This is a genomic window from Phycicoccus elongatus Lp2, from assembly GCF_000367525.1.
Taxonomy (GTDB): Bacteria; Actinomycetota; Actinomycetes; order Actinomycetales; family Dermatophilaceae; genus Phycicoccus_A; species Phycicoccus_A elongatus.
The window spans coordinates 2,096,972-2,139,086 of the sequence record NZ_HF570956.1; the positions used below are offsets into that span (position 1 = coordinate 2,096,972).

A 42,115-nucleotide genomic window follows, 5' to 3' on the forward strand; every position below is an offset into this window, starting at 1 on the left:
CTCGCGGAGCGCGCCCTCCTCGGGGACGCCCCCGCGCGCAGCGCGCTGGTCAGCCGGGTGCACCGGACACTGCAGCAGTCACCGCACCTCTGGGAGACCGCAGCCGCCTATCTCGAAGGTGGTCAGGGAGTCGAGGGCACGGCTCGTGCCCTCTTCGTCCACGCCAACACGGTGCGTTACCGGCTCGGGGCGATCACCCGCGAGACGGGCCTGGATCTGGCCGACCCCCACGATGCCCTGACTGCTCGTCTCTCCCTGCTCTGGGGTCGCTTGGACGACGCCCGGAAGTCGCCCGGCCAGGCCGTGGGGCGACCCTGATCATTTGTGGGATTCCCACAAGAGCGGTGCGCTGAAGTCTGTGTGCGTCCGGCGCGACACAAGCCCCTCGGATGCGCCACTCTGGAGGGGTGTTGGCGATCGTGTGCCCCGGACAGGGCTCCCAGACCCCAGGCTTCCTCGCCCCGTGGCTGGAGGTGCCCGGCCTGCGCGACTTGCTGGGCGCGCTCTCCGAGGCGGCCTCGACCGATCTCATCACGCACGGCACGACCAGCGACGAGGACACCATCAAGGACACGGCCGTCGCCCAGCCGCTGATCGTGGGCGCCGGCATCGCCGCCACCATGGCCCTGTTCGGTCAGGGCGAGGACGCCGGCCGCCTCGGCGGGGCCGGGGCGATCTCCGGACACTCGGTCGGTGAGATCACCGCAGCGGCTGCTGCCGGCGTGCTCTCGGCCCAGGACGCGATGACCTTCGTCGCGCTGCGCGGTCGCGGTATGGCCCAAGCGAGCGCGGCGACACCGACCGGCATGAGCGCCGTCCTGGGTGGTGACCCGGTCGAGGTGCTCGCGGCCATCGCCGCCGCCGGCCTGACCCCGGCCAACAACAACGGCGCCGGCCAGATCGTGGCCGCCGGGACTCTCGACCAGATTCAGGTCCTCGTCGACGCCCCGCCGACCAAGGCCCGGGTCATCCCCCTCAAGGTGGCCGGCGCCTTCCACACCGAGCACATGGCCCCGGCCGTCGCGGACCTGGCCGCCGCGGCCACCCGTCTGGCGACCCACCGCGCCAACGTGCCGGTCGTCTCCAACCGAGACGGTGCCGTCGTCGACGATGGCGCCGAGGTGCTCTCCCGCCTCGTCTCGCAGGTGAGCAACCCCGTCCGCTGGGACCTGTGCATGGAACGCCTGGCCGAACTCGGCGTCACCGGCCTGATCGAACTGCCGCCGTCGGGCACCCTTGTCGGGCTCGCCAAGCGCGGACTCAAGGGCGTCCAGACCCTGGCCGTCAAGACCCCGGACGACCTCGAGGCCGCCCGCACGATGATCGAGGAGCACGCATGAGCGTCGAGTCCAAGGGCTTTGCCGGCGCACTGAGTGGCGGCGCACCGGTCCGTCACTCGAGGATCAGTGGGATCGGTGGCTATCGCCCGAAGCGGGTCGTCCCCAACGCCGAGATCGTCGACCTGATCGACTCCTCCGATGAGTGGATCCGCGAGCGCTCGGGCATCATCGAGCGTCGCTTCGCCGGTCCCGACGAGGGCATCATCGAGATGACCGAGTGGGCTGCGCAGCCCGCCCTGGAGATGGCGGGCATCGAGGGCAAGGACCTCGACGCGGTCATCATGGCCACGGTCACCTGGCCCTACCAGACACCGGCGGCCGCACCACTGCTCGCCGAGCGGCTCGGCAGCAAGGGTGCGGCCTTCGACATCTCCGCCGCCTGCGCCGGCTATTGCCATGGCATCGCGCTGGCCTCCGACATGGTGCGCACGAGCCAGGCCGACAACGTCCTGGTCCTGGGCGTCGAGCGGCTCTCCGACTTCACCGACCCCAAGGATCGCGGCACCGCCTTCATCTTCGGCGATGGAGCCGGCGCGGCCGTGGTGAGCGCCTCGGACTCCCCCGGCATCGGCCCGACCGTCTGGGGATCCGACGGTGCCCAGTGGGACGCGATCTCGCAGCGCGAGAGCTGGATCGACGTGCACGCCAAGGACCTCGGCTGGCCGACGATCGGCATGGCCGGGCAGACGGTCTTCCGGTGGGCGGTCTGGGGGATGGCCCCGGTGGCGCAGCGCGCGCTCGACGCCGCGGGCATCACGGCCGATCAACTCGATGCCTTCATCCCCCACCAGGCCAACGTCCGGATCATCGACGCGATGATCAAGCAGCTCAAGTTGCCGCCGGACATCCCGGTCGCTCGGGACATCGCCTACACCGGCAACACCTCCGCCGCCTCGATTCCGTTGGCGATGGAGCGGATGGTGCGCCACGGGGAGATCCCACGCGGCGGCCTCGCCCTCCAGATCGGCTTCGGGGCCGGCCTCGCGTATGCCGCGCAGGTCGTCGTCATCCCCTGACCCCAGAGTTCCCGCGCGGCCGGCGGGTCACCAAAGGCCAACCGCAACAGTCGAATTCACACGAAGGAGTAAGGCACATGGCAGCAAGCGAGCAGGAGATCCTCGAGGGTCTTGCCGAGATTGTCAACGAGGAGACCGGCCTGGACCAGGGCGACGTCCAGTTGGACAAGTCCTTCACCGAGGACCTCGACATCGACTCCCTCTCGATGATGACGATTGTCGTCAACGCCGAGGAGAAGTTCGGCGTCCGCATCCCCGACGAAGAGGTCAAGAACCTCAAGACCGTCGGTGACGCCGTCTCCTTCATCCAGAAGTCCCAGGGCTGACACCGCACCGCCCGCTCTCGCGCTACGGCGCAGTAAGTGTCGCGATCGCCGCACTTACTGCGCCGTAGCGAGCACCACGCACGGCACGCTGGACACCAGGCCCGGCACCACGGCATACGACTGACCACGCCGCACCCCACGGCAGACGAAACGAGAACCCATGAGCAGCGCACGTCGCGTCGTCATCACCGGCCTCGGAGCCACGACCCCCTTGGGCGGCTCTTTCGCCGACACCTGGGACGGCCTGTTGGCCGGGCGGTCAGGGATGCGGACGATGGACTTTCCGTGGGTCGAAGAGTTCGAGATGCCGGCGAAGTTCGCCGCCCTGCTGCACACCTCCCCCGAGGAGGTTCTCTCCAAGGTCGAGTGCCGACGGATGGACCCGTCGACGCAATATGCGATGGTCGCCGCCAAGGACGCCTGGGCCGACGCCGGCGCCCCCGATGTCGATCCGATCCGCTTCGGGGTCGCGATCGGCACCGGCATGGGCGGTCTGCACACGCTGCTCGGGCAGTGGGACATCCTGCGTGAGAAGGGCGTTCGCCGGGTCTTCCCGCTCGCCGTCCCCATGCTCATGCCCAACTCCCCCTCCGGCACCGTGTCGCTCAACTTCGGCGCGCGCGCCGGGGCCCACACGACCGTTTCCGCCTGCGCCTCGGGTGCGGAGTCGATGGGCACGGCCTACGAGATGATCCGCGCGGGGCGCGCCGACATCGCGATCGCGGGGGGCACCGAGGCCGCCATCCACCCGATCTGTTTCGCCGGCTTCTGCCAGATGCAGGCCCTCTCGACCCGCAACGACGACCCCACACATGCCTCGCGCCCCTATGACACCGGCCGCGACGGCTTCGTCATGGGCGAGGGCGCCGGTGTCCTCGTGCTGGAGTCCGAGGAGCACGCCAAGGCCCGTGGTGCCCGGATCTACGCCGAGTTCGCTGGCATCGGCATGAGCGCTGATGCCCACCACATCACCGCGCCGGAGCCCGAGGGTGCAGGGGCCTCTCGGGCGATGGTCGAGGCGGTGGAACGGGCTGGCCTGACCCCCGCCGACATCATCCACGTCAACGCGCACGCCACCTCGACCCCGGTCGGTGACGTTGCCGAGGCGAACGCGATCCGGCGCGCCTTTGGTGACGCGGCCGACGGCATGGCTGTCTCCGGCACGAAGTCCATGACCGGTCACCTGCTCGGCGCGGCCGGCGCCCTGGAAGGCGTCATCACCGCCAAGTCGATCGCCGAGCGCATCGCCCCGCCCACGATCAACATCGTCGACTTCGACCCCGCCATCAGCCTCGACGTCGTGCGGGACACCCCGCGTGACCTGCCCGCCGGTGACATCGCCGCGCTGAACAACAGCTTCGGCTTCGGCGGCCACAACGTGGCCCTGGTGATCAAGAGTTACTGACCCCGCGCGAACACCCAACTTCTGCGTGACGCGGAAGTTGGGTGTTCAGCCAACCTTGTGCAGCCAGCGCACCGGCGCGCCTTCGCCGGCGTGACGGAAGGGGTCCAACTCGGCGTCCCAGTCGCGGCCCAGGAGTTCGTCGACCATGTCGCCGAAGGCCTCGCCGGAGCCCTGTGCAAGTTTCATGACCTCGCGCAGGTGGTTCTCCCCGATGAGCAGGTCGCCAGAGGCCGACATCGTCGCGTGGTGGACGCCCAGGTTGGGCGTGTGCTGCCAACGCGAGCCATCGTTGCCCGGGCTCGGGTCCTCGGTCACCTCGTAACGCAGGTTGTCCCAGCCCCGGAAGGCCGATGTGATCCGCGCGCCTGTGCCCGCCGGTCCGTGCCAGGTGAACTCGGTACGCATGAGGCCGGGGGCGGCCGGTTGCTTGACCCACTCCACCTGGACTCGGTGACCGAGGGCAGCCTCGAGCGCCCACTGGATGTGGGGGCACAGCGCAGCAGGGGTCGAGTGGATGAACACCACTCCCCGGGTGTGCGGCGTCGACATCCTGGCCTCCTTCACGTGCAAGGGACGTCTTCCCCAACGCCAGTGCGCGTGATGGTGGGCGGTCTCGGTGCGGCCGCCGCGCGGCATACGGAGGGCGTATGCCGTGTGCTTGCGTGTGTGGGCACGGAGGGGTGCCGTTGTGGCTTGACTCACGGGACGCACGCGTCCCGAGAGCACGATTGTGCCTCACGGGCCCCCTCCGCACCAGAGACCACGCCCGGGAGGCGCGAAAGGTAGGCTCACGGTGCTTCGCGGGGTGTTAGCTCAGTCGGTCAGAGCAGCGGACTCATAATCCGTCGGTCGTCGGTTCAAGCCCGACACACCCCACCAGACGTTTCCGCAGGTCAGCGCTGCCACGGTGGTTCGGGGAGGTCGAAGAGGGCGATGCATCGGTTTTGCGGTTCCACACCGAGGTCTATGTGGCACCCGAGGTGGCCGAGAAACGAATCGCCGCCGCCGTCGCCGCGGGCGGGACCGTTGTCGATGACAGCGACGCGCCGTCGCTCACCGTGATCGCCGACCAGGACGGCAACAAGGGAGTCGGCTGCGTTGACGTGTCCGCTGCCACGAAGGCGTGACCGCCAGGTCCGTCATGAGGCGCTGTTTGGGCCGTAGGCGGCTCGACGCCGAAATGACGCACGCACGGACCGCGGCAACTCCCGTAGAGGCTTCAGCCGATCTCAGTGGCTTCGGGAGACGACTCTGACCTCTGCCGTGTGGCCACTGGCTGCGAGCTTGGCGTCGCAGGTGTACAGCGGTACGCCCAGCGCCTCAGCCAGTGCGAGGTAGGACGCGTCGTAGGCGGTGAACTGGTGGCGGAGCTGCCATATTCGCTCAGCGAACGGCTCCAGGGCGTGGCGGGTGATCGTGAACGCGAAGTGGTCATTGCGTGCCTGCTCGGCCACGGCCTGAGCCAGTTTGTGGCCGCGCTCGAGGCCGCGCAGCACGGAGATGACTTCGACGTCCAGTAGGTGAGGGGCGTCTAGGTCGCCGGATAGACCATTCAGGAGCTCAGGCTCGATGTCCCGACCGACCAGGCCCTCAACCATCGCCGAGGCATCGATCACGATCACCGTCGGCCGGCCCGGACCGCCTCGAGGATCTCGTCGGCGGTGGGGCCGGCGGACCGGTCGCGCTCACGTAGTCGCGCCACGACCTGAGCGTTCGTCGGTCGGGTCGCGATCCTGGTCAACTCGGCGCCGACGTAGGCCGACAGGGACTTGCCCTCCGCCGCGGCCCGCTCCTTGAGGGTTTCGGCGACATCCTCCGAGACGTCCCGGATATATAAGGTGGTCATGAATCCATGCTAGCACTGTGCAAGCGAAGTTTAAATGCGCCAAATGAGTGCGAATGTCAACCTCATTCAGTCGTGTGGGTCAGGACGCCTAGGTGTCCACGAGCCGTGACAGACGTGGTCCGCGAAGATGGGTCGCGAAAATCAGCGCGCTGGACACGGTGAGGACCGCGACCACCGTCGCCACCAAGGCACCCCAGGGAAGCACGCCGGCGAGGATGGCGGCGACCTCGACGGCACCGCTACCCGGGAGCACCGCCGCTGCGACAGTATCGGCCCACCGGTCGCCGTAGGCGTGCAGCCACCCTGCGGCGCCGAAGCCGGACCCTAGGACCAGCGTGGCCGCCAGCCACCACGGCGACTCGTGCTCCAGCATCGGGCGGACTGCGTCATGCCCCGAGACCACCCACTTGAACGCCGTGTTCGCGGCCAGTCCCGTGGCGACGAACCCGCACCCGGGAACATCACCGAGCACCCACGACGAGGCGACCATCCCGCGGAAGAACGCACCAGCCAGCCATGGGTAGGCAAGCTGGGACAGGTACTCCCATGGATGGGGCAGGTAGCCGAGCACCTCGGCCAAGACCCCTAGAAGCACCGCGGCCCCACCAGCCAGGATCAACGGCCCGACCTTGAAGCGGCGGTGCCAACCTTTCGAGGGGGCGCGCACAGTCATCTCGCTGCACGACGCTAGTGACCTTCTGTGCGCCCGTCTTGCCCTTTCGAGTCACGCCAACCGCGGCAGAAGAGGGTGCCGGATCGCTAACTGTCGAGCGCGGCGAAGCTCCATGAGTTGAGCTTGTCGTCCGCACTCTGCTCCTTGTCACCTTTGTCGGTGCAGAACCCGCCACGTCCGTCGACTTGGAGCCCCGGCTCCTTTCACGGGACTGGATCGCGCGCCGGTTCGGGGGTCAAGGACCGCCCGGATGGTCGATGGGTCCTTCCCGCGCCGGTCGTTGGGTCAGTGCGCCTCGAGGTAGCGCAGCACGGCCAGGACGCGGCGGTTGGTCCCTTCGTCGGAGAGACCGAGCTTGGTGAACACGGAGCGGATGTGAGCCTCGACGGTCCGCTCGGAGACGACGAGCTTCTGGGCGATGGCTGTGTTCGACAGGCCCTCGGCGACCTGGCCGAGGACGTCGAGCTCACGCTCGGTCAGGTCATCAAGGGCCGACCCTGCCCGGGTGAGCACGAGGGCCTGCACCACCGCCGGGTCCAGCGCACTGCCCCCGGTCGCAACGCGCTCTGCGGCGGCTGTGAAGTCGGCCAGGTTGAGCACGCGGTCTTTGAGCAGGTAGCCGAAGCCGGGTGTCCCAACGAGCGGCAGTACGTGGTGCAGCTCGATGTGCGAGCTGAGGAGCAGGAGCCCGAGTCCGGGGTGGCGCGCGCGGAGTGCGGCGGCCGACTTGGCGCCGTCAGACTCCATCGCGGGCGGCATCCGCACGTCGATGACGGCCAGATCTGGCTGGTTCCGTTCGACCGCCTCCTGCAGCGCGGTGGCGTCGCCGACGGCGTCGAGCACCTCGTGGCCCTTCTCGACAAGCAGGCGCACGAGCCCCTCTCGGAACAGCACCGAGTCGTCTGCCACCACGACGCGCACTCAGATCAGCGCCTGAATCGTGGTACCGCCGCCCGGCGTGGCCCTGATGCCCAGCGTGCCGCCGACCGAGACGATGCGGTCCCGCAGAGCCGTAAGAGGGGCGTTCGCGGCCACACCGCCGACGCCGTTGTCCACGACCTCGACCGCCAGCCAGTCCTGGCGTGCGGCGACGGTGACGCTGATGCGCGAGGCGCCTGCGTGCTTGAGCACGTTCGCGACCGCTTCGGTGACGACGAGATACGCCGTGAGCGCTCGGGCCTCGCTGACCAGGGGCAGGTCGCCAACGGTCAGGACGAACGGGATCGGAGAGGACGACTTCACCGCCGCGAGCGCGGCGGCTAGTCCGTCGTCGAGCAGGACCGGACGGACGCCCTGGGCGATCCGGCGCAGCTCGTCGACAGTGCCTTGGAGCTCTGCAACGGCCGCATCGACCTCGGCGGCCTGATCGGTGGGCAGGTGTTGCTGGAGGAGCCGGAGCCGCATCCCGGTGGCCACGATGCGCTGCTGGGCGCCGTCGTGCAGGTCCCGCTCGAGCCTGCGGCGCTCGGCCGCTGAGGCATCGACGAGCCGGTGCCGGCTGGCCTCGGTCTCGGTGAGCGCCTCGCGCAGGACCAGCCGCAGACGGGTCACCTCGAGAGGAACCCAGGCAGCCTTGGCGACGTCGTCGATCCGGCGTCGTGCGCGGGCTGAGTCCCAGCCCAGCGACACCCTCGCAATCACGTCGCCCCCGGCCTCGATCCCGATGCCGTCCGGCGGTTCGGCGACCGGTGCGCCGTCGAGCCGGGTCCAGTTGCCGTCGGGTCGTGCAAGGTACACGACGAGGTCCGGGTCGTCCTGGACCTTGCGCAGCACCGCCTCGACCTCCTCAGGTTGACGCCGCCCGGCGCGGACGTCGGCGGCGAACCTCTCGACCTCAGCCACTGCCACGTGCCGGTCACGGTCAACGACTCGCCCCACGCATTGGGCGACGTGCCGCTGCACGGGCAGCAGCGTGAGCGCTGTGATGAATGCGGCGACACTGCTCGTCAGTCCAGTGCCGGCCGAGACCGCCTGGCTCAGGCCGTACACCGCGGCCCCGAAGACGGCGGCCGAGACCACCACAGTCACCAGCCATGCGGTTGCACCGGTCAGGAGGCGGTCCACGTCGAAGAGGTCGTATCGAACAATCGCCAGGCCGACAGCGATCGGAACCAGCACCACGATCGCCACCAGGAACGGGGTGTACGCCGCGTTGAGAGACGCCCCGAGCACCTCAGCGACCCACCCCCCGGCGAGGAGCGCGACCACCACGATCCCCGCCAGCAGCAGCCACCGGATCTGCTGCCGGGTCCGGCGGGTGCCCCGCCAATAGCGCACCACCAGGGACACCGCGGCCAGGACCATGGAGAACCCGATCGCAATGAGCGACGCCACCGCCACCCAGGGCACCCATACCGCGTCCGGTCCGCCAACGACCTCCCCATCGACCTGACGGGCGCCCCACTGAACGGCGAGCATGCCCAGGGTCGCGCTGCCGAACACCCATGGCACAGTTCGCCAGAGCGTCCCATTCGACGCGCCGTCCGGAAACACGAGCATCAGCACCAGCAGGCCGGCCAGGTTCAGAGGCCACGCTCCGCTCGACCACGGCAGCTCGGCAAGCGGCCCCACGTGCGCGGTGACCAGGGCGATCGGCGCCGTCGTCCATGCGAGTGCCGGACCCACCGGGGAGGTCGGGTCGTGTCGCACGATCACCCATCCGACGGCGACAGCGAAGGTACAGGCCGCGCATACGCTGGCCGTCGCCCAGTCCCCGAGCGCAGCGACGTACGCGGCGCTGGCGAGGACCGCGAGCGTCGCGAGTCCGGTCAGCAATCGCACCGTCCGGGGCCGCATACCGGCATCGTGCCAGCGATCGGCAGTTCGCATCCTCAGTGCCACCACCAAAGGCAGGTGCGGCGTTTTCCCTGATGTGGCCTGCTGCGGGCGACGGCGACGCTGGGTGTCATCAGCAGCCACGACCTCAGGAGTAACTGATGAACGTCATCTTCACCGTCCTCTTCGCGCTCCCTATCGGCTACTTCCTCAAGAACCGAGGCATCGCCATCGTCACCTACTTGGCGCTCGACGCGATCGTGTTCTCTTACCAGAGCGTCGGAGTCCTGTTGGACTGGATGGCCGACAACCCGCCGGTCGCCTTCGGCCCTTCGCCGACTTCTTTCCCAGTCGAATACAGCAACAGCGAGCTCTGGGGGTACGGCCTGGTGAACTTGGTGATCATCGCGGTCGGTTCCGGCCTGGTAGTACTCGGCGCCCGGCTCAGTGCCCGCCGCGCAGCGAAGCGAACAGCGGTCGCCGTCGCCTGAGCCACGCCACCACCGAGCCGGCTGGTACCTCGAACGGGACGCCGACAATCGGCGCGATCTGCGGCATGATCGGACGGCCGAGGTTGGGTGGGGAATCTAGGCGCTCGTGCTGGCGCTGCGAAGGGCGGCCAGCGCGGCGTGCGGATCGGGCACAGTGACCGTCACCGTGCGGCCACTGTGTAGGCGCAGCCGCAGTGCGGGACCGCTGCGTACCGTGCACACGGTTCTCCAAGGGGTCCACCACAGGCCGTAGCTCACGGCCCACCAAGGGATGGTGGCGATCGTGGCTTCCGCAATGTCGTCGAGTCGGTAGCTCGCTCGGGGCCAGCCGGCGAAACCCCAATAGAAGCTCACGCCCTGCCGTCCGCAGGTGGCGCGCACGTCGGAGGCCGTCGCCACCTCTGCCAGTAGGCCGATCAGGGCCAACACTCCGACGAGCACGACGGTGGTGTCGACGGAGTTGGTAGCGGTGATTCCCAGAAGCGGAACGAGCAGCAGGCCGCTGACAATGACGCCCAGCCAGTTGGTGGCGCGCCCGGTGTACACGGTGGCAGTCATGACAGCTCCTTGACCAGGTTGATGACGTCGGACGTTCCTAGCCCATACCGCTTGGCTAGGTCGATGGTTTCTCTCACCGCGTCACGGACAGGGGCGAGGCCGTTCGGTGTGGCTGTAGCTGCGATGCGCGCGCCGCGTCCACGCCGGAACTCCAGGACGCCGGCATCTCTCAGCTGCCGATAGCCGGCCAGGACGGTGTTGCGGTCCACAGACAGCGCTGCCGCGAGCTCGGCGGCCGGCGGCAGTTGTTCGTCAACGGAGAGCTCGCCTGTGTTCAGGCCGCGGACGATGGAGGCGGCTACCTGGTCTTGGAGGCGCTGCGGTGACGAATGGTCGATCGTCCACTTCATGATGCTGATCGTACTAGCACTATATCTGTGCGGCAAGGTCACATGGTCGAGTGGGCCCGCACGCGGGCATGGCCGGGTCGTGCGCGCTCATCGGCATGTAAATGAACATCCAGCAAGTCCGTCGGAGCGCCGTGAGAACTTTCCTTACTGGTTCAAGGCGCGCCTCCGGCGCGCCGGCGCGGGGGCCCGCGCTACGGGCGCTTCGCGCCCTCCGCGCACTCCCCACTCCCCACTCCCCCAGACGAGTCAGTCCCAAAAACCACGCGCAGAGCTATTCGGCCGGCGAGCTCTCAGGACCGTTCGCCGACGCCGGCCACCGAGTTGGCCCTGCTCACGGGCGACTGCTTGGCCGTTGGGGAGTCCCGACTGACCTCACCAAGAGCCGCCGACCATGCGCTCCACTCTCCGCCCACTTCGCCCTCATAATCCGTCGGTCGTCGGTTCAAGCCCGACACACCCCACGGATCCGGACAACCCCCACGTATCAATTGGGTCAACACCTGCCGCGCACTCCCCCACGTGGGCCAAGTCACGATAGGTTCCACGCCATGAGTGAGCCCCTCGTCGTGATGAAGGACGTCAACAAGCACTACGGCGACCTGCACGTCCTCAAGGACATCAACCTCGAGATCGGCAAGGGCGAGGTCGTCATCCTGATCGGCCCCTCGGGCTCCGGGAAGTCCACGCTCTGCCGCACGATCAACCGCCTCGAGACCTTCGAGGCCGGCTCGATCACCATCGACGGCAAGGAGCTCCCGCAGGAGGGCAAGGCGCTGGCCGACCTGCGCGCGGACGTCGGCATGGTCTTCCAGTCCTTCAACCTCTTCGCGCACAAGACGATCCTCGAGAACGTCACGCTCGGCCCGATCAAGGTCCGCAAGACCCCCAAGGCGCAGGCCGAGAAGCGCGCGATGGAGCTGCTCGAGCGGGTCGGCGTCGCCCACCAGGCCGCCAAGTACCCCGCCCAGCTCTCCGGTGGCCAGCAGCAGCGGGTGGCGATCGCCCGCTCGCTGGCGATGGACCCCAAGGTCATGCTCTTCGACGAGCCGACCTCGGCCCTCGACCCCGAAATGATCAACGAGGTCCTCGACGTCATGGTCACGCTCGCCAAGGAGGGCATGACCATGGTCGTCGTCACCCACGAGATGGGTTTCGCCCGCAAGGCCGCCCAGCGCGTGGTCTTCCTCGCCGACGGCCAGATCGTCGAGCAGGCCACCCCCGAGGAGTTCTTCACCAACCCCAAGAGCGATCGGGCCAAGGACTTCCTCGGCAAGATCCTCACCCACTGACCACGAACACCGTTCGAGGACAAGCCGGCGGGCTCAAGCGGCCGTCGACCACACCACAGGAGGAAACACACATGAACGCACGTCGCATCGGGGCCGTGACCGCCGCCGCGGCCATCGCTCTCGGGCTCGCCGCCTGTGGCAGCTCGGACAGCGGCTCGGGCTCGGGTTCCAGTGGCAGCGCCAGCGCCGACGCCCCCACCGGCAAGAAGATCAAGATCGGCACCAAGTTCGACCAGCCCGGCCTCGGCCTCAAGAAGGGCACCGAGATGTCGGGCTTCGACGTCGACGTCGCCACCTATGTCGCCAAGGAGCTCGGCTCCAACGCCGGCGACATCGAGTGGGTCCAGGCCGTCTCCGCCCAGCGCGAGACCCTGCTCTCCTCCGGCCAGGTCGACATGATCGTCGCGACCTACTCGATCACCGACAAGCGCAAGGAGCAGGTCTCCTTCGCCGGTCCGTACTTCATCGCCGGCCAGGACCTGCTCGTCCGCGCCGACGAGTCCGCCATCAAGGGCAAGGCCGACCTCGACGGCAAGAAGCTCTGCTCGGTCAAGGGATCGACCCCTGCCCAGAAGGTCAAGGACGAGATCCCGGGCGTCAATCTCCAGGAGTTCGCGACCTACTCCGAGTGCGTGGCCGGCCTGGTCTCCAAGGCCGTCGACGCGGTCACGACCGACGACACCATCCTCGCCGGCTTCGCAGCCCAGGACCAGTTCAAGGGCAAGCTCAAGGTCGTCGGCCAGACCTTCTCCACGGAGAACTACGGCATCGGCCTGAAGAAGGGCGACACCGAGATGTGCACGAAGGTCACCGACGCGATCAACAAGATGATCAAGGACGGTGACTGGGAGAAGGCGGTCCAGAAGAACTTCGGTCCGGCGGGCTACAAGCCGTCCGACCAGAACCCGCCCACCCCGGCCGCCTGCGCCTGACCTGCACCCCGTGAGAGGTATGCCGCGCGCCCACCTCGGGCGCGCGGCATACCTCCCCACCCCCGATCCGCGAAGGAGAGCCGATGGGCGAGCTCCTCAAGAACTATGACGTGTGGGGCGCGATCTGGACGACGATCCAGCTCGCGGTCCTGTCGGCGATCGGTGCCACGGTCATCGGCACGATCGTCGCGATCATGCGCGTCTCCCCCGTGGCCGTGCTGCGTGGCCTCGGCACGAGTTACGTCAACATCTTCCGCAACACGCCGCTGACCGTGCTGCTCGTCATGAGCGTGCTGGGCCTCGCCTTCATCCTCGGGCTCTCGTTCAGCGACGACTTCGCCCGCAACGCCTACTGGTGGGCTGTGGCGATGCTTTCGCTCTACCACGCCGCCTTCATCTGTGAGGCGCTGCGCTCGGGCATCAACACCGTGCCGGCCGGGCAGGCCGAGGCGGCCCGCTCGATCGGGCTGACCTTCAGCCAGTCGCTCTCGCAGGTCCTGCTGCCGCAGGCATTCCGGGGTGCCGTCGCGCCACTGGTCTCGACCTACATCGCCTTGATCAAGAACACCACGGTCGCCGCCGTCATCGGCGTCACGGACATCGCCGGTCTCCTCCAGGAGATCACCGAGAACGAGGGCGCCCAGCTCGGCATCTTCTTCATGGTCGCGATGGTGTTCGTCGTCCTGACGCTCCCGCTCGGCGTCTTCGGGACCAGCCTCTCGCGTCGCCTCGCGGTGAAGAGGTGATGGCCCGATGAGCGCTTCGGTCCTCTTCGACGCACCGGGTCCCAAGGCCCGCACCCGTCACCTGATCCTCACCGTCATCGGCGCGCTCCTGGCTCTCGCCGGGCTCTGGGTGGTCATCGGCAAGATGCGCCAGGCTGGGCAGCTCGAGCCAGCCCTCTGGGAGCCGTTCGTCACGGACAAGTCGGTCTGGGTCGACTACCTGCTCGTCGGCCTGTGGAACACGATCAAGGCCGCCCTGCTCTCGGTCGTCTTCGCCGGCCTCTTCGGCCTGCTGCTCGGCATGGGTCGGCTCTCGGAGAACAAGTGGATTCGTTGGCCGGCTGGTGCCGTCGTCGAGTTCTTCCGTGCCGTGCCCGTGCTGATCATGATGATCTTCCTCTTCTTCGGGTACTTCGCGAAGGCCGAGACATTGCCGGCGGACTGGCGCCCCCTCTTCGCGGTCGTCATTGCCCTGACCCTCTACAACGGGTCGGTCATCGCCGAGCTCGTGCGATCCGGTGTGCACTCGCTGCCCAAGGGCCAGGGCGAGGCCGGCCTGTCGATCGGCCTCACCCCGCAGCAGACGTTGCGTGCCATCCAGCTTCCCCAGGCGCTCACGGCGATGCTGCCGGCGCTCATCGGCCAGTTCGTCGTGGTCCTCAAGGACACCGCGCTCGGCGTTCAGATCACCTACCCGGAACTCCTCACGTGGGCCAAGACGCTCGGGTCCAGTTACGGCAACACCGTGCCGGCCTACCTCGTCGCCGCGTTGCTCTTCATCCTCCTCAACTACGCGATGACCAAGCTCGCCACGTGGGTCGAGCGTCGGCTCAAGCGGCGCGGCACCACGGCCGGCAAGGTCACCAACGCGATGCCGACCATCGTCCAAGGTGGCGCCGAGCCCGGTGGACCGGCGGCTGCCGGCACGCGGGCGGTGGTGGCCGGCGCCGAGGAGACGATCGAGAGCGCGATCGAGAGCGCCAAGGAGCGCCGCAACGACCCCGGGTGGTGACCACTGCGTCCGGCGCGACGACGGCATACCAACCAACCTGCCGGACACAAGGACGAAGGGCCCGGATCCACTGGATCCGGGCCCTTCGGCCGCGCTCCCCCACTTGGACTCGAACCAAGAACCTGCCGGTTAACAGCCGGCTGCTCTGCCAATTGAGCTATGGAGGAAAGTCCTCGCGGTCGGGACCGCGTGGCGCTGGGAAACCATAGCAAAACGTGGGGCGTGGCACGAAACGGCAGCGGGCAAGCCAACCCTTGGCTGCCGACGAGGAGCCTGCCTTGGCAGGATGGCCAGGTGAACAGCACCCCGACGCCCGGGCCGGCTCCCTTGGCCGACCGCTCGAAGCTCCAGCGGTTCGCATGGCTGTCGATCGCCGCGGCGCTGGCCACCATCGTCCTCAAGACCGGCGCGTGGTGGATGACCGGGTCGGTCGGCCTGCTGTCCGATGCCGCCGAGTCGACGGTGAACCTGGTCGCTGCCATCGGAGCCCTCTTCGCACTGCGCATCGCCGCTCGACCGGCGGACGAGACGCATCACTACGGGCACACCAAGGCCGAGTTCTTCTCGGCCGCAGCCGAGGGCACGATGATCTTCGTCGCCGCGGCCTTCATCATCTGGAGCGCCATCCAGCGCATCATCGAGCCCCAACCGTTGGAGAACGTCGGCATCGGCCTGGGCATCTCGGTCCTGGCCTCGGTCGTCAACGGCCTGGTCGCCATGGTGCTCCTGCGCGCCGGCCGCCAGCACCGTTCGGTGACACTCGTCGCGGACGGCAAGCACCTGCTCACCGACGTCTGGACGTCGGCCGGCGTCGTCGCCGGCGTCGGCCTGGTGGCCCTCACCGGCATTGACCGCCTCGACCCGATCGTCGCCCTGCTCGTGGGCCTCAACATCATCTGGACCGGGTGGCGCCTCATGCAGGAGTCGGCCCACGGCCTGATGGATGCCGCTCTCCCCGAGGAGGAGAACATCCGGGTGTCGCAGATCCTGGCGCGCTTCGCGACCGACGAGGTCGCCTTTCACGGGCTGCGGACCCGCGCATCGGGCCACCGCGCCTTCGCCGACGTGCACGTCCTCGTCCCCGGCACGTGGACGGTCGCCCGGGGTCACGACCTCGTGGAGGACATCGAGGCCGCGCTGGCGCACGAGGTTCCCGACCTGACCCTGAGCACGCACGTGGAACCGTCCGAGGATCCCCGCAGCTACGACGATTTCGAGGCCGAGTTCCCCGTGCCACCGCCCGGAATCAATCCAGACCGACCTGCTCCTTGACGTTGGCCAGGGCCGCATCGAGCGCCTCGCGGACGCCGGGATCGGTCGACCGCACGCCCTTGCCCAGCACCGCCTGAGTCAGCAGCCGCTGGGTCGCCAGGTCCTTGCGGACCACCACTCGGGCGCTTCCCTTGGTCCCAAGGTCGACCACCTCGACCAACACGACCGAGGCCTGTACTCGTGCCCGGAAACTGATCGGGAACTCCGAGTCCAGATCGAAGGTCCATGTCTCGGTCGGTGAGCGGTCGACAAAGGTCACGACGAGCGCCGAGGTGTCGCGATCCCATCGGCCGCTGTCGACCAGGTGCCAGGGCATTGACCGGCGCACGCCGCCGGCCGCAGACACCACGTGGAGCCGCTCGACGCCGGCGACGACGGCCTCCCCGGTTCGTGTGTCGAGCGCCCAGTCCAGCGCCCGGTCACCCTCGAGTGCGGCCACGACGTTCGCAGGCGCCTGGGTGCGACGCAGTCCGGTCCACCGCAACCTCATGCCGACTGCCCCTGACGCAATCTGGCCCGGGTCAACTCGAGGGCATGCAGGTCGGTGGTGATGCTCGCCATTCGGATCGGGTCTCCTGTCGGGTCATGTTGGAGGCGCCGCAGGGTCGCCGTCGCGTCCGCGATGCGGCGGCTCAGGTGGGAGTCGTGGACGCCGATGACCAGCGCGTCAAGGTAGCGCTGGGGCGGGTGGCCGGACTCAGGGTCCAGTCGCGTGGGCAGGGGTGCCACGCTCAACTCCTGCACCAGACCGCGCACGGGCAGCGGCACCGACTCGGTGACCGCAGACACCCACCCCTGGCTCGACCGGTTGACGCCGTCCCCGGCGATGGTGCGGATGCCGTCGAAGACGGCGGCATGCGCGGGCGCAGTGAAGGCCTCGACCGGGATGTCGGCGATCGTCTCGTCCGGGAAACGTGACCGATACTGCAGCAACGCCTGGAGGAGTTGTCGCTCGGCTCGCACGATCGGGTCCCGCAGGTCCGGCGGGCTCACCACCGCGGCCGCAGCAGCCGCCGCGACGGCGTCCTCCTCGGCCACCCCCTCCCCTCGGTATGCCGCGGGCTCGCCTCCCCCTCGCTCGCGGGCACCGTCGGGGGTCGGGACCGACGCCTTGCGCCCGGCCCGGACCACCTCCTGGCGCAGTTGCTCGATGTCGACGCCGAGCCAGCCGGCCACCGTCCGGATGTACTCCGGTCGCAACGCGGTGTCGCGGATCGCCCCGATGATGGGAGCGACCGCCTTCATCGCCTGCACTCGGCCCTCGGCGGTCTCCAGGTCGAAGCGCCGCACCGTGGTACGCACGGCGAACTCGAACATCGGCACGGCGTCGTCGACGAGCGACTTGACCGCCTCCGGCCCCTTGCTCTGGCGCAACTCGCACGGGTCCATGCCGTCGGGGGCCACCGCCACGAAGGACTGGGCAGCCCAGCGCTGGTCCTCGCCGAAGGCCTTCATCGCCGCCTTCTGGCCCGCGGCGTCACCGTCGAAGGTGAAGACGACCCGCGCGGGTGCCCGGTCGGCCTCATCGCGCAGGATGCGGCGCAGGATCTTGATGTGGTCGACCCCGAAGGCCGTGCCACAGGTGGCGACTGCGCCGTTCACCCCGGACAAATGGGCCGCCATGACATCGGTGTAGCCCTCGACGATGACGGCCTCCCGCTCACTGGCAATGGCCTTCTTGGCCAGGTCGAGGCCATAGAGCACCTGGCTCTTCTTGTAGATCGGTGTCTCTGCGGTGTTGAGGTACTTGGCCGGCATCCGGTCGTCGTCGAAGATTCGCCGTGCCCCGAACCCGACGGTCGAGCCGGTGATGTCGCGGATCGGCCACAGCAGGCGCCCGCGGAACTTGTCGTAGAGACCGCGACTCCCCCTCGCGCACAGTCCCGCCAGCGTGAGTTCGTCCTCGGTGAATCCCTTGGCCCGCAGATGCCTGGCCAACTCGTCGCCGCCGCGCGGCGCGAAACCGACGCCGAACTGCGCGGCGCTCGCCCCGTTGAAGCCGCGCTCCCGCAGGAAGGCCCGACCGGCGCGCGCGTCGACGCGCGACATGTCGGCCAGCACCTCGCCATAGAACTCCTCCGCCACCCGATGCGCGTCGAGCAGTCGCTGACGACGGCCCGTGCCGACGTCGTCGCGTCCGCGCGGCCCACCGTCCTCGTAGCGCAGTTCCATGCCGAGCTTGCCGGCCAGTCGCTCGATGGTCTCGGTGAAGGTCAGGTGCTCGGTCTTCTGGACGAAGGAGATGACGTCGCCGCCCTCACCGCATCCGAAGCAGTGATAGGTGCCCAGCGATGGCCGGACGTTGAAGCTCGGCGTCTTCTCGTCGTGGAAGGGACACAGGCCCTTGAGGGTCCCGATCCCGGCCGGGCGCAGGGTCACGTGCTCGCGGACGATGTCCTCGATCGAGCTGCGCTCCTTGACCGTGGCCACGTCCTCGGCGTTGATCCGACCCGCCACTGACGCCCTCCTTGGGTATGCGGCGAGTCTAGGCGCTCCCCCCGACGTCAACTCCAGGCGCGATGGAGGTGGCGAGCCCGGGTGTCGGTCAGCGAGGCCACCTGATCAATGACGACCCGCAGCACCTCCTCCTCGCTCGTGGCGGCGTCATGGTCAGCGCGCAGGTCGCGATCGAGTCGCCCGGGGTCGGCACGGTATGCCGCGACGAGGGCGTTGATGACCTCCCGTTCGCCTGCCTGGACCTCGAGTCTGGCCCGGACGTTCATGACGAAGTGGGCAGCCACGGCCTTGAGGACGGCACACTCGGCCCTGGCCTCGACCGGGACGATGAGGTCGGCCTCGTGACGCACGAGAGCGCCCTGACCGTGAGCCTCACGAGTCGCCTCCTCGACCGACCGCACGAACCGACCAACGAGCCGCGAGGTCATGTCCTTCAGTCCGGCCAAGGCGCCGCGTGAGCCGTCGAAGGACTCGGGCACGGCTCCGGTCGCGAGGAGCCGCTCGAGGGCCGAGCCCAGATCGGCGACCGCGAGGTCCGCGGCATACGCGATCCGGGCGACGTCGAGCACCGCGCCCACGACGTCGGGGTCGCGCAGCGCACGCGGGTCCAACCTCCCGGAGGCAATCGCGTCCTCGACATCGTGGACGGAGTACGCCACATCGTCCGACCAATCCATGACCTCGGCCTCGAAGGACCGATGGCCCGCGGGCACACCATCGCGAAACCACGCGAAGACGTCGTGGTCGTCCTCGTAGACCCCGAACTTGCGCGTCGGACTCGGACCCTCACCGCGTCGCCACGGGTACTTGGTCGTCGCGTCGAGGGTGGCCCGGGTCAGATTGAGGCCGGCCGGAGAACCGTCGGGATGCGTGCGCTTGGCCTCCAGTCGCGTGAGGATGCGCAACGTCTGGGCATTCCCCTCGAAGCCACCGATGTCGGCAGCAAGCGCGTCCAGGGCGGTCTCCCCGTTGTGACCGAAGGGGGGATGGCCCAGGTCGTGCGCGAGACAGGCACTGTCGACGACGTCGGCATTGCATCCCAGCACGGCGCCGAACTCGCGACCGATCTGGGCGACCTCGAGGGAGTGCGTGAGCCGGTTGCGGACGAAGTCGTCGTCCCCGGGGGCCAACACCTGGGTCTTGGCGGCGAGGCGACGCAGCGCAGCCGAGTGCACCAGACGGGCTCGGTCCCGTGCGAAGTCGTCCCGATCGGCACGCTTGTGCGCCGGGTCCTCGGCCACCCAGCGCTGGCGGTCGAACGCGCTGTACGGTTCAGGTGTCAGGCTCACGAATCCATCCTTGCAGCGGCCTGGGCGCCAGCGGCCGCAGCAGCGGCCCGCGCCACCCACGCCGGAGGCGTGCCATACCGCTGGAACTTGACGAGGCGTCCGGCGGCGCAGTCCTCGATGAGTTCGGCCAGGCGCTTGTCGCGGGTTGCCTCCTGCTTGGCGCTCACGATCCAGTGGGCGACGGCCTTCTTGTAGCCGGGGGTCGCGATCGCCCAGAACGCTGCGGCCGCCGGATTGGTCTCCAGTCGCTGCCGCCGCGCGTCGTCGAGATCGGTGATGTCCTGCTCGAAGGAGTAGGTTCCGGTGCGGTCCGCGCGCCGCCTCTCGAAGGCCGCGATTCCCGATGGGTGCATGCGGCCCTGGGCGGTGAGCCGCTCGACGTGCGCGACGTTGGTCAGGCTCCACGTGCTTCCAGGCTTGCGGGGAGTCCAGCGCTGGCGACGCGTGTCGGCGTCGATGCCCTCGGACTTGCTGTCGATCCACCCAAAGCAGAGTGCTTCCGGCACCGCCTCGTCCCAGGTCAGGCCGCGCGGACTGACGTGCTTGGCATTCAGGCCCATCCAGATCTCGGTGGCGCTGTCGTGGTTGGCCTCGAGCCAGGCGCGCCACTGCGCGGCATCGGTGAAGAAGATGGCGTCCGCTCTCCCATTCATGGCTGCCTCCCGGCCGGGAGCAGTCCGGCGCCCCGGGTCGCTTCGAAGATCAGACTGGTCTCGGCGTGGACGACACCTGGCCGGTTGGCCAGGTGGTCCAGGACGAAGTTGCGCAGGGCATCGGAGCCAGTGGCTGCGACGTGGACGAGGAAGTCGTTGCCGCCGCTGGTGTTGTAGAGCGCGAGCACGCCGGGCACCTTGGCGACCTCGTCGCGGAAGGCCTCGACCTGGGTGCGGACGTGGCCACTGAAGCGGATCGCCACCATCGCCTCGACCGCGAAGCCGACGCTGGCCGCGTCGATGTCGGCGACAAACCCGCGCACGATCCCGCGCTCGGTCAAGGCACGCACCCGACCCGCGCAGGTCGACTCCGCCAGCCCGACATCGCGCGCGAGTGCCGCCACCGAACGCCGACCATCGGTCTGCAGCAACCGGAGCAGGTCGAGGTCGACCTCGTCGAGTGTCGGCGGTCGGACCGGCGGCGGCCCGGGCAGGAGGTCGCGGCGGGACTGAGGATTCCTCGGCATGGCGTCGAGCGTAACCGTTCAGACCGGCGGAAGCCCACGGCATACCGGCCCACTGATCGAGGTTTCCCCGGGACTCTGGCGGAACGTCCGAGGAATCCGCTGCACTGGAGGTCAGGTGCCACGGGAGCAACGACGCTCCCCCGTCGGAGAGGACCCGCCATGACCACCGTCGACACCCGAGCCGTCCACGCCGGCCGTGAGGACCTGCGCGCCCTCGGCGTCCACGTGCCGCCCATCGACCTGTCCAGCACCTACCCGATCGGGGAGGTCGAGGCCGGTGGCCAGGCCTACGAGCAACTCGCGACCGGGCAGCGGCCCGAGGGTGTCGACACTCTGGTCTACCAGCGGCTGTGGAACCCCAACGTCGACCGCTTCGAGCGCGCCCTGGCCGACCTCGAGGGCGCGCAGGAATCGGTCGCCTTCGCCTCCGGCATGGCCGCCCTGAGCGCCACGTTGCTCGCGACCGTGGCCGCCGGCCGACCACATGTCGTCGCCGTGCGCCCGCTCTACGGCGGCACAGACCACGTCCTGGCCACGGGACTGCTCGGCACGCGAGTCACCTGGGCAACGGCCGACACCGTCGCTGCCGCAATCACCGACGACACAGGCCTGATCGTCCTCGAGTCCCCGGCGAATCCCACCCTTGACCTCGTCGACATCGAGGCCGTCGTGGCACAGGCGGGCGAGGTGCCCGTCCTCGTCGACAACACCTTCGCGACTCCCGTGTTGCAGAACCCGATTCGCCACGGCGCCACCCTCGTGCTGCACTCGGCGACCAAATCGCTCGGTGGCCACGGCGACCTGCTCGGCGGGATCGTGGCCACGACCGGCGAGTGGGCGATGCGCCTGCGCCAGATCCGGGCCCTGACCGGTGGTCTTTTGCACCCGATGGCGGCCTACGAGTTCCACCGGGGTCTGCAGACGCTTCCCGTCCGGGTGCGTGCCGCTCAGGCCGGGGCGGAGAAGGTGGCCGCTTGGCTGAGCGCCCACCCGGCGATCTCCGCCGTCCACTACCCCGGGCTGGACGACCCGGCCGGGTTGGTCGGCCGCCAGATGCGTGGGCCCGGAGCCATGATGGCCTTCGCGGTGCGGGGTGGCTTCCACGCCGCCGCCACGGTGGCGGCCTCCTGCGAGCTCATCACGCACGCCGTGTCCCTCGGCGGCGTGGACTCGCTCATCCAGCACCCCGCGGCACTCACCCACCGCCCGGTCGCGGCAGAGGCCAAGCCCCACGCGGATGTCCTGCGCCTCTCGATCGGTCTCGAGGACCCCGAGGACATCGTCAACGACCTCGAGCAGGCCCTCTCCCGCGCCCACCCCTGAGGACAGTCGAGTGAGGAGAACACGCCGTGTGCGCCGAGTCGGACTCGGCGTGTTCTGCTCACTCGACTGTCGGGCCGAGGGTGTGTGAGCGGGCCGGAAGCGGGCTGCGGGTCAGCCGCCGGACACGTCGAGTTCGGCCTGGGCCACCAGCGCGCGCTGGACGTCGGTCAGCTCTTGGCTGTCCAACCACCCCTCCGGCAGGTGCACGACCCGCGGCGACCCGGCCCGCCCACGCTGGCCCTCGGCAGCCTCCCCCGGCCACGGTGCGTCCAGGTCCATCGTCCCGATGAGGTCATCGAGTGCCTGCAGCGAGTCGACCAACGCCAACTGGTTGCGCACGGACGATCCCGCCGGGAAACCCTTGAGATACCACGCGATGTGCTTGCGGATGTCGCGGCAGCCCTTGACCTCGTCCTCGTAGAAGTCGACAAGGTATGCCGCATGCCGCCGCAACGTGTCCGTCACCGTCCGCAGGTCGGGCCGGACCCGCACGTCGGACCCCGCGAAGGCAGCGGCCAGATCGGTGAACAGCCACGGGCGCCCCAGGCAGCCGCGCCCGACGACGACACCGTCGCACCCGGTCTCGGCCACCATCCGCAACGCATCCTCGGCCGACCAGATGTCGCCATTGCCGAGCACCGGCACCGACGTGACCGCCTCCCTGAGCCGCCCGATCGCCGACCAGTCGGCCTGTCCCGAATAGGCCTGCGCGGCCGTTCGCGCGTGCAGTGCGACCGCTGCCGCGCCCTCCCCCTCGGCGATCCGACCGGCCTCGAGGTAGGTCACATGTGCGTCGTCGATCCCGACGCGCATCTTCACGGTGACCGGCACGGCATACGGATCGGCCTCTCGCACAACGGAAGCCACGATGGAACGGAAGAGCTCGGTCTTCCACGGGATCGCCGAACCGCCACCCTTACGGGTCACCTTGGGGACGGGGCAGCCGAAGTTGAGGTCGATGTGGTCGGCACGATCCTCGCTGACGAGGATCCGCGCCGCCTGCCCGGCCGTCACCGGATCGACCGAATAGAGCTGGACCGACCGCGGGCGCTCCTCGGGGCCGTGCGAGATGAGCCGCATCGTGAGCTCGTTGCGCTCGACGAGGGCTCGCGAGGTCACCATCTCGTTCACATACAGGCTGCTCGCCCCGCTGAGGCCCCCGGCGTCCAGGCCCTCCGAACCGAACTCGCGACAGATCCGCCGGAACGCTCGGTTCGTGATGCCGGCCATCGGCGCCAGCACGACCGGCGACTCGATGACATGCCGCCCGATGTGCAGGGGCGGCAGGACCGGTGCGGTGGTGGTGGAGGTGGTGGCGAGCGCAGTCATGACCGATCCATTGTCCGGCATTCAGCGGGCAGGGAGTGACGAGACCACTCGCGCCAGGAGGTTCACCGTCTTGGGGGCGTGTCCCCTTCCGGCGGATGCCGGCGATGCGAGGCCTGAGCTCAGGCGCCGATGACACCACCGTCGAGACGCCGGATCACGACGGTCGAGGGACGGGGACGACCGGCCGGGTCGAACTCCGGCCAGTTGGAGACCGCGCGGGGGTTGGCCGGCGTCGGTGTGCCCCACGCGGTCGTCGACTCGCCCGGGTGCTGGACGTTCACGAACATCGTCCGCTGGTCGGGCGTCGTCACCACGCCGGTGATCTCGCAGCCGCGTGGACCGGTGAGGAACCGACGGGTCTCGCCGGTGCGCGGGTCAGCGGCGAGCATCATGTTGTTCCCGATGCCGTCGTAACCCTTCGCAGCCAGGTTCTGGCTGCTGTTCGAGATGTCGGTCTGGATCCACAGGCGCCCGTCGGCGTCGAAGTAGAGCCCGTCCGGGGAACCGTACTTGTCCCCCTTGATCGTCACGCGCGAGTCGTATGCCGGGTCGCCGGCGAGGACGAAGAGGTCCCAGTCGAAGGCGGTGCCGGTCTTGTCGTTGCGGCGTTCCTGCCAGCGGATGATGTGCCCATAGGGGTTGGGCGTCCGCGGGTTGGCCGCGTTGTGCTGACCCGACCCGTTGGTGAGCGTGCAGTAGACATCGCCGGTGCGCGGGTTCTCGGTGATCCACTCGGGGCGGTCCATCGGCGTGGCCCCCTGGGCGTCGGCCGCGGAGCGGGTCCGCAGCAGCACATCGGCCTGGTCGGCCCACCCGTTGGCCACCGTCAGGGCCCCCTCCCCGTGCACCAGGGGGAGCCATTCGCCGGTGCCGTCGTCGTGGAACTTCGCGACGTAGAGGTGACCGTTGTCGAAGGGGCTGGCGCCCCGGGCCCGCTCGTGGCGCCAGGGGCGCTCCCCGACGAACTTGTAGATGTACTCCTTTTCCTGGTCATCGCCGCTGTAGACCACGACGCGACCCTTGGGCTCGGTGACCAGCGCCCCCTCGTGCTTGAACCGTCCGAGCGACGTCCGCTTCACCGGGGTGGAGGTCGGGGCCTGCGGGTCGATCTCGTCACACCAGCCGAAACGGTGGATCTCGTTGGGGTTCGCGGCGATGTCGAAGCGGGGATCGGCCAGGTGCCAGTTGTAGCCGAAGCCGACCTTGTCGACGCCATAACGCTTCTGCTCCGCGGTTGCGGTCCAGGTGACGCTGGTCGTGCCGAAGTAGCCGTTCCAGTTCTCCTCGCAGGCCAGAAAGGTGCCCCACGGGGTGTGACCCATGGAGCAGTTGTTGAGCGTGCCGCGGGCCGGGCCGTTGGCCGCGAGTGCCGGGTGGTCCTCACCGACCGGACCACTGAAGTCGACCGGGGTGTTGCCGTGCACCCGCCGGTTGAACTCGGAGTCGACCTGGCTCCAGGAGCCGTCGGCCGCCTGCTCGATGGCGATGACGGTCACGCCGTGGGCGTGGAGGGCCTTGGTGACCTTCTCGGCGGTCATCGGGGTGGGACCCTCGGGGTAGAGCATGATCGGGTCGACGTACTCGTGGTTGAGCACGAGCAGCCCGCGCGCGGACCCGGCCGGACCCTTGCCCGTCGAGAAGAAGTGCATGATCACATAGGTCATGAGGGCTCCTTGGGTCCGTGGGGAGGATCGCAGTCACCGTGGGAAGACCGCCCCCAACCGCTGGCGATGTCCGCGTGAACAATGAGCGTCCATCGGTGAGGCTCCGCTGGCCGGTCTAGGGTGCGTCCATGTCCTTCCTGGTGTCCGCCCACGAACTCGCTCGGCTCCTCGAGACCGGCGGCACCCGGGTCCTCGACGTCCAGTTCGCGCTCGGCGGACCCCCCAGCATCGAGTTGTATGCCGCGGGCCACATCCCCGGTGCACCCCACCTGCCGCTGGAGCCGGCGCTGGCCGGGCCGGCCGGAGAACGCGGACGTCACCCGCTGCCCGATCCCCAGGTCCTCCAGGAGCACCTGCGCCGCTGCGGCGTCGACGACGACTCCTCGATCGTCGTCTACGACCAGCAGACCTCCCTGGCGGCTGGCCGTGCCTGGTGGATCCTGCGCTGGGCGGGCCTGACCGACGTCCGCGTCCTCGACGGTGGTCTGGCGGCGTGGGTCGCCGCCGGCTTCCCCGTTGCGTCCGCGTCGCCCGCGCCCATGGCGACGGTTCAGGCGGACGCAACGCAAGGGTTGGGGGGCGCTGAGGGGCGAGGAACGGTCACGGTGCGTCCCGGAAGCCTGCCCGTGCTGGATCTGGCGGACGTCCCACGGGTGGCGGCGGGCGGCATACTCGTCGACGTGCGGGCTCCCGAGCGCTATCGCGGAGAGGTGGAGCCGATCGATTCGGTGGCCGGCCACATCCCCGGCGCGGTGAACCTGCCGATGGGCCTGATGCAGCACGGGGACGGCACCTTCCGATCACCGGACGAGATCCGTGGTCTGGCGGCCGAGGCAGGGATCGACGGGTCCACCGTGGTGGCGACGTCTTGCGGCTCGGGCGTCACGGCCTCCCAGATGGTCCTGGCGCTCGCGACTGCAGGGCTCGACGCCACGCCCTACATCGGGTCGTGGAGCGAGTGGATCACCGACCCTGAGCGGCCGGTCGCGACCGTCACAGGGTGAATTCCCCGAACCACGACCGCTCATCCGGCGCCGGCAGTTCGCTGACCCTGAACTGCTCCCCGGAGTGCACGTCCCACGCGAGGATTCGCCAGACCGTCGGGGAGGCCGAGAGATAGAGGGCGCGGTCCGAGGGCGCCCAGGCCAAGGCTGAGCAACAGCGCGTGGCGTCACCACGATCGTCGGCCTGCGCGAGCACCAGCGCTGTCGCACTCGGTGAGACGTCGACCGTCACGGCCAGAATGCCCTGTCCTGCGTGGGCGGGCATGATGGCGGCGTTGAACACGGTGGCGGCCGCGCTCCAGCCCGACTGGGAGGTGACCGTCGGACTTCCGAATCCATTGATCGGGCCGCCGACGGCGTACTGCGCCACGGCGCCACCGCGTCCGTCGAAGCCGAGCAGGTTGGGGGCGGCATCGACGACCAGCCGGAAGCGACCGGCGTCACCGGGAGGAGCCATGGTCTGCACGTCACCGGTGGCGAGCACGATGCGCTGCGGATTGCCCAGGCTCGACAGCACGATGCTCGACTCGTCGCTGGAGAAACCAACGCTCTCGGCCTGGGACAGGTCGGCGGGAAAGGCGAGCATCTCGGCGGTCAGGACGTTGACGACGACGACACCGTTCGCGCTCGGGAGCACAATGCGGTGCCGGTCCCTCGAAATCGACCGCGGACCGACCGCCGCGAAGCCCGGTCGAGCCGGCGGGATGACGATCGCTGGGACGTCCACGTAGTCAGGGTTGCCGCGAGGCACGTTGAGGACAGCCCGCCCGGTGCCGTCGGGCAGACGGCGAATGAGGATCGCCCGCACGCTGCGCGTGCCGATCAGACCGGGCGCCAGGGCCGGGACGTCACCATCCGGGATACCCAGGCGAGGTGTGATTCCGGTGTCCTGCAGGGTATTCGGGAGCACAGGGAGCTTGGCTTCATCTGCTGCGGCCACGGCGACTCGAACCCTCACTCCCCCCACCGTGAAGATGGGCCGCACGCTGCCAGAGGCAGAGACCGACGCCTCACCCGTCGCCAGGCCGGGATCGCGCCGATCATCGAGGCGAAACGCGACGGCTCCGATCACCACCGCGGTCGCAACCCCCGCGAACAGCCAGCGACGACGAGTCCGGCGGCGCCGGTCGGCGACCACGGCAAGCGCCCGGTCGAGCAGGTCCGTCGGGGCAGGCTCTGCCTCGACGAACCGGTGCAGGGCCTCCTCGGCCGTCGGGGTCCATGGCAGGGCCGCCAGTCCCACACCCAATTCCTCCAGAGCCGACCGCTCAGCGCCCGGGTCGAGGGCGACGTCGTCATAGGCCCAGGCCGCGAGCACCTTCCGCTGCACCGGGTCGAGAGCGGTCAGGGCGCGCGTCGTGACGCGGAGGACGTCGAGGCCCTCGCCCAGGTCGTCCGCGTCGACCCGGTTCAAGGGGAGGCCCCGATCACTCTGCGACGCGATGCCGGGTAGGTCCGCAAGCGCTCCGTCCAGGGCCCGCCGGGCGGCCTCTCCGGCCTGGAGTTCAGGGTCGTGCCGCTGGGAGAGCAGCCGCACCAGCGCAGCCGTCACCGCCGCCGTGGCCACACCGGAATCCAGGGTCGTGATGAGCGCGATGGCGTGGAGCGCGGGCGCGCGGGCGCGCAACTCCTCCAGGTGTGGAGCGTCGGCTCCGTCGCTCATGGACCGACTGTAGTGGCGCGCTCTCGCCTCAGAGCCAGCCGTTCTCGTCGGCAATACGCACCGCATCGGCTCGCGTCCGGGCGCCCATCTCGCCGATGGCGGGGAAGATCGTCACCATCAGGAGGTGTTGGCTCCGGCCGAGCGCAGATCAGCTCGGTCGCCGTGATGCCGTCCATGCCGGGCTGTCGACGTCCATGAGGACGACGTCCGGCCCCAGGGCACGGACGCGATCGACGGCCCGCTGTCCGTCAACGGCCTCCCCGACCACGTCGAGGTCTCCCTCCAGGGTGAGCAGGCGGCGAGCGCGCCACGCAGCAGCGCCTGGTCGTCGGCCAGCAGCAACCTGATCGTCATCGCCCCACCTCGGCGACCCGGACGGTGAGGGTTGATCCGTGTCCGTCGACCCCGGCGCGCCCCGAGCCGTCGTCGGTGACGGTGACCTGCGCAGGCGTGACGGTGACCGTGCAGCATCGAGCTCCAGCGTGTCGCAGCACATTGGTGACACCCTCGCGGACCGCCCACGCGAAGAGTCCGCGAGCGTCTTGTGTCGCCGGCTACGTCGCAGTAGGTGCTGCGATCGCGACTCCTACTGCGACGTAGCGCGCGAAGGGTCTGCGGTCGCCGCGAGGTGCCAGACCCAGAGCAGGCAACCGAGCACGATGAGGGCCAGGCTGGTGAGCGCAAGGGCCGTCACGGAGCCAGTGACGATGGGCGCCACGGCCGACGCGATCACGGCGTTGGTGGCCAGGGGCATCACGCCGGCGACCGACGCCGCCGCGCCGCGCACGCTCGGGAACAGGTCGAGCAGAGCAACCTGGATCGTCGGGAAGGCCGTACCCGACCCGAGCGCGATGAGGCTCGGCCCGACGACCGCCCAGGGGAGCACCGGTCCGAAGGCCACCGCGAGGAGGACACCCAACACGGCTGCTGCCGCCGAGAAGGAGAAGCCCACCGTGATAAGTAGGCGTGCGCTGACTCGACCGGCCGCGCGACCACTGATCCAGGACCCGACGATGACCCCACTGATCATCGGGACGAAGAACATCCAGAAGTCGCCCTCCCCCTTGCCGAGCAGGTCGACGACGAAGATCGCGGCTGCGCCGATGTAGATGAACTGCCCGGCAAAGACGAAGGTGATCGCCCAGCTCATCCGCTCGAATTCGCCGCTACGAGCGACCTGCCACAGGTCCGAGAGCATGGGTCCGAGGCGCAGCGGACGCCGACGCTCCGCCGGATGCGTCTCCGGGATCACCGCGACGACGGCGGCCCCGAGCAGCAGCGCGAACCCGCCGATGAACCAGAAGATCGCCGGCCACGGTCCGACCCGCAGCAGCAGCCCCCCGATGATCGGGGCGACCGCCGGAGCCAGCCCGAAGATCATCATGACCCGGCTCATCATCCGCTGGGCCTCGGGCCCGTCGAAGAGGTCGCGGATGATCGTGCGCCCGATGATCGTCGACCCGCCAGCCGAAAGTCCCTGCAGCACACGGAAGAACAACAGCACTGACAGGTTGGGCGAAAGCGCGCAACCCACGCTGGCCATGGCGTATGCCGTGAGCGCACCGATGATGACCGGCTTGCGACCGATGGCATCGGACAGCGGCCCGTGGAACGGCGTCATGACGGCGAAGGCCAACATGTAGGCACTCACCACGAGCTGCATCTGCTCGGCGCCGACGCCGAAGTCACCCCGCATCTGCGCGAACGCCGGGAAGGGCGTGTCGATCGAGAAGGGGCCGAGCATCGACATCCCGGCCAACACGAGGGTGAGCAGCACCCCGGCCCGCCCAGGTGAGCTGCGCGGCATACCGCTCCCGGTCAGCAGCCCACGAGGCGTTGGGCCAGCCAGCCCTCGACCTGGTCGAGGGCGACCCGCTCCTGCTGCATCGAGTCACGCTCGCGGATCGTCACGGCCTGGTCGTCCAGGGTGTCGAAGTCGACGGTGATGCAGAACGGCGTGCCGATCTCGTCCTGGCGGCGGTAGCGCTTGCCGATCGCCTGGCTGTCGTCGAAGTCGATGTTCCAGTTGCGGCGCAGCTGGGCGGCGAGGTCGCGGGCCTTCGGGGACAGGTCCTCGTTGCGGGACAACGGAAGCACAGCCGCCTTGACGGGCGCCAGGCGCGGGTCGAGCCGGAGCACGACGCGCTTGTCCACGCCGCCCTTGGTGTTGGGAGCCTCGTCCTCGGTGTAGGCATCGACGAGGAAGGTCATCAGGCTGCGCGAGAGACCGGCCGCCGGCTCGATGACATAGGGCGTGTACTTGCTGTTGGTCGTCTGGTCGAAGAAGACCAGGTCGGTGCCCGAGTGCTTGGTGTGCGTCGACAGGTCGAAGTCGGTGCGGTTGGCGATGCCCTCGAGCTCGCCCCACTCGCTGCCCGCGAAGTTGAACCGGTACTCGATGTCGGTCGTGCCCTTGGAGTAGTGCGAGAGCTTCTCCTTGGGGTGCTCGTAGTGCCGCAGGTTGTCGGGGTCGATGCCGAGGTCGACGTACCACCGGGTGCGCTCGTCGATCCAGTACTGGTGCCAGTGCTCGTCGTCGCCGGGCTTGACGAAGAACTCCATCTCCATCTGCTCGAACTCGCGGGTGCGGAAGATGAAGTTGCCCGGCGTGATCTCGTTGCGGAAGCTCTTGCCGGTCTGGGCGATGCCGAAGGGCGGCTTCTTGCGCGTCGCCTGCATGACGTTGAGGAAGTTGATGAAGATGCCCTGCGCGGTCTCCGGCCGCAGGTAGTGCAGGCCCGACTCGTCGTCGACGACGCCCAGGTAGGTCTTGAGCATCATGTTGAACGAGCGGGGCTCGGTCCACTGGCCCTTCACGCCACAGTCCGGGCAGCCGAGGTCGCTCGTGGGGACGTCGTCCGGGTTGAGCTCGTGGCCCTTCTTGGCCGCCTTCTCCGCGACGGCCTCCTGGAGGTGGTCCATCCGGTGGCGCTTGTGGCAGTTGAGGCACTCGATGAGCGGGTCCGAGAAGGCTCCCACGTGACCCGAGGCGACCCACGTCTGCAGCGGCAGGATGATCGAGGAGTCGAGGCCGACGACGTCCTCGCGCTGCTGGACCATCGCCTTCCACCACTGGCGCTTGATGTTCTCCTTGAGCTCGACACCCAGGGGCCCGTAGTCCCACGCCGACCGCGTCCCGCCGTAGATCTCACCGCACGGGAAGACGAAGCCCCTGCGCTTGCAGAGGGAGACGACGGTGTCGACGACGGAGGGAGCAGCCATGCGGGCAAGGATAGTTGGGCCCGCGTATGCCGCTCACACCGGTTTCGGGCGCCCCTCCCGGTCCAGATCGTTCAGGTCCCGGAGCACGGATCGGAAGGTCGCATAGCGCTGAGGACCGACCTGGTCCGCCCAGGTCGCTTCGAGGGCGGCGATCCGGCGGCGCACGAGCCGAACCGCGCGGGTGCCGGCAGCGGTGCGCGACACCAAGCGCGCCCGACCGTCAGAAGGATCGGGCACCTGGACGAGATGGCCGGACTCGACGAGAGCGGACACGAACTGCCCGGCTGCTTGCGTGGTCACTCCCACCCGCTCCCCGATGTCCGAGACCCGCACACCGCCGCGCCCCACGGCCTCCAGCACGCGATAGTGCGAGGTGCGCAGCGCCGCCGGACCGCCGGGCGAGGTGAGGGAGCGCTGCGCGGCAAGGAGGACCCCCATGAGCATCAACACGTGGGCCTCGCCATCGTCAGGTGATCCGTCCGAACCCGACCCCTCTGACCCCTTGACCTCGATCACAAAGCGACTTTAGCATTTCCATTGTGAAAGCCACTTTGGCGTTCGGAGACAGGCAGGCAGGCCATGACCGCCCTCGCAAAGGACCGCTCCAGTCTTGGTCGGTTGGACATCGATGACGATCACCTGACGGCGCTGGCCGCCCGCGCCCTGGGCGAATCACCCCAGGAGGTGCAGTTGCTCTCCTCGATCGCGTCGCCGCACCCCTACGCGTTGCCAGCGCTGACCACAGCCGGTCGGCACTGGGTGCGCGGAACCCTCTCCACGCCCCGCGGCCCCCGCGACTTCCGTCTCTTCGTCAAGCACGTCCAGCGCTTTTCCACCTCCGTCCATGCCGCCATGGTCCCGGAGGAACACCGTGCCGCCCTCGATGCCGCCCTCCCCTGGGCCAACGAACCCAGCGTCTACCGGTCCGGCCTGGCACAGGCCCTCCCCTCGGGGTTGACCATGCCCCGTGCCCTTCTCGTGTCGGACCTCGACCAGGATTCGGCCTCGATCTGGCTGGCCGAGGTGACGACCCGCGATGACCCGTGGACGACCGCGCAACTGGAGCGCGCGGCATACCTGCTCGGGCGGTTTGCCGCGAGCCCGGGCGTGCGCGCCGTCGCCGAGGAGTCGGGCCACCGGATGGCAGCGGTGGGCCAATACGTCGAGGGACGCCTTCGGCATCAGGTCGTGCCGGCGCTGATGGACGACGGGCTTGCCCACCACCCCCTCATCGCCGCCGCCTTCTCCCCCACCCTCGTGGCCAGGTTGCGGGCCGCGGCGGCGCAGCTTCCCAAGGTCGTCGTCGAACTCGATGCCATGCCCCCGCTCGCCTCGCACGGCGATGCCTGCCCCAACAACCTGCTGATCCACCCGGATTCCTCGGACATCACACTGATCGACTTCGGCTTCTTCGGCCTCCAACCGGTCGGCTTCGACCTCACCCAGCTCCTGGTGGGCGAGGTGCAACTCGGCCGTCGACCGGCCTCGGCGCTCTCCGCCGACGAACCCGTCGCCTTGTCGGCCTACGTGCGCGGGCTGCTCGACGAGGGCCAGTCTCTGACCGAACGCGAGGTCCGCCGCTCCCATGCCCTCCTCATGATGGTCTTCTGCGGGCTGTCGGCCTACCCCTTCGAGCTGCTCGACCAACCGGTCACCCCGGCCACGGTGGCGATCGCCACCGAGCGGGCACACCTGGCCGGCTTCATCCTCGACCTCGTCGAGGCCACCACGGAGTGAGGGAAACAGCCACGTAGGCTGCGTGCCGTGCCCACCCTGCGTGAATCGATCGAGACCGCCAGCCTGCCCACCGTGAAGGCCATCTCCGGCCTGCCGCGGTTCGTGCCGTTCCTCGTCGTGCTCGCCCTGATGATCGGCGGCATCGTCATCAAGGACTGGGGCTGGATCCTCATCGGCATCGTCATGGTCTTCCTGGCGTGGATGCTCTACCTCGGCTGGCCCCGTCTAACCAGCTCCGAGAAGCTCATGCGCAGCGCGATCCTGCTCCTCACCGCCGGCGTCACCCTGACCCGCGCCTTCCCCCAGGGCTGACCGCCCTCCTTTTGACAATCATTCTCATTTGAGTTGAGAATGATTGTCATGTTGCGACGCGTGCTCCCGGCGCTGGTCATGGGCACGCTCGCCCTGACCGGCTGCGCCGCCCCCACGCGCTCCGCAGACAGCCGGGTCCACGTCGTCGCCGCCTTCTACCCCTTGGCGTATGCCGCGCAGCAGGTCGGCGGCGATCGGGTCACCGTGGAGACCCTCACCAAGCCGGGCGGTGAACCGCACGACCTCGAGCTGCTCCCTCGCCAGATCCTCGACATCCAGGACGCAGCCCTCGTTGTCCACCTTTCGCACTTCCAGCCCGCCGTGGATGCGGCCCTCGCTGCTCACGCGGCCGAGCGTTCCCTCGACGTCGCCGAGGCGGCGGACCTGCTCACTCTGACCGAGGAACATGACCACGGCGCAGGGCATGGCGACGCTCACGAGGCCGGCGACGGGCACGACCACGGCGCGGTGGACCCGCACTTCTGGCTCGACCCGACGCGTCTGGCCGCCGTCGCGGAGGCGATCGCTGACCGGCTCGCGCAGGCCGACCCGGCCGGCGCCACGGCATACCGTGCCAATGCCGCGGCCTTCACGGCGCAACTGACCACGCTCGACGCCGAGGTGGAGACGGGCCTGGCCACCTGCACCAATCGAGACCTGGTGACCGGCCACAGTGCCTTCGGCTATTTCGCCGAGCGTTACGGCTTCACCCAGGAGCCGATCAGCGGCCTCTCCCCCGACCTGGAGCCCCGGGCCAGCGACCTGGCCCACGTCGTGGAGTTCGTGCGCGAACACGACGTCCGGACCATCTATGCCGAGACGATCGCCAGCCCGCTCATCACCCAGACGCTCGCCCGGGAGACCGGGGCCCGGATCGCAGTCCTCGACACCGTCGAAGGAATCAGCGACGAGAGCGCCGCCGCCGACTATCCCGGCGTGATGCGCGCCAACCTTGCCACCCTCCGCCTTGGACAGGACTGCCCATGAGCACCCCCCTCATTGCCGCGCGCGCCGTCAGCTTCGGCTACGACGATCGGGTCGTCGTCGACCGTCTCGACCTGTCCGTGGGCGTCGGAGAGGTCGTCGCCCTGCTCGGCCCCAACGGCTCGGGAAAGTCGACCCTCGTCAAGGGACTCTTCGGCCTCGTCCCCCGGCTGGGTGGGACGATCGAGGTCGAGGGAAAGGTCGGAGACGCGTCGACCCACCATGCGCGCATCGGCTATGTGCCGCAACGGCATTCGCTCGCCCAATCGGTCCGCTCGACCGTGAGTGAAGTCGTCGCCGCCGGCCGCCTGCCGCATCGCCCATGGTGGCAGCCGGCCACCCGCAGCGACCGCGACCTCGTGGCCCGCGCGATCGAGGCCGTCGGTCTGAGCGACCGCGCACACGCCGAGGTGTCAACCCTCTCCGGGGGCCAACAACGCCGCGTCCTCATCGCCCGTGCCCTCGCGGGCCAGCCGGCGCTGCTCGTCATGGACGAGCCGACGGCCGGGGTCGACCACGCCAGCCAGGTGGTGCTCACCGAGGTGCTCGGCCGGCTCGCCGCCTCGGGCACGGCCATGCTCGTGGTCACGCATGAACTCGACGTCCTCGCGGACGTGGTCACCCGCATCGTCTGCCTCGACGCAGGACACATCGACTTCGACGGCTCGCCCGGTGCGTATGCCGCGCACCTCGCCGACGCCGACCACCCCCACGTCCACGCCGGCCACCACCACGACGACGACTCGACCGGAGGTCGCTGATGCTTGCCCTCGACTTCATGCGCCAGGCCCTTGTCGCGGCCGTCCTGGTCGGTATCGCGGCCCCGATGATCGGCGTCTTCCTCGTCCAACGCCAGATGTCCCTCATCGGCGACGGCATCGGCCATGTGGCCCTTGCCGGGGTCGCCGCCGGCTTCCTCACCGGGACGATGCCGTTGGTCACGGCGCTCACTGCGGCGGTCGCCGCTGGAGCCGCGGTCGAGTTCATTCGCCTGCGCGGGCGCACCGGCGGTGACCTCGCGCTGGCCGTGATGTTCTACGGAGGCATCGCCCTCGGCGTAGTGCTCATGGCCCTCTCGCCGACGGGCACCCCGGCCAACCTCACGGCATACCTCTTCGGGAGCCTGCTCACCACGAGCAGCGGCGACCTCGTGCTCTTCGCCGTCCTCGCCGCCCTTGTCATGGGGGTGACCTGGGTGCTCCGGCCACGCTTCTTCGCCGTCGCGCAGGATGAGGAGTACTCGCGCGCCAGCGGCCTGCCGGTGACCGCCCTCAACGTCCTGCTGTCGGTCCTCACGGCGGTCACGGTCGTCGTGTCGATGCGCATCATCGGTCTGCTGCTCATCTCGGCGCTGATGATCCTGCCCAATGCAACCGGGCAGCTGCTCGGACGCAGCTTCGCGGCGACGATCCGATGGGCGGTCGCCATCGGTGTCTTCTGCGCACTCGTCGGCGTGACGACGTCCTTCTATGCCGGCACCCCGAGCGGTGCCACCATCGTGCTCGTCGCCATTGTCTGCTTCCTCGTGACGGCCGCCGTCGGCGGACTCCGGGCACGGGTGGTCCGGGCGCAACACGAGCGGGCTGAGCGTCATCTGCACGAGCACGGGCCTGCGTGCGGGCACCCGGCCGTCCCGCACGGCGACCACGTGGACTACCTCCACGACGGGCATCGGCATGCCGCCCACGCTGACCACTGGGACGAGCACGCCGACCACGCAGACCACACCCACGTCGACGAGGGCGTCCACCGATGATCGCGCGCCGCCCCACCAAGCAGCGGGCCGCCTTGGCCGACGCCTTGGCCGACACCGACGAGTTCGTGTCGGCGCAGGACCTGCACGCCCGGATCGCAGCCGGGGGCAGCAACGTCGGGCTGGCCACCGTCTATCGCAACCTGCAGGCCATGGCCGCCGAGGGCGCGATCGACGTCCTACGCACCGACGACGGTGAAGCGCTCTATCGCGCGTGCGGCACGGCCGAGCACCATCATCACCTGGTCTGCCGCGACTGCGGCCGCACCGTCGAGATCTCGGTGCCGGCGTCCTTCGAGTCGTGGTCGGCCCGGGTCGGCGCGGACGAGGGTTTCACCGACCTGTCGCACACCGTCGAGATCTTCGGCACCTGCCCCACCTGCTGAACAAGAGAGGCGGCGCTCACCCGAACCTCACTATTGGTGAGTTTCTGTTCTCGGCATGTCGACGGCGCCACCCATGCGGCGTTCGCGGTGGACGTACTCCTCGATCGCGGACCACAGGTCGCGGCGGTCGTAGTCCGGCCAGAGCCGGTCCTGGAAGACCATCTCCGCATAGGCGCTCTGCCAGAGCAGAAAGTTGCTCGTCCGTTGCTCTCCCGAGGACCGGACGAAGAGATCCACATCGGGCATGCCCGGCTCGGGAAGGTAGCGGGCAAGCGTGCGCTCGTCCACGGCCGACGCCTTGAGTCGCCCGCGCGCGACGTCCTGCGCGATCGCCCGGGCGGCGTCGCCGATCTCGGCGCGCCCGCCGTAGTTGACGCAGAAGTACAGCGTCAGTCCGGTGTTGTGCTTGGTCAGCTCCTGGGCGATCTCGAGCTCCTTGATGACCGAACCCCAGAGTCGGGGTCGACGGCCCACCCAGCGCATGCGCACGCCCCAGGCATGGAGCTGGTCACGCCGCCGCCGGATCACGTCACGGTTGAAGCCCATGAGGAAGCGCACCTCCTCGGGCGAGCGCTTCCAGTTCTCGGTGGAGAAGGCGTAGGCCGAGAGGTGGGTCACTCCCACCTCGATCGCTCCGGCGACGACGTCCAGCAGTGCCGCCTCTCCGGCCTCGTGCCCCTTCGTTCGGGGCAGTCCGCGCTCGTTGGCCCACCGGCCGTTGCCATCCATGACGACGGCCACGTGGCGAGGCAGCGCCGACGCGGTGACCACGGGAGGACGGGCTCCGGAAGGGTGAGGAAACGGTGCGGCATACCTCGACTGGGGGCGCGGGTCGGTCACCGCTCCACCATACGGAGTGAGCGCAGGCCGCGTTCGAGGTGCCATTGGAGGAAGGCCGCGACCAGACCGGCGCCCTCGCGTCGATGGCGCGGATCCGAAGCGTCCGCGATCACCCAGTCGCCGGTGAGCAGCGCCGACAGCAGACCGAGGGTCTCGCGGGCCGGAGCCGCCGATCCCGGCGGCCGACACAGCGGACACACCGAACCCCCGCCCACGACGTTGAAGGCCAGATGTGGGCCCGGCGCACCGCATTTCGCGCAGTCGTGGAAACTCGGGGCATAGCCGGCGATCGCCATCGCCCGTAGCAGGTAGGCGTCGAGGACGAGGTTGGGGTCGTGGACCGCGCCGGCGAGGGAGGTCAGGGCGCCACGCAGCAGGAGGAACTGCTGCAGAGCCGGCTCTCGTTCCTCGGTCAGTCGGTCGCAGGTCTCGAGCATGACGCTGGCAGCGGTCCAGGTCTCGATGCCGCGGGCCAAGCGGTCACCCAGCGGGTCGATCGACTCGGTCTGGGTCACGGTGTCGAGCGAACGCCCCTCGTAGCACTGGACGTCGATGACCATCGCCGGCTCGAGCCGGGCGCCGAACTTACTCTTGGTCTTGCGCACCCCGCGCCCGACCGCGCGCACCTTGCCCAGCCTGCGTGTGAGCAGAGTGATGATGCGATCCGACTCCCCCAACTTCTGGGTGCGCAGGACGATCGCCTCGTCACGGTAGGTGGGCACCGCACCATTGTCCGTGGTCCCACCGACAGCAGGGGTATGCCGCGCCGCGCGGGTCCCCCGCCCCGCCCACCGCTCCCCGCCACGCCGACCGCGAGCATCGAACATTCGTTCGATGTTCCTGCTACCCTGTGCCCATGGTGACCCTTCAGGGATCCCTCCTCGACCTCGGCGATCAGATCGCGCTGGGGCGCGTCGGTGAGGGCATGACCCGCCGTCATCTCACCCATGGCGCGTGGCTCGATGTGCGACCCGGCTGGCTGACCGCGGGCGACCGACTGCTCGAGGTTCTCGTTCACGAGGTGCCCTGGCAGGCCGAGCGGCGCCAGATGTATGACTCGGTCGTCGACGTGCCCCGGCTGACCCGGTTCTACGCCGAGGGCGAGCCACTCCCCCGGCCGGTCCTCGCGCAGGCCCGGGACGCCCTGTCGGCCCATTACGCCGGTGAACTCGGTGAGCCCTTCACGACTGCCGGCATGTGCCTCTATCGCGACGGGCGAGACTCCGTGGCCTGGCACGGAGATCGGATCGGTCGCTCGCGCGAGCAGGACACGATGATCGCCATCGTCTCGCTCGGCGCTGATCGTCCGCTCTCGCTGCGCCCACGCGACGGAGGCCCGTCGATCAAGGTGGCCGCCGGTCACGGTGATCTGGTGGTCATGGGTGGCAGTTGTCAGCGCACCTGGGACCACGCCATCCTCAAGACGAGCGCGGTCGTCGGCCCCCGGATCTCGGTGCAGTTCCGCGTGAGCGGCGTCCGCTGACGTTGCGCTCGGTGTGGGCCTCACTCTCGCTGCCGTTGCCGGCCGCGGCGTGCGCAGCCGCCACGAGGAGAGCGAGCTCCTCGCCGAACCAACCCATCAGGTCAGCCAGGTCAGGCACGGTCTCGCGGGCCGCCACGAGCCCGAAGTTCAGCTGGCCCAGATAGCCGATGACCGTGATGTTGAGGCCGATCCCGTCGGTGACGACCGAAACCGGGTGATGCGCAAGCAGTTTCGCGCCCGCAAGGTAGATCGGCACATTCGGACCGGGCACATTGGAGATGACCGTGTTGAAGGCAGGCAGCCGATGCAGGATCTTGCTCGCGAACATCACTCGGGCGGCCCGCGCCGTGAGAGCCGGGGGCGCGAAGTCGGAGACGTCGTCGACGAGTCCCTGCGGGATGAAGGCCTGTTGCGCCTTGGCGATCATCGTGGCCTGCCGGGTGACCGCGAGCCGCTCGACCGGGTCCTCGAGTTGCGTGGGCAGGGCCGCGAGCATGGCCGAGACCTTGTTCCCGCCCACACCGTCGTCGGCGCCGCGGATCGAGACCGGGACCATGGCCACGAGCGGCCCGTCCGGTAGGGCGTCGTGAGCGAGCAACCACCGGCGCAGAGCACCCGCGCTGATCGCCATGACGACGTCGTTGACCGACACCTCGAAGGTGTTCTTGACGAACTTCACCTCATCGAGCGGGAGCGAGGCGAAGGCAAACCGCCGATGCGGGGAGATGGCGACATTGAGCGGGGTGGGTGGCGCGACCAAGGGCGCCGAGGACTTGATGACGCCACCGTCGCCGGACGGCCCTCGGCCGAGGCCGAGCAGGTTGCCGACCAGCGGGCCGACGACGGGTGCGACGGCCGGGATGGCGCGGACCCCGTTGACGGCCAGCTTCGCCACCTCGATAGGGCGCCAGGCCAACCGCCCGATCGCCTGTACCCCGAGCCGGGCGGCACCGGGTCCGGGTTGCGGCCGAAACTCCGGCGCCGGTCCGGGCGTCGGCGCCTCCGGGCTGAGGTCGAAGAGCAGCGTGAGCATCTCGGCGCCACTCACGCCGTCGATCGCGGCGTGGTGCACCTTGGTGTAGACCGCCATCCGGCCACCGGCCAGCCCACTGAGCAGGTAGGTCTCCCAGAGCGGGCGCTCCCGATCCAAAGGGCGCGCATGGATCCGCGAAACCTGCTCCGCCAGTTGCTCATCCGAGCCGGGGCTCGGCAGACCGAGTTCGCGGACGTGGTAGCCGATGTCGAAGTGGCGGTCGTCGACCCACACGGGCTGGTCGATCCCCAACGGCACCGACTGCAGCCGTTGCCGGAGCACCGGCACAGCATCGAGACGCGAGGCGAGGATCGCCGTCAGTCGCTCGAGCGTGAGGGGTTCGGTCGCCGTCGAGGGATCGAGGATGCTGAGGCCCCCGACATGGCCAGTCGAGGTCGGCGTCTCGAGCGCGAGGAAAGCGGCGTCGAGCCCGGTCAGTCGCCGCGTCATGAGTTGACCCCAGCGATCGGAGGGTTCTCACGGATGGAGTCGGGCACCTTTGACCACCTTGTCGACGGCATTCTTCGGACCGTGCAGCGCCAGGCCCACGAGATCGAGGCGATCGCTGGGCACGTCGGCGACGACGGCCCGATTGGCCGCGTCATGACCGGTACTGAACATCTCCCGGGTGTACACCGCAAGGGGTATGCCGCGCCCCACGGCCCGCTCGCGGGCCGCAGTGAGCGTTTCGCCCGAGGCGGCGAAGACGAGAACGGGGATGCCGAGCAGGGCGAGGTAGTCCTGCCCGCTGCCGTCGCGATAGGCCTCTCCGACCAGGTCGGGATTGGCGGCCGCGAGGCCCGACGCGAGGAAGGCGGTGACGTTGAGTTTCTGCCAGGCCTCGAGGTCGTCCCGCACGAGGATCGCGACCTTGGTCGCGAACGGTGGGGTCAGCGCCTCACTCATCGGATCCTGCTGCGGACGTGCCCTCGACGCGACGCTCGATCCACTCGTCGACGACGGCCGCCACGCTCTGGGGCACCTCCATCTGAGGGACATGACCGACACCCGCGAACTCGACGTAGTCCCAGTCCGGATTCGCCCGCGCCGTGCGCCGCGCCGCCTCGACCGAGACGAGGCGGTCCTTGTCACCGTGCAGCAGCAGGACCGGACCGGGGAGCGCGGCCAAATGCGCGGCATACCGGCGCGGACGACCGACGACGACGAGCAGCGAGCGGGCCGCCCGGGTGAAACTCCTGTCGATGTCGCCCATCGCGCCATCGATCGCGCCGCGGCGGGTCGCCACCTCGACGTTGACGTCCATGACGGCCTGCGAGCCCTTGCTGCGGTCGGCGAAGACCAACGCGGCCACCTGCTCCGCGAGCACTCGCGGAGGCAACGTCTGTCGAGCCCGTCGCAGGCCGGCCTCGGCCACGCCCGGGAGCGCGAAGACCGCGAATCGGCTGGCGACGACCGGATCCGGGCGCACCGGCACTGCGGGCAGCGCGGGGTCGACGAGCACCAGCCCCGCGACGAGGTCGGGTCGCGAGCGGGTCACGAAGGTGGAGATCATCCCGCCCATCGAGTTGCCCACGACGATGGCCGGACGGCGCACGACGTGCTCGAGGAAGGCGACGACCAGGTCACGGTTCGCCAGCACCGCCGTGTCGGCGGGATGACCTGCGGTGAGCCCGAATCCGCGCAGGTCGAGAGCAAAGACCTCTCGGTGCTGCGACCACATCTGGCCCACCTCGAGCCAGTTCGTGTGCGAGCCGCCGAGGCCGTGCACGAGCACCATCGGGGTCGCATCGACGCCACCCTCGGGCGCATCCCAGTGGATCCAGTGGACGTCGCCGCCGAGGTCGGTGTGGTGGTGGGTGGCGCCCCAGGGGGTGGCGTGCGCCAGGTCGGCCGTCATGAGCCCATCATGCGCCAGTCACCACGGCGGCGTCCCGATCGGCGCGATTGAGCGCCGACATGATCGCCCGGAAGGACGCCTTGACGATCGACTCGTGCAGGCCGACGCCCCAGAGCACCCGGTCACCCACCGCGCATTCGACGTATGCCGCGGCTCGGGCGTCGCCGCCCGCCGACAGGGCGTGCTCGGCGTAGTCGAGCACCCGAACGTCGACGCCGATGCTGGTGAGTGCATCGATGAAGGCGGCGATCGGGCCATTGCCGCGGCCGAGGACGGTCTGCTCGACGCCGTCGACCTTGATGGTCGCCTCGATGGTGTCCTGGCCCTCGTCATTGCCGGTCACCGTCGAGCGCACAGGGGTGTAGCGGCCCCACCGGTCGCCCTCGACCTCGGCGTGGAGGTACTCGTCGGCGAACATCGCCCAGATCTGGGCGCCGGAGAGCTCGCCACCCTCGGCATCGGTGCGCTTCTGCACGACCTGGCTGAACTCGACCTGGAGGCGGCGGGGCAGGTCCAGCCCGTGCTCGGACTTGAGCAGGTAGGACACCCCGCCCTTGCCGGACTGGCTGGGGGGGGGGGGGGGGGGGG

The 42,115-nt window shown here is 69.2% G+C and carries 45 protein-coding genes, 2 tRNA genes and 1 pseudogene; 22 read left to right on the forward strand and 26 right to left on the reverse strand.

Translation table 11 applies throughout. The annotated features are described in order from the left end of the window. The 5 genes from BN10_RS10090 to fabF form a co-directional block, all read left to right on the forward strand. Window positions 1–318 (forward strand): helix-turn-helix domain-containing protein (locus tag BN10_RS10090; protein ID WP_040751441.1); only part of this gene is annotated, 318 nt, incomplete at its 5' end. A gap of 89 nt (window positions 319–407) precedes the next feature. Next, window positions 408–1,340, forward strand: a complete 933-nt coding sequence (locus tag BN10_RS10095; RefSeq protein ID WP_010851143.1) for an ACP S-malonyltransferase — start codon at window positions 408–410, stop codon at window positions 1,338–1,340. After that, a complete protein-coding gene (locus tag BN10_RS10100) occupies window positions 1,337–2,356 on the forward strand; it encodes a beta-ketoacyl-ACP synthase III (RefSeq protein ID WP_010851144.1) in 1,020 nt (339 codons plus the stop codon). The genes BN10_RS10095 and BN10_RS10100 overlap by 4 nt, the downstream gene beginning before the upstream one ends. Window positions 2,357–2,433: 77 nt before the next feature. Then, window positions 2,434–2,682: an acyl carrier protein gene (locus BN10_RS10105; RefSeq protein WP_010851145.1), complete on the forward strand. Its 249-nt coding sequence runs from the start codon at window positions 2,434–2,436 to the stop codon at window positions 2,680–2,682. A 160-nt stretch (window positions 2,683–2,842) separates the two neighbouring features. Beyond that, window positions 2,843–4,087, forward strand: coding sequence for a beta-ketoacyl-ACP synthase II (gene fabF, locus BN10_RS10110; RefSeq protein WP_010851146.1), 1,245 nt, complete (start codon window positions 2,843–2,845; stop codon window positions 4,085–4,087). 45 nt (window positions 4,088–4,132) lie between these two features. On the opposite strand, the gene BN10_RS10115 is transcribed toward fabF, so the two are convergent. Beyond that, on the reverse strand, window positions 4,133–4,636 hold the full coding sequence (locus BN10_RS10115) for a DUF3145 domain-containing protein (protein WP_010851147.1): 504 nt from the start codon (window positions 4,634–4,636) through the stop codon (window positions 4,133–4,135). Between the two features lie 253 nt (window positions 4,637–4,889). Between BN10_RS10115 and BN10_RS10120 the strand changes: the two genes are divergently transcribed. Then, a tRNA-Ile gene (locus tag BN10_RS10120) sits at window positions 4,890–4,966 on the forward strand. Window positions 4,967–4,974: 8 nt separating this feature from the next. Continuing rightward, window positions 4,975–5,214: pseudogene (locus tag BN10_RS10125) on the forward strand (VOC family protein); the annotation flags it as partial. 102 nt (window positions 5,215–5,316) lie between these two features. On the opposite strand, the gene BN10_RS10130 reads toward BN10_RS10125, so the two are convergent. From BN10_RS10130 to BN10_RS15770, 5 genes are all read right to left on the reverse strand, one after another. Then, window positions 5,317–5,703 carry a type II toxin-antitoxin system VapC family toxin gene (locus tag BN10_RS10130; protein WP_233354302.1) on the reverse strand — a complete coding sequence of 129 codons (387 nt, stop codon included), beginning with the start codon at window positions 5,701–5,703 and terminating at the stop codon, window positions 5,317–5,319. A 2-nt stretch (window positions 5,704–5,705) separates the two neighbouring features. Beyond that, entirely contained in the window at window positions 5,706–5,933 is a 228-nt protein-coding gene (locus BN10_RS10135; protein WP_010851150.1) for a FitA-like ribbon-helix-helix domain-containing protein, read from the reverse strand. A gap of 88 nt (window positions 5,934–6,021) precedes the next feature. Then, window positions 6,022–6,606: a DUF6518 family protein gene (locus BN10_RS10140; protein WP_010851151.1), complete on the reverse strand. Its 585-nt coding sequence runs from the start codon at window positions 6,604–6,606 to the stop codon at window positions 6,022–6,024. A gap of 285 nt (window positions 6,607–6,891) precedes the next feature. Further along, entirely contained in the window at window positions 6,892–7,518 is a 627-nt protein-coding gene (locus tag BN10_RS10145) for a response regulator transcription factor (RefSeq protein WP_010851152.1), read from the reverse strand. Window positions 7,519–7,527: 9 nt separating this feature from the next. Beyond that, on the reverse strand, window positions 7,528–9,402 hold the full coding sequence (locus tag BN10_RS15770; protein ID WP_048548146.1) for a sensor histidine kinase: 1,875 nt from the start codon (window positions 9,400–9,402) through the stop codon (window positions 7,528–7,530). 140 nt (window positions 9,403–9,542) lie between these two features. Between BN10_RS15770 and BN10_RS10155 the strand changes: the two genes are divergently transcribed. Then, a complete protein-coding gene (locus tag BN10_RS10155; RefSeq protein ID WP_010851154.1) occupies window positions 9,543–9,872 on the forward strand; it encodes a hypothetical protein in 330 nt (109 codons plus the stop codon). A 96-nt stretch (window positions 9,873–9,968) separates the two neighbouring features. Here the strand turns inward: BN10_RS10155 and BN10_RS10160 are convergent, their stop codons facing one another. Next, the gene (locus BN10_RS10160) at window positions 9,969–10,430 is read right to left on the reverse strand and encodes a hypothetical protein (RefSeq protein ID WP_010851155.1); all 462 of its coding nucleotides are present in this window, start codon (window positions 10,428–10,430) and stop codon (window positions 9,969–9,971) included. Then, window positions 10,427–10,780 (reverse strand): GntR family transcriptional regulator, encoded by a 354-nt coding sequence (locus tag BN10_RS10165; RefSeq protein ID WP_010851156.1) that lies wholly within the window; start codon window positions 10,778–10,780, stop codon window positions 10,427–10,429. The genes BN10_RS10160 and BN10_RS10165 overlap by 4 nt, the downstream gene beginning before the upstream one ends. A gap of 548 nt (window positions 10,781–11,328) precedes the next feature. On the opposite strand from BN10_RS10165, the gene BN10_RS10170 reads away from it, so the two are divergent. The 4 genes from BN10_RS10170 to BN10_RS10185 all read left to right on the forward strand — a co-directional run bounded on the left by BN10_RS10170 (window position 11,329) and on the right by BN10_RS10185 (window position 14,738). Continuing rightward, window positions 11,329–12,069 carry an amino acid ABC transporter ATP-binding protein gene (locus BN10_RS10170; protein ID WP_010851157.1) on the forward strand — a complete coding sequence of 247 codons (741 nt, stop codon included), beginning with the start codon at window positions 11,329–11,331 and terminating at the stop codon, window positions 12,067–12,069. A gap of 71 nt (window positions 12,070–12,140) precedes the next feature. Continuing rightward, window positions 12,141–13,001, forward strand: coding sequence for a glutamate ABC transporter substrate-binding protein (locus BN10_RS10175; RefSeq protein WP_010851158.1), 861 nt, complete (start codon window positions 12,141–12,143; stop codon window positions 12,999–13,001). Window positions 13,002–13,084: 83 nt separating this feature from the next. After that, on the forward strand, window positions 13,085–13,747 hold the full coding sequence (locus BN10_RS10180; protein WP_010851159.1) for an amino acid ABC transporter permease: 663 nt from the start codon (window positions 13,085–13,087) through the stop codon (window positions 13,745–13,747). Window positions 13,748–13,754: 7 nt separating this feature from the next. Next, on the forward strand, window positions 13,755–14,738 hold the full coding sequence (locus BN10_RS10185) for an amino acid ABC transporter permease (RefSeq protein ID WP_010851160.1): 984 nt from the start codon (window positions 13,755–13,757) through the stop codon (window positions 14,736–14,738). Between the two features lie 94 nt (window positions 14,739–14,832). On the opposite strand, the gene BN10_RS10190 is transcribed toward BN10_RS10185, so the two are convergent. Beyond that, a tRNA-Asn gene (locus tag BN10_RS10190) sits at window positions 14,833–14,905 on the reverse strand. Window positions 14,906–15,032: 127 nt separating this feature from the next. Here BN10_RS10190 and BN10_RS10195 point away from each other — a divergent pair. Further along, the gene (locus BN10_RS10195) at window positions 15,033–16,010 is read left to right on the forward strand and encodes a cation diffusion facilitator family transporter (RefSeq protein WP_010851161.1); all 978 of its coding nucleotides are present in this window, start codon (window positions 15,033–15,035) and stop codon (window positions 16,008–16,010) included. Here the strand turns inward: BN10_RS10195 and BN10_RS16895 are convergent. From BN10_RS16895 to BN10_RS10220, 5 genes are read right to left on the reverse strand one after another with little or no spacing between them, the layout of a single operon-like run. Further along, the gene (locus tag BN10_RS16895; protein WP_010851162.1) at window positions 15,985–16,500 is read right to left on the reverse strand and encodes a hypothetical protein; all 516 of its coding nucleotides are present in this window, start codon (window positions 16,498–16,500) and stop codon (window positions 15,985–15,987) included. The two genes, BN10_RS10195 and BN10_RS16895, sit on opposite strands and share 26 nt — an antisense overlap. Further along, entirely contained in the window at window positions 16,497–18,467 is a 1,971-nt protein-coding gene (dnaG, locus tag BN10_RS10205) for a DNA primase (protein ID WP_010851163.1), read from the reverse strand. The genes BN10_RS16895 and dnaG overlap by 4 nt, the downstream gene beginning before the upstream one ends. A gap of 47 nt (window positions 18,468–18,514) precedes the next feature. Then, window positions 18,515–19,756, reverse strand: a complete 1,242-nt coding sequence (locus tag BN10_RS10210; RefSeq protein ID WP_051369670.1) for a deoxyguanosinetriphosphate triphosphohydrolase — start codon at window positions 19,754–19,756, stop codon at window positions 18,515–18,517. Beyond that, window positions 19,753–20,409, reverse strand: a complete 657-nt coding sequence (locus BN10_RS10215) for a YdeI/OmpD-associated family protein (protein ID WP_010851165.1) — start codon at window positions 20,407–20,409, stop codon at window positions 19,753–19,755. Before BN10_RS10215 ends, BN10_RS10210 begins: the two co-directional genes overlap by 4 nt. Continuing rightward, window positions 20,406–20,936 (reverse strand): Lrp/AsnC family transcriptional regulator, encoded by a 531-nt coding sequence (locus tag BN10_RS10220; protein ID WP_010851166.1) that lies wholly within the window; start codon window positions 20,934–20,936, stop codon window positions 20,406–20,408. Before BN10_RS10220 ends, BN10_RS10215 begins: the two co-directional genes overlap by 4 nt. 159 nt (window positions 20,937–21,095) lie before the next feature. Between BN10_RS10220 and BN10_RS10225 the strand changes: the two genes are divergently transcribed. Further along, the gene (locus BN10_RS10225) at window positions 21,096–22,259 is read left to right on the forward strand and encodes a trans-sulfuration enzyme family protein (protein ID WP_010851167.1); all 1,164 of its coding nucleotides are present in this window, start codon (window positions 21,096–21,098) and stop codon (window positions 22,257–22,259) included. Between the two features lie 111 nt (window positions 22,260–22,370). On the opposite strand, the gene dusB is transcribed toward BN10_RS10225, so the two are convergent. Together dusB and BN10_RS10235 are read right to left on the reverse strand one after the other, a co-directional pair. Then, window positions 22,371–23,588 carry a tRNA dihydrouridine synthase DusB gene (gene dusB, locus BN10_RS10230; protein ID WP_010851168.1) on the reverse strand — a complete coding sequence of 406 codons (1,218 nt, stop codon included), beginning with the start codon at window positions 23,586–23,588 and terminating at the stop codon, window positions 22,371–22,373. A 119-nt stretch (window positions 23,589–23,707) separates the two neighbouring features. After that, window positions 23,708–25,252: a PhoX family protein gene (locus tag BN10_RS10235; protein ID WP_010851169.1), complete on the reverse strand. Its 1,545-nt coding sequence runs from the start codon at window positions 25,250–25,252 to the stop codon at window positions 23,708–23,710. Window positions 25,253–25,380: 128 nt separating this feature from the next. Between BN10_RS10235 and BN10_RS10240 the strand changes: the two genes are divergently transcribed. Further along, entirely contained in the window at window positions 25,381–26,256 is an 876-nt protein-coding gene (locus BN10_RS10240) for a sulfurtransferase (protein ID WP_010851170.1), read from the forward strand. Here BN10_RS10240 and BN10_RS10245 read toward each other — a convergent pair. The 4 genes from BN10_RS10245 to BN10_RS10260 all read right to left on the reverse strand — a co-directional run bounded on the left by BN10_RS10245 (window position 26,246) and on the right by BN10_RS10260 (window position 31,657). Then, entirely contained in the window at window positions 26,246–27,919 is a 1,674-nt protein-coding gene (locus tag BN10_RS10245; protein WP_010851171.1) for a hypothetical protein, read from the reverse strand. The genes BN10_RS10240 and BN10_RS10245 overlap by 11 nt on opposite strands. Before the next feature lie 586 nt (window positions 27,920–28,505). Further along, window positions 28,506–29,726: a multidrug effflux MFS transporter gene (locus BN10_RS10250; RefSeq protein WP_010851172.1), complete on the reverse strand. Its 1,221-nt coding sequence runs from the start codon at window positions 29,724–29,726 to the stop codon at window positions 28,506–28,508. Window positions 29,727–29,737: 11 nt separating this feature from the next. Further along, the gene (locus tag BN10_RS10255) at window positions 29,738–31,141 is read right to left on the reverse strand and encodes a glycine--tRNA ligase (protein ID WP_010851173.1); all 1,404 of its coding nucleotides are present in this window, start codon (window positions 31,139–31,141) and stop codon (window positions 29,738–29,740) included. A 33-nt stretch (window positions 31,142–31,174) separates the two neighbouring features. Beyond that, window positions 31,175–31,657: a MarR family winged helix-turn-helix transcriptional regulator gene (locus BN10_RS10260; protein WP_010851174.1), complete on the reverse strand. Its 483-nt coding sequence runs from the start codon at window positions 31,655–31,657 to the stop codon at window positions 31,175–31,177. Between the two features lie 63 nt (window positions 31,658–31,720). Between BN10_RS10260 and BN10_RS10265 the strand changes: the two genes are divergently transcribed. From BN10_RS10265 to BN10_RS10290, 6 genes are read left to right on the forward strand one after another with little or no spacing between them, the layout of a single operon-like run. Further along, window positions 31,721–32,878, forward strand: a complete 1,158-nt coding sequence (locus BN10_RS10265) for a phosphotransferase (RefSeq protein ID WP_010851175.1) — start codon at window positions 31,721–31,723, stop codon at window positions 32,876–32,878. Between the two features lie 27 nt (window positions 32,879–32,905). Beyond that, window positions 32,906–33,190, forward strand: a complete 285-nt coding sequence (locus tag BN10_RS10270; RefSeq protein WP_010851176.1) for a DUF6703 family protein — start codon at window positions 32,906–32,908, stop codon at window positions 33,188–33,190. Window positions 33,191–33,238: 48 nt separating this feature from the next. Then, window positions 33,239–34,177 (forward strand): metal ABC transporter substrate-binding protein, encoded by a 939-nt coding sequence (locus BN10_RS10275; protein WP_233354303.1) that lies wholly within the window; start codon window positions 33,239–33,241, stop codon window positions 34,175–34,177. Further along, window positions 34,174–34,935, forward strand: a complete 762-nt coding sequence (locus BN10_RS10280) for a metal ABC transporter ATP-binding protein (protein WP_010851178.1) — start codon at window positions 34,174–34,176, stop codon at window positions 34,933–34,935. Before BN10_RS10275 ends, BN10_RS10280 begins: the two co-directional genes overlap by 4 nt. Further along, window positions 34,935–35,930, forward strand: coding sequence for a metal ABC transporter permease (locus tag BN10_RS10285; protein WP_010851179.1), 996 nt, complete (start codon window positions 34,935–34,937; stop codon window positions 35,928–35,930). Before BN10_RS10280 ends, BN10_RS10285 begins: the two co-directional genes overlap by 1 nt. Beyond that, on the forward strand, window positions 35,927–36,313 hold the full coding sequence (locus BN10_RS10290; RefSeq protein ID WP_010851180.1) for a Fur family transcriptional regulator: 387 nt from the start codon (window positions 35,927–35,929) through the stop codon (window positions 36,311–36,313). The genes BN10_RS10285 and BN10_RS10290 overlap by 4 nt, the downstream gene beginning before the upstream one ends. Before the next feature lie 30 nt (window positions 36,314–36,343). Here BN10_RS10290 and BN10_RS10295 read toward each other — a convergent pair whose 3' ends face one another. Both BN10_RS10295 and recO read right to left on the reverse strand, forming a co-directional pair. After that, a complete protein-coding gene (locus BN10_RS10295; protein ID WP_084311022.1) occupies window positions 36,344–37,198 on the reverse strand; it encodes an isoprenyl transferase in 855 nt (284 codons plus the stop codon). After that, on the reverse strand, window positions 37,150–37,875 hold the full coding sequence (gene recO / locus BN10_RS10300; RefSeq protein ID WP_010851182.1) for a DNA repair protein RecO: 726 nt from the start codon (window positions 37,873–37,875) through the stop codon (window positions 37,150–37,152). Before recO ends, BN10_RS10295 begins: the two co-directional genes overlap by 49 nt. A gap of 134 nt (window positions 37,876–38,009) precedes the next feature. On the opposite strand from recO, the gene BN10_RS10305 reads away from it, so the two are divergent. Continuing rightward, complete coding sequence (locus BN10_RS10305; RefSeq protein ID WP_010851183.1) at window positions 38,010–38,636, forward strand: alpha-ketoglutarate-dependent dioxygenase AlkB; 627 nt, start codon at window positions 38,010–38,012, stop codon at window positions 38,634–38,636. On the opposite strand, the gene BN10_RS10310 is transcribed toward BN10_RS10305, so the two are convergent. From BN10_RS10310 to BN10_RS10325, 4 genes are all read right to left on the reverse strand, one after another. Then, the gene (locus BN10_RS10310) at window positions 38,572–40,119 is read right to left on the reverse strand and encodes a WS/DGAT/MGAT family O-acyltransferase (protein WP_010851184.1); all 1,548 of its coding nucleotides are present in this window, start codon (window positions 40,117–40,119) and stop codon (window positions 38,572–38,574) included. The genes BN10_RS10305 and BN10_RS10310 overlap by 65 nt on opposite strands. Before the next feature lie 27 nt (window positions 40,120–40,146). Then, window positions 40,147–40,575, reverse strand: a complete 429-nt coding sequence (locus BN10_RS10315; protein WP_010851185.1) for a DUF2000 domain-containing protein — start codon at window positions 40,573–40,575, stop codon at window positions 40,147–40,149. Beyond that, window positions 40,568–41,527, reverse strand: a complete 960-nt coding sequence (locus BN10_RS10320; RefSeq protein WP_010851186.1) for an alpha/beta fold hydrolase — start codon at window positions 41,525–41,527, stop codon at window positions 40,568–40,570. The genes BN10_RS10315 and BN10_RS10320 overlap by 8 nt, the downstream gene beginning before the upstream one ends. Before the next feature lie 7 nt (window positions 41,528–41,534). Continuing rightward, window positions 41,535–42,115: alpha-isopropylmalate synthase regulatory domain-containing protein (locus BN10_RS10325; protein ID WP_324603523.1), on the reverse strand; the 581-nt coding region annotated here is incomplete at its 5' end.

What these genes read in the sequence shown, in the direction of transcription:
- BN10_RS10100 (WP_010851144.1), top strand. Translation starts at nt 1,337, where the DNA reads ATGAGCGTCGAGTCCAAGGGCTTTGCCGGCGCACTGAGTGGCGGCGCA.
- BN10_RS10105 (WP_010851145.1), top strand. Translation starts at nt 2,434, where the DNA reads ATGGCAGCAAGCGAGCAGGAGATCCTCGAGGGTCTTGCCGAGATTGTC.
- fabF (WP_010851146.1), top strand. Translation starts at nt 2,843, where the DNA reads ATGAGCAGCGCACGTCGCGTCGTCATCACCGGCCTCGGAGCCACGACC.
- BN10_RS10115 (WP_010851147.1), bottom strand. Translation starts at nt 4,636, where the DNA reads ATGTCGACGCCGCACACCCGGGGAGTGGTGTTCATCCACTCGACCCCT.
- BN10_RS10135 (WP_010851150.1), bottom strand. Translation starts at nt 5,933, where the DNA reads ATGACCACCTTATATATCCGGGACGTCTCGGAGGATGTCGCCGAAACC.
- BN10_RS10140 (WP_010851151.1), bottom strand. Translation starts at nt 6,606, where the DNA reads ATGACTGTGCGCGCCCCCTCGAAAGGTTGGCACCGCCGCTTCAAGGTC.
- BN10_RS15770 (WP_048548146.1), bottom strand. Translation starts at nt 9,402, where the DNA reads ATGCGGCCCCGGACGGTGCGATTGCTGACCGGACTCGCGACGCTCGCG.
- BN10_RS10155 (WP_010851154.1), top strand. Translation starts at nt 9,543, where the DNA reads ATGAACGTCATCTTCACCGTCCTCTTCGCGCTCCCTATCGGCTACTTC.
- BN10_RS10160 (WP_010851155.1), bottom strand. Translation starts at nt 10,430, where the DNA reads ATGACTGCCACCGTGTACACCGGGCGCGCCACCAACTGGCTGGGCGTC.
- BN10_RS10165 (WP_010851156.1), bottom strand. Translation starts at nt 10,780, where the DNA reads ATGAAGTGGACGATCGACCATTCGTCACCGCAGCGCCTCCAAGACCAG.
- BN10_RS10170 (WP_010851157.1), top strand. Translation starts at nt 11,329, where the DNA reads ATGAGTGAGCCCCTCGTCGTGATGAAGGACGTCAACAAGCACTACGGC.
- BN10_RS10175 (WP_010851158.1), top strand. Translation starts at nt 12,141, where the DNA reads ATGAACGCACGTCGCATCGGGGCCGTGACCGCCGCCGCGGCCATCGCT.
- BN10_RS10180 (WP_010851159.1), top strand. Translation starts at nt 13,085, where the DNA reads ATGGGCGAGCTCCTCAAGAACTATGACGTGTGGGGCGCGATCTGGACG.
- BN10_RS10185 (WP_010851160.1), top strand. Translation starts at nt 13,755, where the DNA reads ATGAGCGCTTCGGTCCTCTTCGACGCACCGGGTCCCAAGGCCCGCACC.
- BN10_RS16895 (WP_010851162.1), bottom strand. Translation starts at nt 16,500, where the DNA reads ATGAGGTTGCGGTGGACCGGACTGCGTCGCACCCAGGCGCCTGCGAAC.
- BN10_RS10215 (WP_010851165.1), bottom strand. Translation starts at nt 20,409, where the DNA reads ATGAATGGGAGAGCGGACGCCATCTTCTTCACCGATGCCGCGCAGTGG.
- BN10_RS10220 (WP_010851166.1), bottom strand. Translation starts at nt 20,936, where the DNA reads ATGCCGAGGAATCCTCAGTCCCGCCGCGACCTCCTGCCCGGGCCGCCG.
- BN10_RS10225 (WP_010851167.1), top strand. Translation starts at nt 21,096, where the DNA reads ATGACCACCGTCGACACCCGAGCCGTCCACGCCGGCCGTGAGGACCTG.
- dusB (WP_010851168.1), bottom strand. Translation starts at nt 23,588, where the DNA reads ATGACTGCGCTCGCCACCACCTCCACCACCACCGCACCGGTCCTGCCG.
- BN10_RS10235 (WP_010851169.1), bottom strand. Translation starts at nt 25,252, where the DNA reads ATGACCTATGTGATCATGCACTTCTTCTCGACGGGCAAGGGTCCGGCC.
- BN10_RS10240 (WP_010851170.1), top strand. Translation starts at nt 25,381, where the DNA reads ATGTCCTTCCTGGTGTCCGCCCACGAACTCGCTCGGCTCCTCGAGACC.
- BN10_RS10245 (WP_010851171.1), bottom strand. Translation starts at nt 27,919, where the DNA reads ATGAGCGACGGAGCCGACGCTCCACACCTGGAGGAGTTGCGCGCCCGC.
- BN10_RS10250 (WP_010851172.1), bottom strand. Translation starts at nt 29,726, where the DNA reads ATGCCGCGCAGCTCACCTGGGCGGGCCGGGGTGCTGCTCACCCTCGTG.
- BN10_RS10255 (WP_010851173.1), bottom strand. Translation starts at nt 31,141, where the DNA reads ATGGCTGCTCCCTCCGTCGTCGACACCGTCGTCTCCCTCTGCAAGCGC.
- BN10_RS10265 (WP_010851175.1), top strand. Translation starts at nt 31,721, where the DNA reads ATGACCGCCCTCGCAAAGGACCGCTCCAGTCTTGGTCGGTTGGACATC.
- BN10_RS10275 (WP_233354303.1), top strand. Translation starts at nt 33,239, where the DNA reads ATGTTGCGACGCGTGCTCCCGGCGCTGGTCATGGGCACGCTCGCCCTG.
- BN10_RS10280 (WP_010851178.1), top strand. Translation starts at nt 34,174, where the DNA reads ATGAGCACCCCCCTCATTGCCGCGCGCGCCGTCAGCTTCGGCTACGAC.
- BN10_RS10285 (WP_010851179.1), top strand. Translation starts at nt 34,935, where the DNA reads ATGCTTGCCCTCGACTTCATGCGCCAGGCCCTTGTCGCGGCCGTCCTG.
- BN10_RS10290 (WP_010851180.1), top strand. Translation starts at nt 35,927, where the DNA reads ATGATCGCGCGCCGCCCCACCAAGCAGCGGGCCGCCTTGGCCGACGCC.
- BN10_RS10295 (WP_084311022.1), bottom strand. Translation starts at nt 37,198, where the DNA reads ATGGCACCTCGAACGCGGCCTGCGCTCACTCCGTATGGTGGAGCGGTG.
- BN10_RS10305 (WP_010851183.1), top strand. Translation starts at nt 38,010, where the DNA reads ATGGTGACCCTTCAGGGATCCCTCCTCGACCTCGGCGATCAGATCGCG.
- BN10_RS10310 (WP_010851184.1), bottom strand. Translation starts at nt 40,119, where the DNA reads ATGACGCGGCGACTGACCGGGCTCGACGCCGCTTTCCTCGCGCTCGAG.
- BN10_RS10315 (WP_010851185.1), bottom strand. Translation starts at nt 40,575, where the DNA reads ATGAGTGAGGCGCTGACCCCACCGTTCGCGACCAAGGTCGCGATCCTC.
- BN10_RS10320 (WP_010851186.1), bottom strand. Translation starts at nt 41,527, where the DNA reads ATGACGGCCGACCTGGCGCACGCCACCCCCTGGGGCGCCACCCACCAC.